This window comes from [Clostridium] ammoniilyticum (assembly GCF_025566905.1).
GTDB lineage: Bacteria > Bacillota_I > Bacilli_A > Erysipelotrichales > Coprobacillaceae > Faecalibacillus > Faecalibacillus intestinalis.
On the sequence record NZ_JAOQJR010000009.1, the window covers coordinates 1 to 57671 of the forward strand.

The window sequence follows — 57671 nt, forward strand, 5'->3', positions numbered from 1 at the left end:
ATTGTAAATTTCAATTTTTTGTTCGTTTGTAAGTTTAGCCATAATAAAAAGTGAACCTCCTAAGTTGTCCAACTTTTTCAGTTCACTTCATCTCTGCTTCTGGTTTTCTATTTTTTATAGATTATAACTAGTTTATTTTTTTGTATTTGTTATAATGTCAATTGTAAGACAAGAGGGGGATTGTATGAAAAAAGGTAAATTATTAAATATTGCTTTATCAATAGCGTTTATTAATATTTTATTTGTATGTTTTTCGATTATAAATGTTAATGCGGAAGAAGATACAGATACATTAAATACAAGTGATGGGTCGACTGTAATGGAATCTGGTTGGACGAATAAAGAGAATCAATGGTATTATTATGATCATGGTGAAAAGAAAACAGGATGGTTACATACGGATTATTGGTACTATTTAGATCAAGATGGAAAAATGGTGACAGGGTTAGCTTCTGTAGGAAATCAACAATATTACTTTAATCAATCAGGGGCCATGCAAACAGGATGGATCCAAGCAGATGGAACATACTATTATGCAAATAATAGTGGATATATTCAAAAAGGTTGGTTGCATAAAGGGCCTTGGTATTATTTAGACCAAGATGGAAAAATGGTCACAGGGTTAGCTTCTGTAGGAAATCAACAATATTATTTTGACCAATCAGGAGCTATGAAAACAGGATGGATCCAAGCAGATGGAACATACTATTATGCAAATAATAGTGGCTATATTCAAACAGGATGGTTGCATAAAGGATCATGGTATTATTTAGACCAAGATGGAAAAATGGTCACAGGATTGGTTTCTGTAGGGGACGAACAATGTTACTTTGATCAATCAGGAGCTATGCAAACAGGATGGATCCAAGCAGATGGAACATATTACTATGCAAATAATAGTGGCTATATTCAAACAGGATGGTTGCATAAAGGATCATGGTATTATTTGGACCAAGATGGAAAAATGGCTACAGGATTGGTTTCTATAGGGGACGAACAATGTTACTTTGATCAATCAGGAGCTATGAAAACAGGATGGATCCAAGCAGATGGAACATATTACTATGCAAATAATAGTGGCTATATTCAAACAGGATGGTTGCATAATGGATCATGGTATTATTTGGACCAAGATGGAAAAATGGTTGTAGGTGATTATTATATCAATGATCAATATTACTATTTTAATTCTAATGGAGATTTGCAATTAGGTTGGTATTATAGAGATAATCAATATTATTATCTTGATTCTAATGCGGTTCTTGTTAAAGGATGGAATAAGATCACTAACAAATGGTATTATTTTAATGATCAAGGAATTATGCAAACGGGTTGGCAATTGATTAATAATCAATGGTTCTATTTAAATGCTTCTGGTGATATGCAAACAGGATGGTTAAAATCAGGTAATAAATGGTATTATTTAAATAAGAGTGGTGTCATGGTTACTGGTTGGGCACAAATTGGATGGAAATGGTATTATTTTAATGAAGATGGTGCAGCTGTTAAAGATGATGTAGTTATTGATGGTAAAACATATACATTTAGAGATGATTATTCATGGATTTCAAATTGTACGAGAAAAGAGTTTGTAGAAAGAGCTAAAAGATATTTGGGATGTAATGAAAAAGATGGATCATTTAAGAAAATTATTGATTCTTATAATAAACTAGATCCATTACCTAGAGGTTATAAAGTAAAATATACAGATTCTTGGTGTATGACTTTTGTTTCAGCTATGGTGAGAGAATGTAATTTACTTGACATTATCCCAGTTGAATGTTCATGTGGTAAAGCAGTTGAAAAAGCTCAAGCAATGGGAATTTGGCAAGAAAATGATGCTTATGTTCCTCAAATTGGTGATATTATTATGTATGATTGGGATGATAATGGAAATGGTGATAATACAGGATGGCCTGATCATGTAGGTATTGTTGCTGAAGTGAATGGAAATACTTTTAAAGTTATTGAAGGAAATAAAAATGATGCTGTTGAATATAGAACAATGACTGTAAATGGTAAATTTATAAGAGGATATATTACACCTAAGTTTTTATCATAGAAGAAGTAGAAATACTTCTTTTTTTCTTTACTTATAGAAAACATATGCTATAATGTTCATATAAATTAATAGGGAGCAAAAAATGAACACTTTTACATATTTAGACTTTGAACTTATAAAACTGCTTTATAAAGAAAATAATCTTTCACAAAGAATGATTTCTAAAAGATTAAATTGTTCTTTAGGTAAAGTAAATGAAACACTAAAAAAACTTAAAGAATTAAATTATCTTAATGAGGATAATTCACTCACAAATTTAGGAATGAATTTAATAAAGAAAGATAAGTCTGCTATTATTTTAGCTGCAGGACAAGGAATTCGAATGATTCCTATTAATAACAATGTTCCTAAAGCCATGCTTGAAATAAATGGAGAAATACTTATTGAACGTATTATTAGACAGCTATTAGAAGCCAATATTCATGATATAACAATAGTTGTTGGTTTTATGAAAGAAGAGTTTGATTATCTTATTGATCAATATCATGTAAAGTTAGTTGTTAATAGAGAATATCAAGAAAAGAACAACTTACATAGTTTAAATATTGTAAAAGATAAAATAAATAATACTTATATTATTCCTGGTGATCTTTATTTCTATGAAAATCCGTTTTTAGATAATGAAATTCAATCATGGTATATGCTTGAAAATAGAATAAGTAAACATAGTAATGTTACATGTAATACTAAAAATGAAATTATTAAAACAAAAAAAGATGGTTTAAAACTGATTGGTTTATCATTTATAAATAATCAAGATGCTTCATATTTAAAAGAACATTTAGAACATTTAGATGATGGAATGCATGATTCATTATTTTGGGAAGAAGCCTTGTATCAAAAAAATAAGATGTTTATTTATGGGAAAATCGTTGATACAAATTATGTTGATGAAATCAATACTTATGAAGAATTAAGAAATGTAGATGATCATTCAACACACTTAAATAATGAGACATTATCTTTAATTGCTGATGTTTTTAAAATCAATGTTGAACAAATAAAAAATATTAAAAGTTTAAAAAAAGGAATGACTAATCGTTCATTTTTATTTGAAATCAATCAAGATAAATATATTATGAGAATTCCTGGGGAAGGAACAGATCAACTTATTAATCGAAAAGAAGAATATGAAGTTTATCAAGTAATAAAAGATTTAAATATCAGTGATGAAGTTATTTATATGAATCCTCAAAATGGTTATAAGATTACAAAGTATTTAAATGATACACGTGTATGTAATCAAGATGATCAAGAAGATCTAAGAAAGTGTATGCAATTATTGAAATATTTTCATCAACAAGATTTAAAGGTTGATCATGAATTTAATGTTTTTGAAAAGATTGATTTTTATGAAAAATTAAGAGGGCCTAAATCCTTATATAAAGATTATGATCAAACAAAAGAAAAAGTCTTCTCTTTAAAGAATATTATTGAAAAGATGCCTAAAGAATGGAGACTATGTCATATAGATGCAAATTGTGATAATTTCCTATTCTATAAAGAAGATGAAGAAGAAAAAATAAAACTTATTGATTGGGAATATGCGGCAATGCAAGATATTCACCTAGATATTGCAATGTTTTGTATCTATTCCATGTATAACAGACAGCAAGTTGATAACTTGATAGACATTTATTTTGAAAATAAATGTGATCAGCAAACAAGAATTAAAATCTATTGTTATATATCAATGTGTGGTCTTTTATGGAGCAACTGGTGTGAATATAAATATACATTAGGTGTTGAATTTGGAAAATATTCATTAGCACAATATCGCTTTGCGAAAGATTACTATAATATTGTTATAGAAGAAATGGAGAATATGAAATAATGAGTCAAGTAGAAAGAGCAATTATCATGGCCGCAGGAAAAGGAACACGTATGAAACCTATTACTAATAAAGTTCCTAAGCCATTAGTTAAAGTCAATGGAAAAGCAATGATAGAAGGGGTTATAGAAAAACTTCATGAACAAGGCATTCAAGAAATCTATGTTGTCGTAGGATACCTTAAGGAACAGTTTAATTACTTAAAAGAAAAATATAATGATGTACATTTAATTGATAATCCCTATTTTGATACATGTAATAATATTTCATCACTCTATGTAGCTCGAGAACATCTTAAAAATGTCATTATTTTAGATGGGGATCAAATTATTAATAACAGTCAAATTCTTGAAAAGAATTTTGACTTTTCTGGATATAACTGTATCTACAAAAAAGAAATCAATAATGAATGGATGTTAAAAATCAAAGAGGGTCTTGTTACATCTTGTTCACGAACAGGTGGAACAGATGGTTGGCAATTGTATAGTGTTTCTCGTTGGAATGAAGAAGATGGGAAACGCTTGAAAAAACATTTGGAAATAGAATTTGAAGAAAAGAAAAATACAGAAATCTATTGGGATGATGTAGCGTTGTTTTGTTATCCAGATGAATATCAATTATCTATTAAAGAAATGCGTGATGGAGATATTTTGGAAATAGATAGTTTAGATGAGTTATGCAGTATAGATCCATCATATTTAAATTATAGGGAGAACTAAAATGGAAAAGAAAACATTAAAAGGAAGATTAGACTATACAGCGATGATCATACCTTTATTAGGGGTCGTCTTATTATGTGTTTTATTTATGATCATGCCAGCTAAATCTTCATATATTATTCAAATGATCAGAGGATTTTTAGGAAATGATTGTGGTATTTATTATGCTATGTTGGGTGTTGGTATTTTTGCTTGTTCTTTATATATTGCTTTTTCTAAATATGGAAAAATCAAGTTAGGGAAAGATACGGATAAACCAATTTATTCATCATTTAATTGGGGAGTAATGATTTTTACTTCTACAATGGCAGCAGATATTTTATTTTATTCATTATGTGAATGGGCATTATATGCTAATGAAAAGTATATTGATCAATTAGGTGGAATACAAAAATGGGCTTCAACATTTCCGTTATTTCATTGGGGACCAATTGCTTGGAGTTTTTATATTATTTTGGCTGTTGCTTTTGGTTTTATGTTACATGTAAGAGGAAGAAATAAACAAAAGTTTTCTGAAGGATGTAGACCATTACTAGGAAATAAAGTGGATGGAGTTGTAGGTAAAATTATTGATTTAATTGCTATATTTGCACTTATTGCAGGAACTGCAACAACCTTTTCACTAGCAACACCATTATTATCAGCAGCTTTAAGTAGAGTATTTGGGTTGCCTAATGGTGTAGGACTTACTATTGCTGTTTTATTATTGATTGCGGCAGTTTATACATTTACTGTAATTACAGGAATGAAAGGTATTTCTAAACTAGCAACATATTGTTCCTATTTATTCTTTGCTTTACTTATTTATTTTTTAATAGGTGGGGGAGAAACCACATATATCTTAGAAACTGGTTTTTCAGCTATTGGTAATATGGTACAAAATTTTATCGGATTATCTACTTGGATGGATCCATTAAGAGAAACATCATTTCCACAAAATTGGACGATTTATTATTGGGCCTATTGGATGGTATGGTGTGTTGCAACTCCTTTCTTTATTGGAAAAATCAGTAAGGGAAGAACAATTAAAAATACGATTCTAGGAGGATATGGATGGGGTCTAGCAGGAACTTTTACTTCATTCATTATTCTTGGAAATTATGGTTTGGCACAACAAATGAAACATGGAATTGATATTTCGGGAATGATTGCTAAAAGTGGAGATTATTCTACAGTTATTTTAAAGATATTTGATACTCTACCACTAGCAAGTCTAGGTTTATTATTATTAGTTATTACTATGATTGCTTTTTATTCAACAACATTTGATGCTTTAACTATGGTTGTTTCATCTTATTCCTATAAAAAATTAGATGTAGATGAAGAACCAGATAAAAAGATTAGAGTTTTCTGGGCAATTATCTTTATCTTATTTCCAATAGCGTTGATTTTTGCTGAAAATTCAATGTATAGTTTACAGTCAGTGGCTATTATCGCTGCTTTTCCAATAGGATTTATTATACTGTTGATTGTCATTAGTTTCTTTAAAGATGCAAATAAATATTTACAAGAAAAGAAAGAAAATAACAGGGATATAGAATAGAAAATTCTATATCCTTTTTGTTGAATTGAAAATGTATATCATTATAATAAAAAATAGTATTTATGAAGATGATTATTTTAGTTGATATTTGTAAGTATATTATTTTATGTGATGTTATCACATTATTAAAAGCAAATAGGATTAGTAAGTTAAAATATTCTATAGATTTAAAATATTGTAGGAGGTTGGAAATGAAAAAAAAGTACATAAGTCTGTTTCTTGTTATATTATTGGGAATGATTTTTAATATCTCTAATATAAAAGCATATGAAGAAACAAATGAAGTTATTGGACAAACAAAATTTGTAGATAAAGATGGAAATATTAATACTGTAGATGTTTATGATGGAACAACGAATGAAGAGTATAATCCTTATGCACGAACAGTTTCTACAGCGAATATGGTTAATTTTAATTGTTCTAAAGCAAAGACAACGACAAATTTTACAGATTATTATACAGGACAAGAGGGATATTTATCTAAATCAAATGCAGCGGATGCAGCTTTTTTAGGGTATGAAAATGGAAAAGTGAAGTTTATGATTTCAGGAATTGTTGGTTTAGTAGATCCTCAATATGTTGAAGTTCTTAGCCAAGGGACTTATTATGCAAGTAACTATGAAGTTAATTCATCAGGTGATTTGTATCATTATATTTCTAATAATGTTAATGCGACAGGAAATCAAGGGAATAAGAATTATATAGGGACAGGGCCTAGTTATTTAACAAAGAATAAAGAGTATTATAGCTATGATGGACATTATTTTTATGATAACTATAATACAATGATTACAGATTATAAAAATAATGTTAGAAATAATGCTGTTAATCCTAATAATCCTTATTATAGTTATTTTCAATACTTACCAATGAGAAGTCAAACGACTTATACTGGTTCACAAATATCAAATTATTTAAATAATAAAGCAGGAAGTACTTCTAAATTATATAATACAGGTGATATTTTTATTAAGTATCAAAATAAATATGGGGTCAATGCTTTAATGGCAGCAAGTTTTGCTGCCTTAGAATCTGGATGGGGAAAAAGCAATATTGCATTAAATAAAAATAACTTATTTGGATTAAATGCTACAGATAATAATCCAGGTGGAAATGCAGATACCTTTAGTACAGTAGATGATTGTATTATGAATTTTACATCGAGTTGGATGTCTAAAAGATATTTAAATCCTACATATACTTCTTTATTTAGAGGAGGTTATTTTGGAGACAAGGGAAGTGGAATATTTGGAAAATATTCTTCAGATCCCTATGAAGGAGAAAAATGTGCAAGCATTGCTAAAAATATGGATGCTAGTATCTCTTCTAAAGATAATGATTATTATACTTTAGGAATCAAAGATATTTATTTAACAACACATACTGCCCTTAATGTAAGAAGTAGTTCAAATACAAATTCTAGTGTTTTATATACAACGATAAAAAATCCAGCTTATTCATTTATTATAAAAGATGCCTCTGCAATTAATGATTTTTATAAGATACAAAGTGAAGTTGCTAGTAGTGATGGAACTTATAGCTTTGATAATACAGGATATGTAAGTAATCAATATGTTACTTTATTAAATAATACTTCTCATCCACAAGGATGGAAAAAAGAAAATAATTATTGGTATTATTATTTTTCAAATGGGTCAAAAGCAACTGGTTTACAAACTATAGAAAATAATCTCTATTATTTTAATACAAGTGGACAAATGCAAACGGGTTGGCAAGAAGTTAATAATAAATGGTACTACTTTGATGAATTGGGTTATGGTCAAAAAGATTGGAAATTAATAGGAAATAATTGGTTTTATTTTAATAGCAGCTATCAAATGCAAACCGGTTGGCAAGAAATAAATGAAAAATGGTATTATTTAAGTACTGGTGTTATGAACATCTATGGAAAAACTTATTATGAAGGCTATATGGTTACTGGTTGGTTACCACTAGGTAATGATTGGTATTATTTAAATAGTGATGGATCAATGGTAACAGGATTACAAACTGTAGGAAATAATTTCTATTATTTTAATGCAAGTGGAAAGATGCAAACCGGTTGGCAAGGAATCAATAACAAATGGTATTATTTTGATAATGGTGGTTATGGACAAAAAAGTTGGCAAATGATTGCAGGAAATACGTATTACTTTTTAGATAATTATCAAATGGCAACAGGATTTCAAGAAATCTCTGGAAATACTTATTTCTTTAGTACAGGTGTTATGAACATCTATGGAAAAACTTATTATGAAGGCTATATGGTTACTGGTTGGTTAACTTTAGGTAGTGATTGGTATTATTTTGATAGTACAGGTAAAAGACTTACAGGATTACAAAAAGTAGGAAACAATTTGTTTTATTTTAATGATAGTGGTAAAATGCAAACAGGTTGGCAAAAAGTCAGCAATAAATGGTACTATTTTGATGATTCAGGCTATGGACAAAGTGGCTGGAAGAAACTAGGGAATACATGGTTTTATTTTAATAGCCAATATCAAATGTTAACAGGTTGGCAAAGAATTAATGGTAAGTGGTACTATTTAAGTACAGGTGTTATGGAAATATATGGGAAAACTTATTATGAAGGTTATATGGTTACTGGATGGCTTCAATTAGAGAATAAGTGGTATTATTTAAAAAGTGATGGTTCGATGGTAACAGGTTATTATAAAGTTGGAAATAAGACATATTATTTTAATAGCAGTGGTGTTATGCAGTAATAATATTTTTAGGGGGAGGAAAGATTTTGAAAAAGTTTTTTGGTTATTTGTTTTTGGTTTTTGGAATGGCTTTTGCATTGAGTTATTTTCAAAATAGTTCTGTAAATGCATTAGATGGAAGTTATGATGATGCAATTATGGGACAAAGTAGTCATATTGATCAAGATGAAAATAAAATAGAAGATGCAAAGGAAGAAAATTCTTATAGTTTACGAACTATGATTCAAAATGGTTGGTTTTATCAAGGAAATAAAAAATGTTTTCGTGATAATGATGGTCATGTTATTGGTGAAAATGTTAAAAAGGTTATTGATGTTTCACAATACAATGGTCATATTGATTGGAGTAAAGTAAGTAAAACAGATGTAGATGGTGTTATTATTAGAATTGTTTCTCATAAGGGTGGATATTATCATATTGATAAACAATTTGAAAATAATTTAAATGGTTGTAGAAAATATAATATTCCTTTTGGAATCTATATTTATGATTATTCAAATAATGTAACAGATGCTGATAATGAAGCAAAAATGATTTTAAATTATTTATCAATATATAAAATTTCACCTTCAGAACTTTCATATCCTGTTTATTTAGATATGGAAAGACCTGAATTATCAACAACAACGAATGAATTAGTTGTTGATGCATTTGTTAATAAATTAGCAAATAGTAATTATAATACGAAGGTTTATAGCTATCGTTCACTTTTACAAACAAAATTAAATAGTCCAACTATTTATCAACATGTAGATTGGGTAGCTGCTTATACATCATCATTAGGATTTAGTAATAATTGGTATAGAGGTCCTAAAGGATGGCAATATAGCAATGGAGCATTTGTTGATGGTATTAGTGGTTATGTAGATATGAGTGTTTGGTATGATCAAGGTGTTTCTAAATATGATTATGTAGGATGGAAATATTATTATGATCATTGGTATTATGGAAGTAGTAAAAATATTCTACAAATCGGTTGGGAAAAGATTAATGGAAAATGGTATTATTTTAATACTAATGGAATTATGGCCACTGGTTGGATCAGTTTAAATGGTGAATGGTATTATTTAACAAGTAATGGTGATATGGTTACTGGTGCACAAACTATAAACAATAAAGAATACTATTTTACTAGTGAAGGTGTAATGGTCAGAGGATGGCATAAGGAAAATGATAAATGGAAATATTATAGTCCTAAGAAAATGTCAATCTATGGAAGAACATTTGTAGAAGGTGAAAAGGTAACAGGTTGGTTACCAATAAATGATAAATGGTATTATATAGCTGAAGATGGTTATATGGTTACTGGTATTTATAAAGTTGGAAATAGAAAATATCTTTTTATGGAAGATGGTTCTATGAAAACTGGATGGTTTAAAGTAGATGATACTTGGTATTATATTTCTTCTGATGGTGAATTAAGAGCACAATGGGTCAAATCATTAAGTAATTGGTATTATGTAAATGATGAAGGATTGATTCTTACAGGAGATCAAGTTATTAATGGAAGACAATATTATTTCAATGAAGATGGTATTATGTACACAGGATGGATGCAAGTAGGAAATCAATGGAAATATTATAGTCAAGGAACATTAAAAATCTATGGAAAAACATTTGTAGATGGTGAAAAGGTAACAGGATGGTTACCATTAGGGAATAGATGGTACTATATAGCAAATGATGATTATATGGTTACTGGATATTATAAAGTAGGAAATAGTACTTATTATTTTGATGAAAGTGGATTAATGAAAACAGGATGGTTTAAAATCAATGGTGAAGATTATTATGCAGCTTCATCTGGAGCTATTCAAGCACAATGGGTCAAATCATTAAGTAATTGGTATTATGTAGATGTTGATGGAAAAATGGTTACTGGTTATCAAACAATTAATGGTGCGAAGTATTATTTTGCAAGTAGTGGATTAATGCAAAAAGATTGGTTTAAAATCAATGGTGAAGACTATTATGCAGCTTCATCTGGAGCTATTCAAGCACAATGGGTCAAATCATTAAGTAATTGGTATTATGTAGATGTTGATGGAAAAATGGTTACTGGTTATCAAACAATTAATGGTGCGAAGTATTATTTTGCAAGTAGTGGATTAATGCAAAAAGATTGGTTTAAGATCAATGGTGAAGACTATTATGCAGCTTCATCAGGAACTATCCAAGCACAATGGGTCAAATCAGGAAGAAACTGGTATTATGTAGATACTGATGGAAAGATGGTTACTGGAGATTATATAATTGATGGAACGGTCAATCGTTTTGATAACCAAGGTCTTTGGATGAATTAAATAAATTAAAAACCGATCTTACTCATTGTTTTGAGTAAAAATCGGTTTTTGTTTGGAAGGGAATATATATGAAAGAGAAAACGAAAAGAAATTCGTCTATTGAATTATTAAGAATTATTTCAATGATTGGTGTCGTTATTTTACATTATAATAATGCAAGTATGGGTGGTGCATTAGGAATGGTTTTAGATGGCAGTCCTAATCAATATTATTTATATTTAATAGAAAGTTTATTTGTTTGTGCAGTTAATGTTTTTGTAATGATTTCAGCGTATTTTCTAGCTTGTAATCAAAATAGAAAATTAATTAAGATACTAGAATTATTTGTACAAGTTATCGTATTTAATTTAGTTTTTTATGTTTTTGGAGTATTAAGAGGTCATAAAGTATTTACAGTAAGTTCATTGATTAGTAGTTTATTACCCGCTAATTACTTTTTAATACCTTATTCTGTATTATATATTATTAGTCCATATCTTAATTTAATTATTAAACAACTTAATAAAGAACAATTTAAACGCTTATTAATTATACTCATGCTTATTTTTTCAGTTTGGACAATTGTTATAGATGTTGCTGAAAATGTAACAGGAAATACATATTTAGGATTAAGTACTATTGGAATGTATGGAAGTCAATATGGTTATACAATTATTAACTTTGTTTTGGTATATTTTGTAGGAGCATATCTTCGTGTAAATAAAATAACATTATCTAAGAAAAAAGCAGGTATGTGGATTATAAGATGTTTAGCATTTTTATATGCTTTTTCAATGATGGAACATGTTTTACATTTACAATATACAGCAACATGGTATTATAATAATCCAATTATTATCTTAATGTCTGCTTATATTCTTTTATTCTTTATGGATATTCATTTTGAAAGTAAAATAATCAATGAATTAGCTAAAGCTGCTTTTACATGTTTTTTATTTCATGAATTCTTATTAAGACATATTAGAATTGAACAATTTGTTAATAGAGGTATTTTGATTTTAATTGTACATCAATTAGGATCAGCATTAATTATTTATCTTATTTCATACATTGTTTATAAAATATATCATTTATGTTCACATTGGTTCTTTAAACTTATTGAACCTTACATTAATAAAATCAATATTTCAGTTGAAAAGAGGTAACTGTGTTACCTCTTTTGCTTTTTAGAATGAAAAAATGTCGTTTGGTTTTAGATAAGGAGTATTGCATTCAGTTATGATATAATAAGTCTATGAAATATTTATGGGGAGGATAAAACATGAGTAGGAATTTTAAAAAGATTGCTGTAGCATCAGCTCTTGTTGCAGCAACAACATTACCAACTACGATGGTTAGTGCATTAGAAACAAATGTGAAAAATGATTCTAATACACCTGTCACTTTAAGTAGTGAAAGACGTGGCTGGTATGAAGAGTATGGATACAAATATTATTATGATGATAATGGTGAATTACTAAAAGGGCTTCAAGAAATTGATGGGAATACGTATTATTTTTATAGCTATGATGGTCATATGGCATATTCTTCTTGGTATGATGAAGATACAATTACAGATAATGGGTTGATTGTCACTGTTGATAAAAGTGGTATTGTAACGAATCATGCAAATATTGTTGCTGGAGATTGGACACATTATGGGGATAGATGGTATTACTATGATGCTGATATGAATCCTTATATAGGAGTTAAAACAATTAATGGTATTAAATATTATTTTGAATGGGAAGGTAGATTAGCAACACGTACTTATGAAGGAATATGGGTAATTACATTTAATAGGCAACTTATTGCTTATAATCAAAATGGTGTTGTTACTGATCAACAAGATATTGTAGGAAATAAATGGATTAAAGTTAATAATAAATGGTATTATTTTGATAAAAATTTAAATCCATATCAAGGAGTTCAAAAAGTTGATGGTGTGGAATACTTCTTTTGGAGTGATGGACAATTAGCAACATATGATTATGATGGTATTTCTACAGCAACTTCTAATAATTATTTAGTTAGTTATAATAAAAATGGTATTGTTATAGAAAAAGTAAAAATTGAAGGAAATAAATGGATCAAGTTTAATAATAATTGGTATTACTATGATCAAGATTTATATCCATATCAAGGAATTCATACAATTGGAGATGCAACTTATTATTTTTTGAGTAATGGACAACTTGCAACTTCAGGTTTTGAAGGAAATATTACAACAGTTAGAGAAGGAAATAAATATTATGCCTATGATTATACTGGAAAAGTTGTAGAACAAGTAGATATTGTAGGAAATAAATGGATTGAATTTAATGGTGGAAAATATTATTTTGATTCTGAATTAACTCCATATTCAGGAATTCAAACAATTGATGGTGTAGAATATTACTTTAATTATGGGCAATTAGCTGAATATTTGGATGAAGTTGTTACATCAGGAGATACACTTGCTTATGTAAGAGATGGAAAAGTTATTGAAAAAGCTAAATTTAAAGATAATGAATTGATTTATTTAAATGGTAATTGTTATTACTATTATTTAAATGATGCAGGTTATTATTATCCATATGATGGAGAATATACTGTAGATGGAAAATCTTTGTATTTTATTTATGGTATGCTTCAAACAAGTGACAGTGATGAAATATTAACTGATTATCGAAATGATTATCTTTATGCTTATAATAATAAAGGTGAAATTGTAGATAAGGTTAAGAGAGTAGCTGGATGGAATGAAATTGGAAATGATTGGTACTATGTTTCAAGTGAAATGAATTTTGTAGATGGTATTTATACTGTTAATGGAAAAGAATATTATTTTGAAAATGGTAGATTAATAAAATCTTCTAATGGAATATCTGTTGTTTCATCATATAGAGATGAAAATGATAAAATAGTAACTTATGTCATTGCATATAATAGCGAAGGTGTTGTTGTTGAAAAGAAAAAAGCAGTAGCTAATACATGGATTCAACTTAGAGGAAAATGGTATTACTATGATAAAAACTTGAATGAAGTAGAAGGTATAGAAACTATAAATGGTGTTAAATATATTTTCTCATGGGGAGAATTATTAACAGCATCTGGAAATAATATAGAAGTTACAACTGCTTATGAAAAAGGGAAAATGCTTTTAGTTGCCTATGATAAAAATGGTATCGTTAAAGAAACTACAGTATTAACATCAAGAAAACTTACAGAATTTATAGGTAATAAATATTTATATGACAGATATTATGAACCATGTACAGGATGGCAAGAAGTAGATGGAACTAAATATCATTTTGATGCTGATGGTAAAATGACAACTGGATGGTTAGAAGAAGAAAAAACTTGGTATTATTTAGATAAAGATGGTCAAAAAACAACTGGTTGGTTAACATTAAGTGGTAAAAAATATTACTTTGATAAAGAAGGAAAAATGGTTACAGGAACTGTAAACGTTGATGGAAAAGATTATACATTTAATGAAAATGGTGAATTAAATGTAGAAACTCCTGAAGTAAAATCAGGATGGGTACAATCAGGTAATAAATGGTATTACTATGACAATAACCAAAAAGTAACGGGATATCAAACAATCGAAGGAAAGAAATATTACTTCGATGCTAACGGAGTAATGCAAACAGGATGGTTCAAGATTGACAATGCTGATTACTATGCAACATCTAGTGGAGCTATCAATGCACAATGGGTAGGATCAGGAAATAACTGGTACTATGTAGACGCTGATGGAAAGATGGTAACTGGATTCCAAACAATTGCAGGAGCTAAATATTACTTTGCAAGTAGTGGATTAATGCAAACAGGATGGTTCAAGATTGACAATACTGATTACTATGCAGCATCTAGTGGAGCTATCAATGCACAATGGGTAGGATCAGGAAATAACTGGTACTATGTAGATGCAGATGGAAAAATGGTAACAGGATTCCAAACAATTGCAGGAGCTAAATACTACTTTGCAAGTAGTGGATTAATGCAAAAAGGATGGTTCAAGATCAATGGAGCAGATTACTATGCAACATCTAGTGGAGCTATCGAAGCACAATGGGTAGGATCAGGAAATACTTGGTACTATGTAGACGCAGATGGAAAAATGGTAACAGGATATCAAACAGTTGCAGGAGCTAAATACTACTTTGCAGAAAGCGGATTAATGCAAACAGGATGGTTCAAAATCAATGGTGAAGATTACTATGCAGCTTCAAGTGGTGTAATTAGTGCCCAATGGGTAAAATCAGGAAATAACTGGTATTATGTAGACGCTAATGGAAAGATGGTCACAGGAGATTATAAAATCAATGGAGTAGTTAATCGTTTTGATATTAATGGTGTTTGGCTTAGATAATTAAAATTATGTACAAAAATGGGATGAATACATCCCGTTTTTGTGTATATTTTGTTTGAAATATATAATTTTATTGGTATAATCAGTAAGAATAGTATTAGAGAAAGAGGGAAAGTATGAAAACTTTAGTTATAATTCCAGCATATAATGAAGAAGAAAGCATTTTAAGAGTTGTTAGAAATCTTGAAAATGCAGATATTGATTGTGATTATATTGTAATCAATGATTGTTCTAAAGATAGTACTGGAAAAATTTTAGATGACAATAATATTAATCATGTTGATTTACCTGTTAACTTAGGCTTAACTGGTGCAGTACAAACAGGTTATAAATATGCTTATTATAATAATTATGACGCAGCTATCCAATTTGATGGTGATGGGCAACATTTACCAGAATATATACCTAGTTTAGTAAAAGAAATAGAAAATGGATATGATATTGTTATTGGATCAAGATTTGTGGATGAAAAGAAGCATTTTAGCATGAGAATGTTAGGTAGTAGAATTATTACTGCAATGATTAAACTAACAACAGGTGCCACTATTAATGATCCTACAAGTGGAATGAGAATCATTAATAAAGAATTAATTAAAGATTATGCTTTTGAATTAAATAGAAAACCAGAACCTGATACACTTGCATTTCAAATAAAAAAAGGTTATAAAGCAAAAGAAGTACAAGTTAAAATGGAAGATAGACTTGCTGGTACAAGTATTTATACAGGGATAGGAAGTTCTATTCAATATATGTTAAAAGTATTAATAACAATTATATTCTTTAATTAGGAGGTAACGTATGAGTTTAACATTACAAATATTATTAATTATATTCACTGTTTTATTCTTTATTATTTTAGTAAAGAATGTTAAAAAAGGTAAATTAAGAACTGATTATGCTTTAGCATGGATTCTTTGTTCGATAGCATTAATTATTTTAAGTATTTTTCCACAAATTGCTTTTTTTGTAGCTAGACTTATAGGTGTCATTTCAACAGCAAATATAGTTTTTGCAGCTATTATTTTTATGCTTATTATTTTAGTATATGTTTTATTTAATAAAGTATCTATGCTAGAAGAAAAGCAAAAAAACTTAATTCAAGAAATTGCTATTTTGAAAAAGAAAAATGATTTAAAATAAATAATATTTATTAAATACATTACGATTTAATCGTAATGTATTTAATTGTTTAAGTTTAATAATAAGGGAGGAAATATATGAATCATCTTTTAACCTTTATATTTTTAATTTTTATTTTTTATTTTTATTGGTTAATAGGAGAGTTTGTAGCTGATTGTTTTGCTATAAAAATAAAAAATTCAACAGCATATGTTATATATGGATTTATATCTGTATTTTTTATTTCTTTTATCATAGGTTTTCCGTGTCAATTATTTCAATTGAGTTGGAATGTTTATTTTATTTTATTTTGTGTTCTTTTCTTTTCTTTTTTTGTATTTTTATTATGGAGAAAATATAAAAATATTTCTACCTTTGTAAATGAATTTAAAAGTAGCTTAAAAAAGGAAAACATAATAGATCATGTAAAAAATAATTGGGTTATATATTTTTTTGTTTTTTTATTCACTTTATTTTCAGTATCAAATGTAATGGCTTTATATGAGTTTGATTACGATGATGCTTATTATATAGCGAAAGTAGTTAATTCTATAGGAACACCATCTTTAATGAATGAAAGCTTTTATACAGGATGGCTTACAACATCTGTAGATTATGCACGAATGGTGAATACATATGAGATTACTTATGGTGCTTTCGCAAGTATTTTTCATATTAATCCTGTTTATTTTTGCAAAGTTTTCATGGTTATTCATAACTATACAATGTTTGCATTAGCAATTAAACAATTGGCTAGTTTTGTTACTAAAAGAAAAGCACAATATGCACTTATTCCATTCTTTTTATTTTTAATAGGCCATGGATATTTGATGGAAAATAATGGTTCTTTTTTAATAATAAGATCATTTGACTTATGGCAATTTCAAAATGCCATATGGTATGGTGGTTCAGTAGTAAGAGTACTTTCTGTACCTATCATGTGTATTGTTTGTATACCTTTGATTGAAAATAAAATGACAATTAAAAATATTATTTTTGCTGGTATCACGAGTTGTTCAATGATGTCCTTTTCGACAGTCTTTTTACCTGTTTTTATTGTTATGTTCTTTGTTTTATTTATACTTAAATTTGCTTATAATACATGTATTTCAATAAAGGAAAAAAATACTAAATGGATCATTATTAATTTATGCTGTTTCTTATTTGTTTTAGTATTATTGATTTTAACAAATAAATTGGACCATACTCCTTTATTATCTTTAGCAGATTTTGAATCTTTTAGTAATCAATTATCGCCATTTTATGGATATTATGTTTCTACTGATACAATTATGCAATATAGTACATGTATTGCAGCTATTGCTTTAGCTTTGGTGATTAATTCAAAATATGGAAAATATCTGGCTATTATTACATTAATGCTTATTATTATTGTAGCTAAGAATAAGTTTAATGAACTACTATGTCTATCATCGTTTAATTATTTCTTTGTTATATTAAGATTTTATTCAGCAATTCAATTTATGGTTGTTTTCTTGATAGGGTTATCTATTGCTAAAATACTTGATATTATTTCTTTAAAAACAATATCTGTTTCAGTAGCAACATTAGCGATTACTTCATCTCTCATATTTGTTTATCAAAATTATAATCAAATTAAATCGTATACATTTTTAGGTTGTGGAATTAATCAATATGGTTATGATTTTACACAAATATTTAAATGCGATAATATGATGCTTGATATATTTAATGATGTAGGAGAACATTTTGACAGTTTGCCTTATGGAAATTATACATTATTGGCTCCTCCAGGATTTACTTATCATGGAAAAGTGACTTATCATCAAGGATTCTATATGTCAAGTAATCGAATTCAAATTGTAAAAGAAGGTTCTCTTTACGAAGATGAATTGCAATTTTATCATGCTATTTATGATTATTGGAGTGAAAAAGCATCTTTTGATCAAACGAAGTTTGCATTTGATTATTATAGAGAATCATATTTCTTAACATTTTCTAAAAAACAAGCTGATGAGCTTATGAGTCATGGATATCAATTAGAATATACAAATAATGAGTGTTATGTTATTAGATTATAGAAGCTATATTTATTTAGCTTCTATTTTTATTTTAAAATTCTAAAATATAAAGCAAAGATATGGTAGAATATACAGTGTGAAATATGAAGTGTTGGACAAATAGGTATGTATGTGGTATATATTTATAAGGTTTAATAACGAAATTATTAAGAATATAAGAGAAAAAATAGAAGATTTAGCGGAGGTCTTATGAATAAAGAAAATGCTATTGAAGTAAGAAATATGACAAAGTATTTTAAAGTTGAATATGATAAGGCGCATACTTTAAAAGAAAGATTGTTATCTTTTGGAAAAAGCAATAGAGAAGTTCATACGGTATTGAAGAATATAAATTTAGATATTAAAAAAGGTGAAACTGTTTGTTTGATTGGAACAAATGGGAGTGGTAAATCAACTTTATTGAAGTTGATGACTAAGATTATTTATCCTAATGAAGGGACAATTGAAACACATGGTAAGTTGACTTCGTTACTTGAATTGGGTGCAGGTTTCCATCAAGATTTTACAGGAAGAGAAAATATTTATTTTAATGCTGCTGTTTTTGGTTTAACAAAAGCTGAAATTGAAAAAAGAGTAGATGATATCATTGAATTTTCAGAACTAGGAGAATTTATTGATAATCCAGTTAGAACTTATTCTTCTGGGATGTATATGCGACTTGCTTTTTCAATTGCTATTAATGTAGATGCAGAAATTTTATTAATTGATGAAATTTTAGCAGTTGGAGATCAACATTTCCAAGATAAATGTTTTGATAAATTAAAAGAATTAAGAGATAGTGATAAAACAATTGTTATTGTTTCACATAGTTTAGATACAGTTAAAGATTTATGTACACGTGCTGTTTGGATCTATAAAGGTGAATTTAAATTAGATGGTGATCCAACTTATGTTATTGATGAATATTTAAAACAAGTTAAATTAGATCATAAAGAAGAAGCTAAGAAAAAATATCAAAAACCATTAGATACTTACCATGGTATTGTTGTTGTTGATATTCCTCAATCATTTGCGGAAGTTAAAAAAGATACAGCTCAATTTACAATTTCTGGATGGTCATTGAGTGATTGTTTAAATGATCGTTTAAAAGTAACTTTTGATGATCAAGAGGTTACTGAAATGAGAAAAATAAATAGAAGTGATGTTTTAATGGCTTATCAAGAAAAATATGGTGGTTATGGAACAAATGATGATGAATGTGGATTTGATTATTTTGTAGATGTAAGTCAAATGGAATTAGGAGAACATTCTATTCTTGTTCAATTATTAGATGAAAAAGATAAAGTTATATCTGAAAAAGATTTAAAGATTAATATCATATAGGAGAAAAAGAAAATGAAATTATTTAAAAACTTATATGACTATCGTGAATTATTAAAAACAAATGTAAAAAAAGATATTAGAGGTAAATATAAAGGTTCATTTTTAGGAGTATTATGGTCATTCTTAAATCCATTATTAATGGTTGCCGTTTATGCCATTGTATTTCCTTATATCATGAGAATCAAAACAGATAATTATCTTCAATATTTAATTTGTGGGGTTATTCCATGGAACTTCTTTACGACAGTTATGGGACTTGGAATGGGAAGTATTAAAAATAATGCAGGTGTTATTAAAAAAGTATATTTTCCTAGAGAAATTTTACCAATATCAGCCACATTAAGTGGACTTGTTAACTTTTTTATCGCTTGTTTGATTATTATTCTTTTCTGTGTTTTTGGTGGACTTGGATTAAGTTGGCATATTTTATTAGTACCATTTATTGCGTTGATTCAATTTGTAATTACAGCAGGAATGGTTCTTGGTTTAAGTGCAATCAATGTTTATATTCAAGATACAGAATATATTATTCAATTTGTTATTAATATGTTATTTTATGGAACACCTATTTTATATCCGGCAGAATTATTTCCAGAAGCTATTCGTTGGGTACTTTATTTAAATCCTTTTACACATATCGTAAGTGCCTACCGTGATTTCTTTATGTATCATACGTTACCAGCAATGTCTAGTGTGCTTTATATGGTTGTAATGGCTATTATTTGTTTTGTATTAGGAATGTTTATCTTTAGAAAATTAGAAAAAGGATTTGCTGAAGAAATATAAGGGGTGATAGACATGAAAACATTAGATTATATAAATGTGAGAGATGCACAGGTTCATGGTCTTGTTAATCCTACATTTATTATGTATGGAAATTGTTCTTTAAAAGATTATTCTTTTGAAGTAACTGTTGATGGTAAAAAAAGAGAAGCACGTTTTTTACCAGATCTAGCAAGTGACAATTATGAATTAACATTATCATTGAGTAAAGATGATTCTAAAGTTAAAGTTTATTTAATACATGATGATCAAAAGGAACTTGTTTGTGTAAGAAAGAATACTTTAATGAAAAGAATTAAGTCAAAGATGAGAATACTTTTACAAAAAACAGTTAGAAAAACAAAAGAAACAAATAATAAGGTAAAAGTAAATACTTATGCTATTGGTAAAGAAGTTAAATATATAGCTAAGGAATATCATTTTGTTTTAACACCAAATAGATTAAAACAAAGTAAAAGACGTATTAAAGAAAATAAGAAAACAAAAAATAAATTTTTAGATGTTTATAATTTCTTAAATCAAAAAGAATATCTTTTATGGTTAGAAAAAAATGAAAAACCATTTGAAGAACATCCTCAATTTTCTTACAATCCACTTATTTCAATTTGTATACCAGTTTATAATGTGGAAAGAAAATACTTAGCAGAATGTTTAGATTCTATTTTAAATCAAACATATCAAAACTTTGAAATATGTTTATCTAATGATTGTTCAACTTTACAAGAAACAATTGATACTTTAAATGAATATGAAAATAAAGATTCTAGAATCAAAGTACATCATCGTAAAGAAAATGGACATATTTCTAAAGCAACAAACGATGCTTTAAATATTGCTAGCGGTGAATTTATTGGTTTAATGGATAATGATGATTTACTTGCTAGAAATGCATTAGCAGAATGTGTCGCTGTTTTAAATAAAAATAAAGAATTAGATTTTATCTACACGGATGAAGATAAGATGGATATGAAAGGATTAAGAAGAGATCCTCATTTTAAATCAGATTATGCACCTGATTCATTACTTGGAAGTAACTATATTTGTCACTTTGAAATTATGAGAAAATCGATTGTTGATGAAATCGGTGGTTTTAGAGTAGGCTATGAAGGAGCGCAAGATTATGATATTTTCTTAAGATTTTTAGAAAAAACAACTCCTGAACGTGTTTATCATATTCCAAAGATTTTATATCATTGGCGTATGATTGAAGGGTCAACGGCTGCCACAATTGATAGTAAAGGATATGCTGTTGAAAAAGGAAGAATGGCAGTAGAAGATGCTTTAAAACGTCGTGGTATTAAAGCTAAAGTAACTGTTCATCCAAGAGTTCCTTATTATTTAGTAAGATATGAATATGAAACAGAACCAATGGTTTCAATCATTATTCCAACAAAAGATTATGCAGATATTACAGAACAATGTTTAAAATCATTATTTGAAAAAACAACGTATAAAAATTATGAAGTTATTTTAATGAATAACAATAGCGAAAAGAAAGAAACTTTTGATTTATTTAAAAAATATCAAAATAAATATTCTAACTTTAGAGTTATTGATGCTAATTATGAATTTAACTATTCTAAAATCAATAATCAAGCTGTAGAAGCGGCTAAAGGTGAATATATTGTTTTATTAAATAATGATACTGAAATTATTACACCACATTGGTTACAAGTAATGGTTGGCTATGCAATGCAACCTCATATTGGGGCAGTAGGTGCTAAATTGTTATATCCTGATAATACGGTTCAACATGCCGGTATTATTTTAGGAATTGGTGGAATTGCACAACATTGTTTTATTGATAATCCAAGAGAAGATGTTGGTTTCTATGGAAGATTATCCGTTCCATTTAACTACAGCGCTGTTACTGCAGCTTGTTTAATGGTTTCTAAAGAAAAATATTTAGAAGTCAATGGTTTAGAAGAAGATCTACAAGTAGCCTTCAATGACGTTGATTTTAACTTAAAGTTATTAAAACAAGGTTATTACAATATTTGTTTAAATCAAGTAGAACTATATCATTATGAATCTAAATCTAGAGGAGATGATACAGTTGATACAAAAAGTGCTAAATATCGTCGATTTGTTCAAGAACACGATTACATCAAAGATAAATGGGGTTATATGTTATATAGTGATCGTTTTTATAATCCTAATTTAAGTTTGAAGAAGGCATTTGTCTTAGATAAAGAATAATTAAGAATTATAAAATTGAATATTAGTAAAAAAAATGCTAGTATGTCTATGACAAAACTAGCATTTTTTTAGGAGAAGAAAATGAAAGAATTATTAATGAAATATAAAGAAATCATTATGTATCTTGTGTTTGGTGTTCTTACAACGGTCGTTAATATTGTTGTTTATTTTTTAAGTGCAGAGCTTTTACACATAAATTATTTGATTTCTAATGCACTAGCATGGTTTTTATCAGTTTTATTTGCTTATATCACAAATAGAAAATATGTTTTTGAAAGTAGTAGTCAAAATATATTAAAAGAAGCTGTTTCTTTTTTTAGTTCTCGATTAGCTACAGGAATCTTAGATATGGTACTTATGTGGCTATTTGTGTATTTTAATGTTGTTAATGATGTTATCGCTAAAGTGATTGTTAATGTCATTGTGGTTGTATTGAATTATGTATTAAGTAAGTTAGTTGTTTTTAAAGGAAATAAATAAGATGGAAAAAATAACAGTAATTGTACCTTGTTATAATGAAGAAGCAGCGCTTCATTATTATTATAAGGAAATGAGTAGAGTCATGGATGAAATGAATGATGTAGATTTTGAATTATTATTCATAAACGATGGTTCAAAAGATAAAACATTAGAAATTATGATGGAGCTTGCTAAAAAAGATTCAAGAGTTAAATATATTTCTTTTTCAAGAAATTTTGGAAAAGAAGCGGCTATGTATGCTGGATTTGAAAATAGTACAGGTGATTATGTATGTTTAATGGATGCTGATTTACAAGACCCTCCTCGCTTATTACCAGAAATGTTAAAAGCAATTCGAGAAGAAGGTTATGATAGTGCTGCTACAAGAAGAGTGACTCGTAAAGGAGAACCACCAATAAGATCATTTTTTGCAAGAATGTTTTATAAAATCATGAATAAGATATCTGATACTGAATTAATGGATGGTGCACGTGATTATCGTTTAATGACAAGACAATTTGTAAATGCTTTATTAGAATTAAAAGAATATAATCGTTTTAGTAAAGGACTATTTGGTTGGGTAGGATTTAAAACAAAGTGGATTGAATTCGAAAATGTAGAAAGAGTTGCAGGAGAAACAAAATGGTCTTTCTGGAAATTATTATTATATAGTATTGAAGGAATCGTTGCTTTTTCAACAGCACCATTAGCGATTGCATCGCTTATAGGGATGTTGATGTTATTTATTGCTTTTATATTTATAATATTTATAATTATTAAAACACTTATTTTTAATGATCCTACAAGTGGATGGCCATCTCTTGTATGCATTATTACTTTAATTGGTGGTATACAAATATTCTGTACAGGTATTTTAGGACAATATTTATCAAAAACTTATTTAGAAACTAAGAAAAGACCTGTTTATATTGTAAAGGATACAAATATCGAAGATGAAAAAACTAAGTAATTATTTAGATAATAAAAAAGTTATTTTAGCTATCTTATTGATTGTTTCTATCCTAACTCTTTTGATTTGTTCAAAAGATTCACCATTATATCCTTATAATGATTGGGTTGATGGTAATGCTTTTTTTACAATGGGAAAAGGTATGTTTAATGGAAAGGTTCCTTATAAAGATTTATTTGAACAAAAGGGACCTTTGCTTTATTTGATATATGGAATAGGTTATTTAATAAGTCATGATACATTTTTAGGTGTTTATTTATTAGAAGTTATTTCATATACAATTTTTGGCTATTTTCTTTTTAAAATTGCTAGAACTTATTTAAATCAATTTTATGCCTTATTAACATCTGTTTTGACATTAGCTATTATTTCAGGATCGATTTCTTTTGTACAAGGAGGTAGTGCAGAAGAATTTTGTTTACCTTTTGTTGCAAGTAGTGTTTATTTCTTTATTAAAATTATTAATGAAAATGATTTTGGAAAGAAATATTTATTAATTAATGGGGCAATAGCTGGATGTGTTTCATTGATCAAATTTAATTTATTAGGTTTGTGGTTTATTTGGATGGCTTTATATTTCTTTAAATTAATTTCTTTAAAGGAAATAAAAAAAGCTTTTATAAGTTGTGTTTATTTTTTAGTGGGAATGTTTATTCCTATCTTTATATCAATTCTTTATTTTGTTATCAATGGTGCATTAAGAGATTATTATGATGTATATATTACTTTTAATCTAACTGCTTATAGTACAACTATTGATTTAAAAACAAGAATATTAAATATGTTTTCAGCAATTTTCCAACAAATGAAATACAATAGAACAATTTATATATTATTATGTCTTGGTTTTGTAAATTGTTTAACAACAAAGATTTTAAAAAATATTTGGATCAATATATTTATTTTATTATCATTTATCTTTCTAATGATTGGTGTTTATATAGGTGGATTACCATTTATTTATTATTTTTTATGTTTTGAAGCATATATTATTTTTGGATTTATTTTTGTTTTTTCAATTGTTCAAAATTTTTTAAATAGTCAAACTTTAGCGATATGTATACTATGTGGAGGAATGATATTTTCTGTTCATTATTCATTAAAAAGTCCTAATAGAGGATATATGAATATCCCTCAAAGTGCATATGCACAATATGTTTTTAAAGATATTATTGATAAATCAAAAAATAAAACATTATTGAATTATGATAATTTAGATGGGGGATTTTATACAACATGTAATATTGTTCCTAATGTTAAATATTTTATGCGACAAAATGTTGGATATGATCGTTACCCTCAAATTATTGATGGTCAAAGAGAGGCTATTAAAAATAAGGAAATTGAATTTGTTGTGATAAGAGAATATAAAGATACAATAGGATATCGAAAGAATATTCCTTATTTAAATGATAACTATAAAGAAATAAAAAAATTCAAACAACTTTATGAAGGTATGGATTTTACTTATTATTTATATTGTCTAAAATAGGAGGACACCATGAAAAAAGTAACAGAATGTATCAAAAATCATATATGGGTCATTTATCTAATCTTATTTGTTTTTATGGTTGTTAGGCATGCATCTGTAAAATTAGGAGTGGCAGATGATGTATGGTTTCTTGAACAATCAAAAATGGGATTAATTAACTATACTCAAATGAGGATACAAACTTGGACAAGTAGAAATATCATTGAATTGGTGATGCTTGTTTTATTAAATATTAATAAATGGGCTTGGATCATTTTAGATAGTGGAATGTTTGTACTTGTTTTACATTCTTTAAGAAGAATAATTTGTCCAACAAAAGAAAACGATTGGATCATTACTTTTTTTCTAATGCTTGTAATCATGTTATTTCCTTTTGGAACATTTGGCATGGCTGGATGGTATGCGACGACACTTAACTATGTATGGCCACTTGCGTTAGGATTATATGGACTTTCATATATTATACAAATCATTTCCAATGAAAAGATATCAATAGCTCAACAAATAAGTTATGTGGTTGCTAGTTTATACGCTATCAATCAAGAACAAATGTGTGCATTGTTTGTAGGATTTTATGCTTTATTTATGATATATAGTTTAGTAAAGCATAAAAAAGTACCTATTTTAGCCTATATTATTTTAGTGTTATCGTTTATAATGTTAGGATATCATGCATTATGTCCTGGAAATGAGCTAAGAAAAGTTGTAGAAATGAATGCTTATTATCCAGCTTTTTATGGCTTTAAGTTGATGGATAAGTTATTGTTAGGAGTTCTTTCAACAATAGCAATTGGTTCTTTACAACCTGCATATATTATTTTTGTTTGGAACATTATGTTGATTTATATCATTTATAAAAATACAAAAAATAAAGGACAATATATACTAGTAGGTCTTATGACCTTTGTTATCTTTGTAGTTAGTGTAAGTGATAGATACTGTAATCATAGAGGGTTTTATCAAATCTTTAATGTGTTTAATGATTATACAAAAGTTATTGAACACATTTCGTTGAATATGAATGTTTGTTTAATTATTCTTTATTTTATATGTATTTTATTGATTAGTTTTTATGTAATAAAAATTAATCTAGGAAATAAGACAATGTTTCTAAGTTTCATAATTATTTGTGCAGCATTTTGTTCAAGAGTTGTACTTGGATTTTCACCATCTATTTTTGTTTCTGGAACAAGAACATTTGTGAATTCATATTTTTTGATCGTAATTGCAACGTTTTTATGTGTTAATTCAAGAAAATTAGAAAGTATGCTATAATAAGTATGCTGATTGGAGGTAAATCAATGAAAGTATTAGTAACAGGTGTTAATGGTCAATTAGGCTATGACGTTATGAATGAATTAAATCAAAGAGGACATGAAGCAATTGGAAGTGATATTACTGAAAGTAATGAACATTTTCAAAAATATGTTCAATTAGATATTACAAATAAAGAAGCTGTAGAATCAGAAATTACAAAAATCAATCCTGATGTTGTTGTTCATTGTGCAGCATGGACTGCTGTTGATTTAGCAGAAGATGATGATAAAGTAGAAAAAGTAAGAGCAGTTAACGCTAAAGGAACAGAAAATATTGCTTTAGTATGTAAAAAGTTAGATTGTAAAATGATTTATATTTCTACAGATTATGTATTTAACGGACAAGGTGAAACACCTTGGGATCCTGATTGTAAAGATTACAAACCATTAAATGTTTATGGACAAACTAAATTAGAAGGTGAACTTGCAGTTTCTTCTAATTTAGATAAATATTTTATTGTTCGTATTGCTTGGGTATTTGGTGTTAATGGTAAAAACTTTATTAAAACGATGTTAAATGTTGGAAAGAAATATCCACAAGTTAAAGTTGTTAATGATCAAATTGGAACACCAACATATACTTATGATCTTGCTCGATTATTAGTAGATATGGCTGAAAGTGATAAATATGGTTATTATCATGCTACTAATGAAGGTGGTTATATTTCATGGTATGATTTTACAGTAGAAATCTTTAAACAAGCAGGATATACTACAGAAGTTTTACCAGTAACGACTGAAGAATATGGTTTATCTAAAGCTGCTAGACCATTTAATAGTAGATTGGATAAATCTAAACTTGTAGAAAATGGATTTAAACCATTACCTACATGGCAAGATGCTTTAAGTAGATATTTAAAAGAAATTGAATATTAATTTATTATACTACTTCTAACACAATTATTGTGTTAGAAGTAGTTTTTTATTTTTAAAGGAAAACGCTCTTTTTAAGAATTTTGTTGTTTTTTAAGATAAGCATCTGAAAATATTCCATAGTGATACTCATAGTAGGCTTCTTTTAATGATATTGGCATTGGTGTGTTTAACACCAATGCATTTTTAATAAATTCACTATCTTTCACTTCTTCGAATAGCTTCTTTGCTTGTTCATCTCTTTTATACTTATATTTTATTTGTTTTCTTAAAATATTAAAATCTAAATATTCTTGTGCATATCTTGTTGAAAAACCATGTGTCCTTTGAATAATATTTTCTATTTCACTCATTAATTCATTAACAGACGCTAGACTATTTCCATCTTCTATTAAATAATGCTTTTGTGTTGGTGAGGTTTTAATATAACTATTTTCTGCTTTCAATTCATTTGAAAATTGTTTAAAGTATGACTTTGAATCACTGATTAATTTCTTTACATTATCTAGTCTATTGATTACAGACATATATTTTTCAAATGACTCTGATCCCAAACAATATTCATCATTATGTTATCTTGACTATCTATTGCACATGTAACACATACCTTATGATGTGATATTCCTCTATATGCTGATTGTTTTCCTCTTTTTTTTGAATATCTAGGCATATTTTCTAGTTTGGTTCCTTTAAGATTGATACTTAAATATTGAGAATCGATTTCTATTTCATCACTTAGTTTTTGTTCTTGAATGATTTGTGATGCTGCTTTATAAAGCTTATGTCTCATATAAAAACATGTTGTTATTGATGTATTCATAAAATAAGCTTCATAACCACTTATTTCGTAATCAATAAATTTGAGCCATTGATCTTTTGTAAAATGAGAACAGAAAAATAATGTTTTAGTGTTTTCACTAAAAGATCTATGACAGTCATTACAAAAATAACGTTGTTTTTCATAGGAATCTTTGCCATTTTTCTTGACAGAAGACGAACCACATATAGGACAAATTATTTTAGACTCAGATTTAACATTGATTGAACAAGAATTTTTAATACGTTCCAGAAGATTATCAATATAGTCTTGATCTTTATTTTTCAAATATTGAACAACTTGTTTTTCAGTAATCATTATAAACACCAACCTTTATTGATATTTTAATCATTATCTGAATTATATTCTTTTTGAGCATCTGATTAGCCTTCAATATATTGGTGTTTATTCAATTAGCAACATTTTTCTTAAAAAGAGCGAAGGAAAATACAAATATTAGAAGTTTTAATATTTATGAATTTTTTAGGGAAAGATAGAAAATATATTAAACAAATATAAAAAGATATATAACAATAATATTTGTTTATGATATAATTTTTTAAAAAGGAGATGATATTAATGAAACAGAAATTGAGTTGTATTGTTTTTTTAGCTTTAGTAATGCTAGTAATATCAATTAGTCCAATTTATGCAGGAAACTGGAAAAAAGATAATAAAGGATGGTGGTATCAAGAAAATGATGGAACTTATCCTAAAGATGATTATAAATATGTAAATGAGCAATGGTATTATTTTGATCAAGAAGGTTATATGGTTATTGGTTGGTATCAAATTGATGGATATTGGCATTATTTCCAAGCTGATGGTAGTGAGCTTGGAAAAGGCTGGCATTGGATAAATGGTAATTGTTATTATATGGATGCTAACGGAGATATGTTAACTGATACATGGATTGGAGATAGCTATGTTGATGCTTCTGGAGTATGGGTAAAAGGAAAAGTGAAGGAAGTAGTTGGATGGAACAAAAGTGGAAATCGTTGGTGGTATAAATTTGAAGATGGAAGCTTTGCTAAATCTGGTTGGTTCAATATAGATGATACTAGCTATTTGTTTGATGATGCAGGTTATATGCTAACAGGATGGCAAAAATATGAAGATGATTGGTATTTACTTAGCGATTCAGGTAATCCATTAACAGGATGGCAACAAAGAAATGGCAAATGGTATTTATTAGATGATTCAGGATGTATGTTAACAGGTTGGCAATGCCAAGAAAATAAATGGTATTTATTAGATGATTCAGGTAATCCATTAACAGGATGGCAAAATCAAGATGGAGATTGGTATTTATTGAGCAGTTCAGGTTATATGTTAACAGGATGGCAAAAACAATCAGGTAAATGGTATTATTTAGATGAAAATGATAACTATGGAGTAATGTGTATTGGCGAAGTAAATATAGACGAAAAAACATATTATTTTAATCAAGATGGTACAATGTATACAGGATGGTTGAAAGAAATTAATAAGTGGGCTGATACAAATGAAGATTGTATTGATTGGAAATATTTTAATCAAGATGGATCTATGCAAATCGGATGGCTCACTTTAAATGGGAAAAAGTATCACTTTAGTGATTCTGGATATTTAAAATGTAGTTATCCAAGCAGAGGGGATACAATTGTTATAAGAGAAATAGATGGACAAGGATATTATGGATTTGATCAAAATGGATGTATGGTATTAGGTTGGCAAGTATATCATGATAAATTTAATGATAGTGATCATTGGATGTATTTTGATCAAGATGGATTATCACATAATGGATGGTTAGAATTAAATGGTAAAAAATACTATTTGAATCCAATAACAGGTTATATGGTATCTAATGAAACAGTTAAGATAGATAACGATTATTATAAATTTAATGAAAATGGTGAATTAGTATAGTATCTATAGAACTAGCACATTTGAAGTGCTAGTTTTTGTATATCATGATAAATTATCAATATGATTGGCATATATTCAAATGTGTATGCTATACTATTTCTAACAAAGAAAGGTAGTAAGTTATGAAAGTATCATTAGTAATGGCTGTATATAATGGCGAAAAGTATTTAATTGAACAATTAGATTCTATTAGAAAACAAACGTATCTAATTGATGAAGTAATATTAATAGATGATGTTTCTACTGATAATAGTTATGAGTTGATTCATCAGTATATCGATGGTTATAAACTTATTAATTGGAAACTTATAAAAAATGAAAATAATTTAGGATATCGTAAGAACTTTAAAAAAGGATTAGAGATAGTAGATGGAGATATCATTTTTTTAAGTGATCAAGATGATCGTTGGCATTTAAATAAAATAGAGGTGATGGTTGAAAAAATGAGACAATCCAATATTTTATCTCTAGCATCGAGTTTTAATTTTATGGATCAAGATGGAAATTGTTTCGAGGTGAATAAAATAAAAGGACGTTCAAATAATAATTTACTTTTTAAAGAAGTAACAGAAGAATTAACGGAAATCGATTTAAAGAGTTTATTAGAAATGAATTTTTCTCAAGGTTGTTGTATGGCTATCAAAAAAGAAGTTAAAGATGAATATTTAAAAGTAACACAAGGTAAATTGCCTCATGATTGGGAATTGAATATTATTTCTGCTATTCAAAATGGATGTTATTATTTAGATATTCCTTTAATTGATTATAGAATTCATAATAATAATACAATTGGAATGGATAATATTGTTGATGGGAATATTATTAATGAAAAGAAACAAAGAGTGAATGAACGTATTGAACAGACGAAAGCACAAATAGAAAATGTGAATTTTGCATTGGGATTAGAGCTAAATAGAGAACAAAAAAAATATTGTTTAAAATATAAAGATTATTTAACACAAAGAGTTTTAATGATGAAAGAAAAGAAAGCTTGTTCTTTGATTTTATACTTTTTAAAAGGAAAATATAAAGGATTTGGAAGAGTTAAAACTTTTTTAGGAGATTTAGTGAACATTATTAAATAGGTGATTGTATGGAAAAAATATTATTAATATCAAATATGTATCCATCTAAAAAATATAAACATTATGGTGTGTTTGTTCAAAATACAGCAAGTATTTTGAAAAATAATGGATATCAAGTAGATGTATCAGCCTTAAAAAAGAAAGATAGTAAGTTAGGAAAATTAGGTGGATATTTAAGTTTTTATATAAAAAGTATCTTTTTGTGTTTATTTCATCGCTATGATTATCTTTATGCTCATTATATTTCACATTGTGCATTATTAATTAAAATCATTAAGAAATTAAAACCAAGTATAAAGGTTATTGTAAATGTTCATGGAAATGACGTTGTTCCAGAAGACGCACATGATGAGAAGTTTATTCCTTTAGTTAAATCAACATTACCTCTAATAGATTTATGTATTGTACCATCAAGTTATTATCAAAAGGTCATGATGGAACAATATGGATTGAATGAAGATAAAATCAAGATTTTTCCTTCAGGAGGTATTAATTTTGATGTCTTTCAAGAAATAGAAAACGCTAAAGAAAAATTACATTTAGATCCAAATAAAAAATGTATAGGTTATATCGGAAGATATGAAAAAAGAAAAGGTTGGGAAGTCTTTTTAAAGGCTATTAGTTTATTAGAAAACGTAAAACAATATCAAATCGTGATGGTGGGTGTTGGTGAAGATGAAGAAAAAGCGAATGCACTTATTCAAGAATATCATTTAGAAAACGTGATAAAAAAATATCCAATGCAAACTCAAAAAGAATTGGCGTTATTTTATTCAGCTATTGATATCTTTTGTTTTCCAACCTATCGTAAAAGCGATAGTTTAGGATTGGTTGGATTAGAAGCTATGGCTTGTGGTTGTATAGTTATTGCATCTAATATGGCAGGACCAACAAGTTATATTAAAAATCAAGAAAATGGTTTTTTCTTTAAACCGAGAGATGGTAAAGATTTAAATCAAAAAATAGAAGATATTTTATCAATGAATGAACATCAAATAAAAGAGATTAAAGATCATGCTTATCAAACGGCCAAAGCGTATGATGTAAATGATATTTCTCAAAATCTAGTGGATATTTTTAATGGAATATAGGATGTGAAAGTATGGATGTGTCAGTTATTATTCCTATTTATAAAGGGAATGGATATATAGAATCTTTATTAAATAAAATAGAGAAAAATTATCAAGAAAGTCAAAAAGAAATAGAGGTTATTTTTGTTAATGATTATCCTGATGAAGAAATTATTGTAGGTAGTCAACATGATTTTCCAATTAGAATTATTAATAATGAAATGAATCAAGGAATTCATCAAACAAGAATCAACGGTTTAAAAAAAGCGTTAGGTAAATATATTTTATTTTTAGATCAAGATGATGAAATTAGTGATTTTTTTATTAAAAGTCAATTAGAACATATTGGAAATGCAGATTTATGTATCGCTAATGGCATTATGGAATCAGAAAATGGGAAATGTTTGATTTATAAAAATCAAAAATCACAAGATTATTTAAAGAAACAAATTGGTTTTATTAAAGTAAGAGACTTAATTGTTTCACCAGGTCATTGTTTGATTAAAAAAACAAGTATACCAGAATATTGGACAAAGCATGTCATGTCTGTTAATTCGGCAGATGATTACTTTTTATGGCTTTTGATGATTGAAAATAAATGTCAATTTAATGTGAATTATGATGTATTATATACCCATAAGTATACTGGAGAAAATGTTTCAGGAAGTATAGACCAAGTGCATAAGTCTAACATGGAAATGGTTGATTTATTAAAAGAATATTGTCATAATGTCAATGTTGATTTATTGAAAAGAACTATTACATATAAATATGATATGAAAAAACAAGGGAAATTAGTTCCATCAATAAAAAATATAGATTTATTTTTATATAATACAATCTATCAATTATTATGGAAAGGTATGTAAAATATGAAAAATGTATTTATTATAGGGAGTAAAGGAATACCTGCTAATTATGGTGGCTTTGAAACCTTTGTCGAATATTTAACAAAGTATAAGGTCAGTGATGATATTAAGTATCATGTAGCTTGTTTGTCTGATCATGAAGAAGAATTTGAACATAATCAAGCAAGATGTTTTAAAGTACAAGTGCCTAATATTGGACCAGCAAAAGCAGTTTATTATGATATTGCAGCTTTAAAAGCAGTTTATCAATATGTTGTTGATCATAACATTGAAGAGGGGATTGTTTATATTTTAGCTTGTCGTATTGGTCCATTTTTAAAGAAATATGTTAAAATGTTTCATACTAAAAATATTCAAGTTTTTGTTAATCCTGACGGTCATGAATTTAAAAGAGCTAAATGGAATTGGTTTATTAGACAATATTGGAAATTATCTGAAAGATTGATGATTAAAAATGCAGATTATGTCGTTTGTGATTCACAAAATATTGAAAAGTATATTCAAGAAGATTACAAAAAGTATCAACCCCAAACAACATTTATCGCTTATGGAGCAGATGTTGTTGATAACAGTGATGAAGAAAAATTTGAAGTATGGGCTAAGGAACATGAGGTTTCAAAAAATGAATATTATTTAATTGTTGGACGTTTTGTTCCTGAAAATAATTATGAAACAATGATTAGAGAATTCATGAGTTCGGATACAAAAAAAGATTTAGTGATTGTTACTGGATATCAAGAAAGTAAGTTGTATCATATTTTAAATAACAAGTATCATTTTGAAAATGATTCAAGAATTAAGTTTGTAGGAACGATTTATGACGATGCTTTATTAAAAAGTGTAAGAAAGAATGCTTTTGCTTATTTACATGGTCATGAAGTAGGGGGAACAAATCCATCTTTATTAGAAGCTTTAGGCTCTACTTCTTTAAATCTTTTATTAAATGTTGGTTTTAATCAAGAAGTAGGTTTAGATTCATGTATTTATTGGGGTAAAGAAAAGAATAATTTAAAACATCTTATAGAACATGTTGAAACATTTGATCAAGATTATATTGATACTTTAGGAAAAGCAGCTAAAGAAAGAATAAACAATGATTATAGTTGGGCTAAAATTATATCTGAGTATGAAAATTTGTTCTTAAGAAAAAAAGATTTGTAGATAATTGTAATTTGTTATATAGTAATAAAGAAAAGAAATGAAAATTTCGTGGAGGAACAATTATGATAAAGAAAATAATGGCTGTATTAATGACATTTGTTTTATCGATGTCATTAGTAGGATGTAGTAATGATTCGAGTGATAAAAAAACAACACCTAAAAAGACAACTACATCAAGCAGTATTAAAATCAAAGATGTAAGTGATTTTCAAGAATTTGATGGTATGATTAAATATTTTACAATGGATGATAAAAAAATTGCTATTCCTGAAACAGTTGGTGAATATGCAAATTACTTATCACAAGTAGGAACTGTTACATTAAATGATACAGGTGATAAAGTAGAAGATGTTGAATTAGAAGGTAATGGTATTTCATCAATGGCTGCCTATTTAAATGTTGAATTAGATAGTGGAGATGAAGCTCATTTCTATTTAAGATATGAAAATCCAACTAAAAAAACAATTAGTGTTGCTGAAGCATCTGTAACATTTATTGAAGTTAAATACGATGAATATGCTGAAGAAGAATATGATAAAGCAGCAAAAGGTATTGAAGTAGAAACAAGTGAAGGAACATTAGCTTTAAACAATAAAGTAAAATATGCACAAGTTAGAAAACTTTTTGGAGATCCTGAACAAGAGACAGATGGTAGATTCCATTATACAGACGATGCAGGATATAAATATATGTTTGATTGTTGTAACGAAAATAGAAATGGAATTTTTAGGGGATTTAGTATTGAATATCCAAGTAAATAATAAAAATATCTGCTTTTTATAAGCAGCTATTTTTATATAACAATAACTTATTTAAAAAAGGAACATTAATAATGGCGCAATTAAAACAAATGATAAATAAGAATAAATTTTATATTATAGGAACATTGATTCTCTTTCTATTTTTATTTTATTGTTCAACAAAATTATGTATGAATGTAGCACCAGATGAATATATGAGATATGATATCCCCTTATTTATTTACAATCATTCATATTTACCTAAAGGTGATGAAAAAGAAATATTAAATGCAATATGGGGATTTTCTTATGGATTTACGCCTTATCTTCCTTCAATAATTAGTTTTTTCTTTATGAAAATAGCTTCTATCTTTACAACTACTCCAGTACATTTATTGATTGCGGCAAGACTAACAAGTGTTCTTGCGGGGGCACTTATGTTTTTTGTATGTTGTAAAATTGGTGAAGAAATATTTAATCATAAGATGACAATATATCTTTTTGCTATTTTTGTTTCACTATTACCACAATTCATGTACTTATCTCTTTATTTAAATAATGATTCGTTTTCAATATTTACAACAGCACTTATTGTTTATGGTTGGATTAAGGGAATAAAAACAAATTGGAATTGTAAATGGTGTATTTTTTTAGGTGTTGCTATAGGATTATGTGCATTAACCTATTATAATGCTTATGGATTTATATTATGTAGTATTATTGTATATTGTATGAGTAGTTATAAATTACATTTTACATTTAATGAGTTTTTAAAAAAAGGATTTCTAATAGCAATTGCTGCCTTAGTTGTTGGCGGATGGTTTTTTATTAGAAATGCAATGATCCATAATGGAGATTTTTTAGGAATGAATTCTATGTACGATTGTGGTGAAAAATATGCAATGCCAGGTTATCAATTATCACAAAGAGATACTTATCAAAATCAAGGAATTAGTGTGTTTTCTATGATTTTTGATACAAATTGGATAATAACAACTATAAAAAGTTTTATTTGTACCACAGGATATATGCAATATATGATTAGTGGAAAACGTTTTTATTTATATTTAATAATAATTTTGTTTGGTATGATTATGATGCTTATTGCTTTAAAAAGAAAATATCAATTCAAATTTAAATTTGAAAATTATTTTATAATATGTTTAATTTTATGTGTTTTGATTCCAATTATTTTATCAATAAAATATTCTTATTCTATAGATTATCAACCTCAAGGAAGGTATATTATGTCTATTTTAATTCCAATTGCTTTATTTATGAGTATTGGTTATGAATATTTTAGTGAATTTATTGAAAATAAAATACAAATAAAATCAAGATATATAGAGTTATCAATGATAGGGATCTATATTTTATTATTCGTTATTTGTTATTCAAGTTATATAGCTGTTTGTTTCGGAAGTACAATAATTTAAATTGAAGGTGATTATGTGTTTGATTCAAAATTAAAGAAATTAGGTAAAAATGTTGTATTAGGATTTTTTGCTGCTATAACATTATTACTTACATTGTTATGTTTATTTAATAATGCTTATTTAAGTTGGGATGAGCATACAACAATTGTCGCTGATAAACCATTTTATTTATTATTATGGTTTATTATAGTATTGTTTTTTGTTTATTTTGTTAGAAAACATTATAGAACACAGGATACTTATTATTTTAATAAAATATTTATTATATTAAGCTTGATATTATTGATTGTTGGTATTTTTATGATTTTCAAATTTGATTTTGTTCCTGTAGCTGATCAAGCATCTATTTTAGAAGCAGCAGCTGGATTAAAGAATGGCAATTATAGTTATTTTACACCAATGGGATATGTAGGAAAGTGTTCTAATCAAGCGGGAATTGTTGTTATTCTTTATTATTTATCATTTATCTTTGGAGAAAATAATTATCAAGCATTTCAAGTACTTAATATTATAGGGTTATTAGTTAGTTATTATTGTTTATGCAAAATATCACAAATTAGTTTTCATAATGACGAGTTAAAAAATTGGACACTTATTTTATTATTTATATTTTTTCCTTTAACATTTTATGTTGCTTTTGTATATGGGAATATCTTTGGACATACTTTTTCATTACTTGCGATATTAGCGGGATACCAATATTTTGAAACAAGTAAAATAAAATATATAGTTTTATCGATTGTTTCAATTATTTTTGCAATGATGTTTAAATCTAATTATATGATTGTTTTTGTTGCAATGGTTATCTTTATTTTATTTGATATTATTTTAAATAAAAAATATACATCTATTATTTTATTGATTTTATTTGTACCTGCCTATTTTGCATCTTCAATGATTCCTAATACAATTATCAAAAATATTACAGGTATTGAACTTGGTAAAGGTATACCGATGATAGCATATGTAGAAATGGGATTACAAGATAGTGATGTAGCGCCAGGATGGTATAATGGCTACAATTGGAGCGTATATGAAAATAATAACGGAGATTATGATTTAGCAAATTCACAAGCAAAAAGCGATTTAGGTAATACGTTATCTTATTACATAACACACCCTGGAGAATTTATTAACTTTTTATATCGAAAGACAGTTTCACAATGGTGTAATCCTGACTTTCAAGGAACTTGGGTAACGAGGCATAGTAGTTTTTATATTCAAAGTGAGTTATGGTATCAAATATATAATGTCTATGAAACAGTTATTTTATTAGGAACATTAGCTTATATTTACTTTACTGGAAGACATATGAAATTGCATAGATTATTGTTACCAACTATTTTTATTGGTGGATTTTTATTTCATTTATTTTGGGAAGCTAAATCTCAATATACTATTACATATTTTGTTTTATTGATTCCTTATTGTGCAAAAGGTTTAATGGATATGACAAATGAAATGATTGATTCATTTCGTAATATCAGAATTGTTAGAAGTATACCTAAGAAAATTGGGATGATTATTAAAATGGATACTGTTAGATTTATAGTGTTTATTACAGCTCTTGCTTCCATTATAAAGATAATCGCTTAAAGAAATCATTATGTATTTTATCTTTGGAACATTAACAACAGCTGTAAATATTGTTGTCTATTATTTATTTTCAAATATTATACATATGAACTATTTATTTTCGAATGCTGTAGCATGGTTTTTATCGGGATTATTTGCCTATATTACAAATAGAAAATATGTGTTTAATAGTAGTAGTGCATAAATATTTAAAGAAGCTTTATCATTCTTTAGTTCAAGATTAGTTACAGGGTTATGAGATATATTTTTTATGTGCTTCTTTGTTAACTTTAATTTATACGATGTTTTATTTAAGATAGTCGTGAATGTTATAGTTGTTATTTTGAATTATATTTTAAGTAAATTAATTGTATTTAAAAATAAATAGAGATCCAACAATTTCGTTGGATTTTTATTTTAGAGTTTATAATGAAAATTATTAAAAATGTAAAGATTCCTTTTGTTATGGAAGGTGGAAATCGTATAGATGATACGCCTGTTCATAAGGCGCTTCGTGAGGCATTAGCCAACTGTTTAATCAATGCTGATTATTATGGCACAAGAGGCGTTGTTATAAAAAAAGATCAAGATAGAATTATTTTTGAAAATCCTGGATATATAAGAACAGATAAAGAACAAATGAGAAGAGGGGGAGAATCTGATCCTCGAAACAAAACACTCATGAAAATGTTTAATTTAATAAATATTGGGGAACGTTCAGGAAGTGGTGTTCCTAATATCTTTAATACGTGGAATGATCAAGGATGGAAAGAACCTGTTATTGAAGAAAGATTTGATCCTGATAGAACAACATGACCACTCGAATTTATAAAAAAACAAGGAAGAAAACAAGCAAAGAAGATAAAATTGGTAATAAAACAAGAACAAATATGTTAAAAATAGAAAAATATCTTCAAGAAAATGGAGAATCAAAAACAAATACTATTGCTGAGCATTTAGGGCTTAGCCTTGCTAGAACTAGAAAAATTCTTTCTCAAATGGATTCATTGGAAGCTATAGGGACAAATACAAGTAGAAGATATAGGCTTAAAAACAACTCCATTAACAGAGTTGTTTTTAAAAAAGCCTCCTTCCTAAACACAAGTAAAATCTCTATATATTAAACTGAGAACAATAAATGTGTTTTTAGGCTGTTTCTCAGATTCTCGTTTAATGTGTGTCGGTAGTGAAATATCTTTTTTTAAATTTTATTTGTATAGAGATTTCACTGTTATTTTATATGAAATAGGTTGATTTTTGCTTGTTTAGGGAAAATTAAAGAAATAGTGGGAAAATCGTTAAGAAATATGCTAAATATTCTATTGAAAGAGATAAATATCCAGGGATAAGGGTATCATTTTAAATAATAAAATAGTATAATATCACAAAATGAGGTGGAATCATGGAAACAGTTTTGGTAGAAAAAAAGAACATAAACGAGGTTGTTGAATTATTAAAACAAGATGAGGTTGTGGCTTTTCCTACCGAGACTGTTTTTGGCTTAGGTGTGAAGTTTGGAAATCTTTCGGCACTTGAAAAAATCTATGAAATTAAACATAGAAGTCATAGTAAAGCAGTATCTTTGATGATCTATGATTCTCAAGATATAGAAAAATATGCTTATGTAAATACAAATGCTCAAAAATTGATTGATGAATTTATGCCGGGAATGATAACTCTTGTTTTAAAAAAGAAATCAATTTTATCAGATGATTTTACAGCGGGATTAGAAACGATAGGTATAAGAATACCTGATGATCCATTTGTATTAGAATTATTGAAAAGAGTAGGGCCAATGTTAGTAACAAGCGCTAATATTTCAGGTCAAGAGACACTTTTAAATGATTTAGATGTGTATCATGAATTTAATGGGAAACTAAAGATGATTGTCAAAGGAAAATGTCAAAATTCTCTAGCAAGTACAGTGGTAAAAATTGATGATGATGTAACAATATTACGTCAAGGTTGTATTAGTGAAGAAAAAATCAGGGAGGTATTGAAGTGAAAATTGCAATGGCATGTGACCATGGTGGTCTCAGATTAAAAAATGTATTAAAAGAAGATTTAGAAAAAAATGGTTATGAAGTTGTAGATTTTGGTACATACACAGAAGAAAGCTGTGATTACCCAGATTATGCTTCTAAAGCAGCAAAAGCTGTTGCTGATGGAACGTGCGACAAGGGGGTTGTCGTATGTGGAACTGGAATTGGTGTCAGCATTACTGCCAATAAAGTAAACGGAATTCGTTGTTCATTATGTCATGATGTATTTAGTGCAAAAGCAACACGTCAACATAATGATTCAAATATGTTAGCAATGGGGCAACGTGTTATAGGGGAAGGCTTAGCTTTAGAAATCTTACATGCATGGCTTGAAAGCGAATATGAAGGCGGAAGACATGATGCAAGAATTCAAAAAATGATGGCCTTAGAAAAGGAGTAATAAATTATGAAAGATACACAATTATTTGAAAGTGTTGAAAGAGAATTAAATAGACAAAGAAATAACATTGAATTGATTGCTTCAGAAAACTTTGTTTCTGAAGAAGTATTACAATTAGCTGGATCAGTTCTTACAAATAAATATGCTGAAGGATATCCAGCAAAAAGATATTATGGGGGATGTCAATTTGTTGATGAAGTTGAAGAACTTGCAAGACAAAGAATTTGTGAAATCTATGGGGCAGAACATGCTAATGTTCAACCACATAGTGGGGCACAAGCAAATACGGCAGTTTATTTAGCTTTATTACAACATGGAGATAAAGTGTTAGGAATGTCACTTGCTGATGGAGGACATTTAACACATGGACATCCATTGAACTTTTCAGGAATTAACTATGAATTTTATAGCTATGGTGTTTCAAAAGAAACAGAAACAATTGATTATGAAGCTTATAAAAAACAAGTAGAAGAAATTAAACCAAAACTCGTTGTTGCTGGAGCAAGTGCTTATAGTAGAATTATTGATTTTGAATTTATGGCTAAAGTTGCTCATGATAATGGCGCATTATTTATGGTAGATATGGCTCATATCGCTGGACTTGTAGCTGCTGGTGTTCATCCATCACCATTTCCATATGCTGACATTGTGACAACAACAACACATAAAACATTAAGAGGGCCTCGTGGTGGTGTCATCATGTGTAAAAAAGAATTTGCTGCAGATATTGATCGTGCAGTTTTCCCAGGTATGCAAGGTGGACCATTAATGCATATTATCGCTGCTAAAGCACAATGTTTCTATGAAGTACAACAACCAGAATTTAAAGACTATGCAAAACAAATTATCAAAAATGCTAAAGCAATGGAAAAAGTCTTTAAAGAAGAAGGGTTCAGATTGGTTGCTGGAGGAACAGATAACCACTTATTACTTGTTGATGTTAAAGCAAGTTGTGGTATTTCTGGTAAAAAAGCACAACGTTTACTTGATGAAATCAATATTACAGCTAATAAAAATGCAATTCCTTTTGATACAGAAAAACCATTCAAAGCTTCAGGAATTCGTATTGGAACACCAGCAATGACAACAAAAGGATTCAAAGAAGAAGATTTTGAAGAAGTTGCTAGAATTATTGCTTATCGTTTAAAAAATGAAGAAACAGACGGAATTAAAGAAGAATGTTTAAAACGAGTAGCAAAACTTACTGAAAAGGTCACAATGTATTCAAATATTAAATATATCTAGGAGGCAAATATGTCAGTAACAATATTAGATCATGCTTTAATTCAACATAAATTAACAATTATGCGTGATAAAAATACATCAACTTATATTTTTAAACAAAACTTAGATGAAATTGCTAAACTTATGGCATTTGAAGTAACACGCAATGTTTCATTAAAAGATAAAGCAATTGAAACACCTGTTTGTCCAATGGTGGGAAAAGAAATGGATCAACAAATTATTCTTGCACCTATTTTACGTGCAGGAATTGGTTTAGTTGATGGTTTTAGAGATATTATTCCAACAGCTAAAGTTGGACATATTGGAATGGAAAGAGATGAAGAAACTTTAATTCCACGTGAATATTATGCTAAATTTCCAAAAGGTCTAGAAGATGCTTTAGTCATTGTTTTAGATCCAATGCTAGCAACTGGTGGAAGTGCTAATATGGCAATTGAAAATATTAAACAAAGAGGAGCAAGAAAAATCAAACTTGTTTGTTTAGTAGGAGCACCAGAAGGAGTTAAAGCGATTCAAGAAGCACATCCTGATGTTGATATTACACTTGCAGCATTAGATGAAAAATTAAATGAGCATGGTTATATTGTTCCTGGACTTGGAGATGCTGGAGATCGTTTGTTTGGAACAAATGAATAATAAAGAGAAGCTTTTTAAAGATTTGCTTTATGCATTGACGTTATCAGGTAAAATATTTGGAACTTTAATAGCTGGCGTCATATTGGGTTTATATTTGGATAGTATATTACTAACCAAACCTCTTCTGACGCTAGTATTTCTTGTTTTAGCGTTTATAGAAGTGATGAGAACATTATTAAAAGGTGGAAAATCATGAATGAAAAGTTAGTTTTTAAGAAATCATTTTTTATTTTTTTGATAGGTTTTATCGTTTTTTCAATTATTGGTTTGATGATGAAATCTTTCAGTTATTCGCTAGGTTTTTTGCTTGGATATTTATTTAATCTTGCAATTTTTTATGTTATTATTATCACGTCTGATATGATATTGAACTTAAAAAGATCTACAAGTTTAATTATCTTATTAAATATAGTCAAACTTGCAATTTATGCGATTGGTTTTTTAATTGCTATTTTTATTCCAAAATGGTTTAATCTGATAGGTGTTCTTTTTGGATATATGGTCATTAAAATAACCATATATATTGTAAGTTATCAAATGAAGGGGGTGAAAGGGTGAGTAACTTCTTAGATTCTTTACAGGTAGAATTAATCTTTTCATTGATTATTATGGTGGTGATGGCTATTTTCTTTATTTATGCCGGAAAGAAATTTGCAACTGCTGATCCAACAGCAAGACCTAAAGGTGTTGTTTTAGTTGTTGAAACAGGTGTTAAAATGATTTACGACTATTTAAAAAGTATCATGCCAAAGAAATTTGAAAAGAACTATTATCCATACTTTGCAATGCTCTTTGCATATTTGGTCATTGCGAACTTAAGTGGATTATTAGGATTTGAAGCACCAACTTCAAATTATTCTATTACTCTTGCATTAACAACAATTACATTCTGTTTAATTCAGTTTAATGCAATCAAAAAACAAGGATTATTATCTTACATTTGGGGTGCTGTATGGCCACCAACAAACTTATTAAGTATTCTTTCGCCATTGATTTCGTTATCAATGCGTTTATTTGGGAATATTTTAAGTGGATCGATCCTTATGTATTTAGTTTATCAATTAACAGGTTACATTTCAGGGTTATTGATCAACTTTAACTTTTTAGGACCAGTGATTGCTCCTTGGCTACATTGTTATTTTGATGTCTTTGCAGGATGCATTCAAACATTGGTATTCGTTACATTATCATCTATCTTGATAATGATGGAAAATCCAGATTAAGTTCTTTACTAGCTTGCTAGTTAAGATATAAATGAAAAATGAACTATTTTTTAGGAGGAAAAAAATTATGGTAAAAGGTTTAATTGCTATTGCAGCAGGTCTTGCTGTATGTGCAGGTTTAGGAACAGGGATTGGTGAAGGGATTGCTGCTAGTAAAGCTGTAGAAGCTGTTGGTAGAAACCCAGAAGCTGAAGGTAAAATCCGTACTATGATGATCTTAGGGATTGCCTTATCAGAAACAGTTGCCATCTATGGTTTATTAGTTTCTTTAATCTTATTATTCGTATATTAATAATTGAAAATCTGACAAAGGAGGAATAAAGATGCCAGATATAGCAGGAAAATTATTCCCTAATCTTACAACACTGATTGTTCAATTATTATCTACAGGAGTTTTGTTACTTATTTTTAAGAAGTTTTTATGGAAAAATGTCATGGAATATTTTGCTAAAAGAGCAGATTACATAGAATCTACAATCAATGAGGCAAAAGAAATGAACGAAAAAGCTTCTACAAATTTAGAAACAGCTGAAAAAGAAGCACGTGAAGCTGCCAGCAAATATCGTGAAATTCTTGATCAAGCAAAAGATGATGGTCAAAAAGTGAAACAACAAATTATTGACCAAGCAAACGAAGAAGCAAGAGCTAAAATTGAACAAGCACAAAAAGAAATTGAAACAGAAAAGAAACAAGCTCAAGCAGATATGAAACAAGAAATTGTGGATGTTGCTATTGAGGTTGCAACTAAAGTGATGAACAAAGAAATGAATGAAGAAATCAACAAAGGATTAGTAGAAGAATTTGTTGATGATGTGGTTAACTAATGAGTGTTGTTGGCGATAGATATGCTGAATCTTTATTTGATTTAGCGAAAGAAGAAAATAAAGTCACTCAATATCTTGATGACATCAAATTAGTTGGTGAGGTTCTAGATAGTGATCCTCAAATTGTTCAATTCTTTAATCACGTTCTTATTGAAAATGATAAAAAGATTCAATTATTGGATCAATCATTTAAAGGGAATGTTGATCAATATGTTTTAAATTTCTTAAAACTATTAGTGCAATCAAGAAGAATTCGTTATATTGATGATATTGTTAAATCTTATATTAATTTATCAAATCAATATTTAGGTATAGAAGAAGGTATGATCTATACACCTTATGAATTAACTGATCAACAAATTCAAGATATAGAAAAAGCAATCAGTCAAAAAGAAAACAAAAAGGTTACTTTAAAAGTATCTATTGATCCATCATTATTAGGTGGTATTAAAGTTCAAATTGCTAACCGTATTTATGATGGAACAATTAAAAATAAAGTAGAAATGCTTAAAAAAGAACTATTAAGAAAGTAGGTGGAAATAGTGGGGCTTAGACCAAATGAAATTAGTGCTTTAATTAAAGAACAAATTAAGCATTATGACGATATCATTGAACAAAAAGATGTCGGAACAGTCGTGACTGTTGGTGATGGTGTAAGTGTTATTCATGGGTTAGATAATGCCATGTTAGGTGAATTATTACTTTTCCCAAATGATGTTTACGGAATGGTCATGAACTTAGATGAAGATAGTGTAGGAGCCGTACTACTTGGATCTGAAAGTACGATTAAAGAAGGAGACGAAGTTAAACGTACTGGAAGAATTATTGAAGTCCCTGTCGGGGATGAAATGTTAGGAAGAGTTGTTAATCCATTAGGACAAGCAATCGATGGTCAAGGTGAAATCAATACTGGTAAAACTAAACCAATCGAACGTGTTGCTAGTGGTGTAATGACAAGAAAATCAGTTGATCAACCATTACAAACTGGTATTACATCAATTGATGCTATCATTCCTATCGGTAGAGGTCAACGTGAGTTAATTATCGGTGACCGTCAAACAGGTAAAACTGCAATTGCTATTGATACAATTTTAAACCAAAAAGGACAAAACATTTATTGTGTTTATGTTGCTATTGGACAAAAGAATTCAACGGTTGCACAAGTTGTTGAAAAATTACGTCAAGGTGGAGCAATGGATTATACATGTGTTGTTTCTGCTGGAGCGAGTGAACTTGCACCAATTCAATATATTGCACCATATGCTGGATGTGCAATTGCTGAACATTGGTTAGATGAAGGAAAAGATGTTTTAATTGTTTATGATGATTTATCTAAACATGCGGTAGCTTATCGTACAATGTCGTTATTATTAAAAAGACCACCAGGACGTGAAGCTTATCCAGGGGATGTCTTCTATTTACATTCAAGATTACTTGAACGTGCTTGCCGTTTAAATGAAGAAAATGGTGGAGGATCAATTACTGCTTTACCAATCATTGAAACACAAGCTGGGGATATTTCAGCATATATTCCAACAAACGTTATTTCAATTACTGATGGACAAATCTTCTTACAACAAGAATTGTTCAACTCTGGATTTAGACCAGCTGTAGATACAGGATTATCTGTATCACGTGTAGGTTCTACTGCACAAATTAAAGCGATGAAACAAGTATCTGGTTCATTAAAACTTGAACTTGCTCAATATGCAGAAATGCAAGCTTTCGCACAATTTGGTTCTGACTTAGATGCTGCTACTAAAGCAACATTAGATCATGGGGCAAAAGTACGTGAAGTATTAAAACAAGCACAATACTCACCACGTAGTGTGCCAACACAAGTCATTACTTTATTTGCATTAAAATATGGTTATACAAAACAAATAGCTGTAGAAAAAGTAAAAGAATTTATGGATGGTTTAGTAGAAAATATTCAAATGTCTCATCCTGAATTTATTACTGAAATAGAAACTCAAAAAGTGATTTCAAATGAATTAGAAGCGAAGATGAAAGAAGCAACAGGCGCTTATGTTGATCAATTCTTAAAAACACAAGGGGCTAACTAATGCCTGGATCAATGCAAGAAATTAAGCGTCGTATTAAATCCGTTGAATCTACTAAAAAGATTACAAAAGCAATGGAATTAGTTGCGACATCTAAACTTCGTAAAACAAGAAATCAACTTGATGAATTAAAACCTTATTATCAAGGTGTTAGACAAACATGTGCAGAAATTTTAGCTTCTAATAAAGGGTTAAAAGATTCTGCCTATCTCGCTGAAAATAAAGTAGATAAAGATGTTTATATTGTTATTTCTTCAAGTTTAGGATTATGTGGTGGATATAATGCCAATGTCTTTAAAGAAATTAGTCAACAAATTAAAGATGAAGATTATGTTTACTCAATTGGAAGTAAAGGAACAAATTATTTCCGTAGAACGCATCAAGGACCAATCAATACTGATTTTGCTTCATTAAATTCAACATTAGCTTTTGATGAAGTGACTAAATTAGTAAAAAGTGTCACAGATCTTTATATTAATAAAGAAGTGGGAAGTATAAAAATCATTTATACTGAATTTGTTAATAACTTAACATTTAAACCACGTACAGTAACACTTTTACCAATTGATACAAATGAGTTTGAAAATATTGAAATTACCAATAAATTCACTATTTTTGAACCAAGTCCTGAAGAAGTTTTAGATAGTTTAATACCAATGTATTTACAAGCTGTCGTTTATGGCTATCTTGTTGAAAGTGTGACAAGTGAAAATGCGTCACGTAGAACTTCAATGGAAAATGCTACAGATAACGCAGAAGAATTAACAGAACAATTATTATTAAAATACAATCAAGCTCGTCAAACAGCAATTACTAATGAAGTTAGTGAAATTGTTGCTGGAGCTAATGCGCAATAAGGAGGTCAATATGGCAAATATTGGGAAAATAATTAGTGCCCGTGGGCCAGTTATTGATATTGCATTTGCTAGCGAAGATAAATTACCTCGATTAAATACAGCAATTCGTATTCAAAATGGTGAAGAAGAATTAGTCGTAGAAGTTGCTCAACACATTGGAGATGATGCAGTAAGATGTATCGCCATGGGACCAACTGATGGGGTAGTAAGAGGAATGGATGCTGTTGATACAGGTCACCCAATTTCAGTTCCAGTAGGAAATGATACATTAGGACGTATGTTCAATGTTTTAGGTGAACCAATTGACGGTAAAGGTGAATTAGGAAATGATGTTCCACGTATGCCTATCCACAGATCTGCGCCAACTTATGCAGAACAAATGACAACTACAGAAATCTTTGAAACAGGAATTAAAGTTGTAGACTTAATTTGTCCTTTTATCAAAGGTGGTAAAATTGGGTTATTCGGTGGTGCCGGAGTAGGTAAAACAGTATTGATCCAAGAATTTATTAACAATATCGCAACACAACATGGTGGGTTATCAGTATTCGCCGGTGTTGGAGAACGTAGCCGTGAAGGTAACGATTTATACTATGAAATGAAAGAAAGTGGCGTTTTATCTAAAACATCACTTGTCTTTGGACAAATGAACGAACCACCAGGAGCACGTTTACGTGTTGCCTTAACTGGTTTAACAATGGCTGAACAATTCCGTGATGGACAAGGTCAAGACGTGTTATTATTCATTGATAACATCTTCCGTTTCACACAAGCAGGTTCAGAAGTTTCTGCCTTACTTGGGCGTGTACCATCACAAGCAGGATATCAACCAACTCTAGCAACTGAAATGGGTGCTTTACAAGAACGTATTACATCAACTAAAAAAGGATCAATTACATCAGTACAAGCGGTCTATGTACCAGCCGATGACTTAACTGACCCTGCACCAGCAACAACATTTGCTCACTTAGATGCTAAAATCGTTTTGGATCGTTCAATCGCTGCTTTAGGTATTTACCCTGCAGTAGATCCACTTAACTCTTCATCAAGAGCCTTAGATCCATTAGTTGTAGGTAAAGATCATTATGAAGTAGCTCATGGTGTTCAACAAATCTTACAACGTTATCAAGAATTACAAGATATCATCGCAATTCTTGGGATGGATGAATTAGGTGATGAAGATAAATTAATCGTTGCACGTGCAAGACGTGTACGTAACTTCTTATCACAACCATTTACAGTAGCTAGTCAATTTACTGGTTTAGATGGAAAATATGTCCGTGTAGAAGATACTGTTCAAGGATTTAAAGAAATTCTTGAAGGTAAATGGGATCAATTACCTGAACAAGCATTCCATAATGTTGGTACTATTCAAGAAGCTGTAGAAAAGGCTAAACAAATCGAAAATGACTAAATTTAAGCTAAAAATCATTACACCTCAAGGTATTTACCAAGAAGTGGAAATTGATCAGATAAATCTTGATACAACTGCTGGACAAATAGGTATTTTAGCTCATCATATTCCACTAGCAAGTGGTGTGAAAGTGTCTCAAATGAATTATATTATTGATGGAAAAAGAACATATTTTTCTGTCGCAGGTGGTTTCATTTATGTAAATGAAACAGAAACAACTTTAATTGCTAATGCAATTGAATCACAAGAAGAAATTGATTTAGAAAGAGCACAAGAAGCAAAAAGAAGAGCTGAAGAAAGACTTAAAATACAAAACAATGAAATCGATATGTTAAGAGCACAAGCAGCTTTGCAACGTGCAATTACACGTATTCATGTCAAAGGTTTATAGAGAAGAACTTCCATTCTTCTCTTTTTTTTGTATAATAGTTTTAAGGAGAAAAAGGGAATATGAAAAAGAAGTTTATAGGAGTTATTGGGATTGTTATCGTGGTGATAGTGGGAGGTATTTATTATCTTACACGAGAAGAAAAAATTGAATTATCTTTAAAAAATAAAAAAGAGATTATTGTAGAATATGGAAATACAGTTCAATATTCATTTGATGATCTTATTCAAACAAAAGACATAGATAAAGATAAGTTGAAAGAAATAAAAAAAGAAACAAAAATAACAGACAATCTAAAAAATGAAGATCAAAAAGATTATCCATCAATTGGAAACTATACAATAAATATTAAATATCAAAATCAAAAACTAAAAAAGAAAGTGATTGTTAAAGATACTACAGCTCCTGTTTTTAATGAAATAAATGAAGTTTCATTTGAAGAAGGAACAGAAAATTATGATTTTAATCAAGAAATCAAAGCAACAGATTTAAGCAATATTGATTTACAATATGATTTATCTTCATTAGATATAAATAAAGCAGGGGATTATCAAATAAAAGTATTTGCGAAAGATAGTTCAGGAAATCAAGCAGAAAAAGAAATAACTGTACATGTAAAAGAAAAACCTAAACAAGAATTATCAGCAGCTAAGATTTATCATGGCGGAGGAAAAGTGATTTGTATTGATGCAGGACATCAAGCACGAGGAAATAGTTCATTAGAACCTAATGGACCAGGTTCATCGACAATGAAAGCAAAAGTGACAACAGGGGCAACAGGATGTGTAACAGGGAAAACAGAATCACAAATCAACTTAGAAGTGGCACTTAAATTACAAGAAGCTTTATCAAATCAAGGTTATACTGTGGTTATGTGTCGTACATCACAAAATGTCGATTTATCTAATGCTCAAAGAGCTCAAATGGCAAATGAGGCAAATGCAGATGCATTTATTCGTTTACATTGTGATTCAAGTGAATCATCTTCTTCTACAGGAACGTTGACACTTGCGCCTTCAACTTCTAATAGATATTGTGCAAGTATTGCAAGCCAATCACAATCACTTTCAAAAAGTATTGTGAATAATATTTGTAAGGCAACAGGTTCTAGAAATAGAGGAGTTTCAATTGTTGATAATATGACAGGTTTAAATTGGTCAAAAGTGCCTGTTACTATTGTAGAAATGGGATTTTTATCAAATCCAGGAGAAGATCGATTGCTTTCAAGTGAGGATTATCAAAATAAAATTGTTCAAGGAATTGTAAATGGAATTGGGGAATATTTAAGTTAAGATTAGAAAAAGAGGAAAAAGGAATGGAAAAAGTTACATTAGGAAGAACAGGAATTACAGTGAATCGTAATGGGTTTGGGGCATTACCAATTCAACGAGTAACTGGAGAAGATGCAACAACAATTTTAAGAAAGGCATATGCTCAAGGAATTCGTTTTTTTGATAGTGCAAGATGGTATAGTGATAGTGAAGAAAAGTTAGGAAATGCATTAAGCGATGTTAGAAAAGACATTTATATTGCAACGAAGACAGGATCTACTACAGTAGAAGATTTTTGGAAAGACTTAGAAACAAGTTTAAATAATTTAAAAATAGATTATATTGATATTTATCAATTTCATAATCCTTCATTTTGCCCTAAACCAGGAGATGGTACAGGTTTATATGAAGCAATGTTAGAAGCAAAAGCTCAAGGAAAAATACATTTTATAGGTTTAACGAATCATCGTTTACCAGTAGCTATAGAAGCTTGTGAAAGTGGGTTATATGATACAATTCAATTCCCATTTAGTTATTTAGCAGATCAAAAAGATATTGATTTAGTGAATAAATGTAAAGAAAACAATATTGGGTTTATTTGTATGAAAGCTTTATCAGGTGGACTTATTAACCGTTCGGATGCTGCTTATGCATATTTAGCACAGTTTGATAATGTTTTACCAATTTGGGGAATTCAAAAAGAGAGTGAATTGGATGAATTTATTTCATATCAAACAAAAGCACCAGAACTTACTCAAGAAATTCAAGATTTAATTGCTCATGATCGAAAAGAATTAGCAGGAGATTTCTGTAGAGGATGTGGTTATTGTATGCCTTGTCCTAAAGGAATTCAAATCAATCAATGTGCTAGAATGTCTTTAATGTTAAGAAGAGCACCAGCAGCAAGTTGGCTTAATGATCATTGGCAAGCAGAGATGAAAAAAATTGAAGAATGCTTAAATTGTGGTAAATGTAAACAACATTGTCCATATCATTTAAATACTCCTAAATTATTAAAGAAAAATTATGAAGACTACAAAACATTTTTAAAATAAAAAAATAGGGTGTGCTACAAAATGTAGCGCATCCTATTTTAGTATAATCTACGACAATTATAAATATGACGATAGAAATAACTTCCTGGAGCAACTGATGTTACTTTAACACACTGATCAGGATATTGACCCACTGTCCCAGATCCTTTACCAGAGGCATGAACCATATTACCATTACCAATATAAATTCCAATATGAGCGACACCACTTCCATAATTGAAAGTAATGACATCACCAATTTGTAAATTACTATAAGAAACAGCTTTACCACTACCAGCATATCCAGCAGCAGTTGTTCTACCTATTTTTACGCCTGCTTGATTATGTGCCCAGTAAACAAGTCCAGAACAATCAAAATAATTTGGTCCACTTGCTCCCCAATAGTAGCGTTTACCTTGTTTAGATAAAGCATAGTTAGCAATACTTATTCCTAATGTTGTACTATCTTGAGATGGTTGAGAACCATTGTTAGTTGTATTATTATTCGAATTATTGTTTGAATTATTACCTGTATTGTTATTATTATTTGAATTTGAAGTTTGATTATTGTTGTTACTGTTAGATGGTTTTGGTGTAGGAATCTGACTGACATGACCTACATCGTCTTTTTTAGATTGTTCATAGAATTCTGTTAATGAGGCATCAATTGCTTCACTACGACTTGCAGCAACATTTGCATCAACTTCAGTTGCAGCAATTTGTTTTCTTTGTTCTTCTAATAATGTTTCATATTGTACTTGAATAGCAGCTTGTTCTTTCTTTTGTTCTTCTAAAACAACTTTTGCGTTTTCTAAAGTAATTTTTTGATTTTCAATTTCCTTTTTCTTTTCTAACATTTGAGCAATTAAATCTTGATCACTTAAAGTAAGTGTGTTGAAACTATCTATTCTAGATAACATATCAGTAAAATTATCAGCCCCAAATATATAATTGATAAAAGTATTTTCATTCATATAAGACTGCATGACATACATACGATCTTTTATTTCTTGATTATCTTTATCTATATCTGCTTGGGTATTTTGTATAGATGTTTCAACATATTGAATTTCAGCTTCTTTAGATGAAATGTCAGAATTTAAAGAATTAAGTTTCTTTTGTACACTATCTAATGTTTGAGTTGTACTTGCTGCAGCACTTTTTTGATTTTCTAAATCTTTTTTTAACTTCTTATTTTTAGCTTTGAGATAGCTGTTGAATTCTTCGCATGTTTTTTTATTACTATTTGTTAGTTTTCCACTTGCACATAGTGACATATATTTTGCTTCATCTTTTGAAAAATCAATAGCTTCTACAGGTTTTATACAATAGCATGTTGATACAAGCATTGTAGATGCAACAAATCCTACAAAATATTTTTTAATTTTCAAACAAAACACCCCCTCATATTATTTATACATCACTTTCTAAAAAAAGTAAATAAAAGTTGTTTTTATACAAAATAAAAACCTTTAAGCTTATAAACTTAAAGGTTTTAAGTCATTATTAATAAGGTCTAACTGCACAAGTAAATCTACTTACATTAGATGCAATCTTAACAACATCACCTGTTTGTGGTGCATGAATATATTGACCATTACCAATATAAATACCTACATGTCCACTTTTCCATAAGATATCTCCTGGTTGAGCTTGACTTAATGGAATAATTGCTCCAGATTGACCTTGAGATCCAGAATAGTGATCAAGTGAAACACCCGCTTGTGCATAACACCACATAACTAAACCAGAACAGTCAAATGAATTAGGTCCACTTGCTCCCCATACATAAGGACAACCTAATTTAGAATAAGCAGCAGCTACAACTGTAGAACCATACTTATTTGTAGTAGGAACATTTGTAGATGGTCTAATAGTTGTAGAACCACTACTGCTACCTGATGAAGATTGTTGAGTAACAACGACTGATGATAAGAATGAATCTAATGAACTTTGAGTATCAGAAATTTTAGATTGTTCACTTTCAGCAGATGCTAAATCTTTTTGTTGTTTAGCTAATAGATCTTCATATTGAGTTTGTAAAGTATATTGTTCGTTTTGTTGAGAAACAATATTTGCTTTTACTGTTTCAATAGTTGCTTTTTGAGATTCAACTTGCTTCTTTTCATCAGCAATTTTTTCTACTAATTCTTTATCGAATTGAGTGATTTCATTGACACTATCAATTCTTGAAAAGAAATCAGAGAAGTTTGAAGCACCAAAAATAAATTCAATATAACTATTACTATTATTGTATGATTGCATAGCATACATACGTTCTTTAACTTCGTTTTCTTTAGCTGTGATACTTGCTTCTAATGATTTAATTGAACTTTCTAAATAGTTGATTTCTTGTTGCTTTTGTTCAATTTGGTTATTTAAATCAGCAATTTTAGAAACAACGTCATCTAATGAACTTTGAGTATCTGAAATTTTAGATTTAGATTCATCAATAGAACTTTGTAACTGATTGTTTTTCTTTTTTAAGTATGAATTAAATTGTTTACAAGTATTATAATTACTATTAGATAAACTTTTACTAGAACAAAGTTTCATATATTTATCTTCTTGTCCTTCAAAGTTTACCGCATGAACTTGACTTGTAGAACAAAAAAAGGATACTAACAAAGTAAAACAAATCATGGAGATTAAACTCTTTTTCATAACTATAATTCCTCCCGTAGCTATTATCTTATTTTTTTAACCAAAAGTAAATATAAACAACGATAATAATAACATTTTTGACATTGTGACATATTTTATAATGAGGTGAAAAATTTTGGTAAAACATGGAATTGATGTTTCTAAATTTCAAGGGTTGATTGATTGGCAAGAAGTTAAAAAACATATTGATTTTGCAATCATTAGATGTGGGTATGGAAGTAATCTGGAAAGTCAAGATGATCCGTATTTTAAAAGAAATGCGGATGAATGTACACGTTTAAAAATTCCTTTTGGGGTTTATTTATATTCTTATGCAACCAATGAAAGAGAAGCTTTATCAGAGGCTGAACATGTATTAAGACTCGTAAAGGATTATCAAATGGCCTATCCTGTTTATTATGATTTAGAAGATAATAATACAACAGGAAGACAAAGTAATCAAACAATAGCGAATATTGCACAAACATTTGCTCAAAGACTTGAACAAGAAGGTTACTATGTAGGAATGTATGCATCATTGTTTTGGTTTAGAACTAAACTTACAAGTCCAATCTTTAATGAGTATACAAAATGGATTGCAAGATATAATGATGAACTTAATTATGATGGAGAATATGGTATGTGGCAATATAGCGCTACAGGAAATGTTTTAGGAATTGATACAATGGTGGATCTAAATTATGCCTATAAAGATTTTCCACAAATCATCGAAGAAGGTGGTTATAATAATTTTTCTAATACGAATTTAACAAGGTATAAGATAGGCGATGAGGTAGAATTTCACCATGTATTTTTAACAAGTGAATCTACGCAACCATTAATGCCATATCGTCATTTTGGAATTATTACGAGAATTGTTCAAGGTGCTAGAAATCCCTATCTTATAGGACAAGATGCCGGCTGGGTCAATGATCAGGTCATAGAAAGAAAGATAAGATATTTAAGTGCACCTGATTATACAGGCAATAGTTTTACAGATGCATTGCGTTCTATTCAAGAAGATGCTTCTTTTGCTAATAGAACAAAATTAGCTAAATTAAATGGAATAGAAAATTATACAGGTTCACAAAGGCAAAATGATGAATTATTAAGATTACTTAAAGAAGGAAAATTAAGGACATAAAAAAAGAGCTTAGATTCTTTTTTCATAAGCTCTTCTTAAAGCACCACTTTTTAAAGTGATTTCTCCACAATATTTAAAACCATATTTAGTTAAAAAACTTTGCATAGAAAGATTATCATGATGTGTATCCATTCTAACACTATGATAATCTGGATACATAGCAACTACTTGATCTAAAATCGTAGAAGCTAATCCTTTTCCTTTATATTCATTATCAACAGCAATACGATGTACACATATATAAGGACAATTTAAAATCCATTTTCCTTCAATACGGTTATAAGCAGGTTCTCCATGAATCGTTACCATACATGTTCCTAAAATAACACCGTCTTCTTCTAAAACATAAGCTTCATTATTTTCTATATCTTTTTCAATTGTTTCTTCATTAGGATATCCATCTTGCCATTGATCAATATCATTATTTTTGAAATAAGTTTTTGCTTGATTAATAATGTCAATGACACGTGAAATATCTTCGATTTTCGTTGGTCTTAAAATCATTATTTTACCTCCCAAACATACTTTCCTAAATGATATAGACTTTTAGGTTGTTTGTCAAATTGTTTTGTTTACAAATCAAAAGCATTTGTTATAATAGCTGTATACAGAAGGAGGAAATAAAATGGTACTTGATCAAATCAAAGAAATTTTAAAAGATACAATGGATATTGATGAATCAAAAATTACTTTAGATGCTAAATTAAAAGAAGATCTAGAATTAGATTCATTAGATTCAGTTGAATTAATCATGTCTGCTGAAGAAGAATTTGGAATTGAAATTCCTGATGAAGACGTTATGAATTTTAAAACAGTAAACGATATAGTAAACTATATTGAAGAACATAAATAAAAGCTATAACAAGCATTTCGCTGTTATAGCTTTTTTTACTATTCTAAAATATATTTATCCATAAGTGTTTTATTTTTTTCTAAACATTTAAATAAGAATGCTCCAATAATTAAAACAATAAATTCACCAATGAAAACATAGAATGCATTAATCATAAATGGTAATTCTAAAGCTAGATAAAGTTCTAAACCAACGATTAAACCATTGACAACCCCACCAATTAAAGCTCCAGCAAAAACATTTTTAACATAATACATACCAAGACAAGCAATCAATGTTGCAGCTGTTCCAAAACAAATGTCATATAATCCCATTGGAGATGCAAGGTTTGCAAGCAAACATCCAATAGTAAGTCCTGGAATAAATTTCTTGTTGTAACATGCAAGTAAAACAATAATTTCAGTTAAGCGCATTTGCACTGCTCCATAAGCAATAGGTGAAATCAAAATTGTTAAAACGGCATAAGCAGCCCCAATCATGGCATTCATTACAATTAATTGTACCTTTTTATTATTCATTTGTAGTCCTCCTCTTCTAAAGTACAGTTAGAAGCCAGATAAAATAAAAAAGATGATAGAGCCATCTTCATTACTTATCCTTAGTTTTTTATACTGGGTTTGGCTCTCGAACCAGTCTTTGACATTATACTAAAACGGGTAGTGAAAATCAATATATTTTATTTTATAATAAAGGTAAGGAGATGATGATTATGTTATGTCCAAAATGTCATAGTTTACTAACAAAAGGAGCCAAATATTGTGATATTTGTGGAACAAGAATATCGCAAGAGGATATCCAAGTAGAAGAAGTAGGTTCAAGGGTTAAAAATAGAGAAAAACATAAAAAAGAA

General features: G+C 28.6%; 55 protein-coding genes and 1 riboswitch (1 of these 56 running past the window's edge). Of the genes, 49 read left to right on the forward strand and 6 right to left on the reverse strand.

Annotation, left to right across the window (positions count from 1 at the left end; genetic code table 11):
• Nucleotides 1-184: 184 nt before the first annotated feature.
• The 19 genes from OCV55_RS09235 (at nucleotide 185) to rfbD (ending at nucleotide 28123) form a co-directional block, all read left to right on the forward strand.
• The gene (locus OCV55_RS09235; RefSeq protein ID WP_267309888.1) at nucleotides 185-2062 is read left to right on the forward strand and encodes a hypothetical protein; all 1878 of its coding nucleotides are present in this window, start codon (nucleotides 185-187) and stop codon (nucleotides 2060-2062) included.
• An 82-nt stretch (nucleotides 2063-2144) separates the two neighbouring features.
• On the forward strand, nucleotides 2145-3896 hold the full coding sequence (locus tag OCV55_RS09240; RefSeq protein ID WP_147580431.1) for an NTP transferase domain-containing protein: 1752 nt from the start codon (nucleotides 2145-2147) through the stop codon (nucleotides 3894-3896).
• Nucleotides 3896-4612: an NTP transferase domain-containing protein gene (locus tag OCV55_RS09245; RefSeq protein ID WP_147580432.1), complete on the forward strand. Its 717-nt coding sequence runs from the start codon at nucleotides 3896-3898 to the stop codon at nucleotides 4610-4612. The genes OCV55_RS09240 and OCV55_RS09245 overlap by 1 nt, the downstream gene beginning before the upstream one ends.
• Nucleotide 4613: 1 nt before the next feature.
• On the forward strand, nucleotides 4614-6155 hold the full coding sequence (locus OCV55_RS09250) for a BCCT family transporter (RefSeq protein WP_147580433.1): 1542 nt from the start codon (nucleotides 4614-4616) through the stop codon (nucleotides 6153-6155).
• A gap of 191 nt (nucleotides 6156-6346) precedes the next feature.
• Complete coding sequence (locus OCV55_RS09255) at nucleotides 6347-8881, forward strand: glucosaminidase domain-containing protein (RefSeq protein ID WP_267309889.1); 2535 nt, start codon at nucleotides 6347-6349, stop codon at nucleotides 8879-8881.
• 26 nt (nucleotides 8882-8907) lie between these two features.
• A complete protein-coding gene (locus OCV55_RS09260; protein ID WP_147580435.1) occupies nucleotides 8908-11184 on the forward strand; it encodes a GH25 family lysozyme in 2277 nt (758 codons plus the stop codon).
• 68 nt (nucleotides 11185-11252) lie between these two features.
• Nucleotides 11253-12329 carry an acyltransferase gene (locus tag OCV55_RS09265; RefSeq protein WP_147580436.1) on the forward strand — a complete coding sequence of 359 codons (1077 nt, stop codon included), beginning with the start codon at nucleotides 11253-11255 and terminating at the stop codon, nucleotides 12327-12329.
• 116 nt (nucleotides 12330-12445) lie between these two features.
• The gene (locus OCV55_RS09270; protein WP_147580437.1) at nucleotides 12446-15523 is read left to right on the forward strand and encodes a hypothetical protein; all 3078 of its coding nucleotides are present in this window, start codon (nucleotides 12446-12448) and stop codon (nucleotides 15521-15523) included.
• Nucleotides 15524-15639: 116 nt separating this feature from the next.
• On the forward strand, nucleotides 15640-16311 hold the full coding sequence (locus OCV55_RS09275; protein ID WP_119364116.1) for a glycosyltransferase family 2 protein: 672 nt from the start codon (nucleotides 15640-15642) through the stop codon (nucleotides 16309-16311).
• Between the two features lie 10 nt (nucleotides 16312-16321).
• Nucleotides 16322-16663 (forward strand): DUF2304 domain-containing protein, encoded by a 342-nt coding sequence (locus OCV55_RS09280; RefSeq protein WP_119364115.1) that lies wholly within the window; start codon nucleotides 16322-16324, stop codon nucleotides 16661-16663.
• A 77-nt stretch (nucleotides 16664-16740) separates the two neighbouring features.
• Complete coding sequence (locus OCV55_RS09285) at nucleotides 16741-18705, forward strand: DUF6077 domain-containing protein (RefSeq protein WP_267309890.1); 1965 nt, start codon at nucleotides 16741-16743, stop codon at nucleotides 18703-18705.
• A 189-nt stretch (nucleotides 18706-18894) separates the two neighbouring features.
• A complete protein-coding gene (locus OCV55_RS09290) occupies nucleotides 18895-20028 on the forward strand; it encodes an ABC transporter ATP-binding protein (RefSeq protein WP_117852108.1) in 1134 nt (377 codons plus the stop codon).
• A gap of 12 nt (nucleotides 20029-20040) precedes the next feature.
• Nucleotides 20041-20814, forward strand: a complete 774-nt coding sequence (locus OCV55_RS09295; RefSeq protein ID WP_022001916.1) for an ABC transporter permease — start codon at nucleotides 20041-20043, stop codon at nucleotides 20812-20814.
• Nucleotides 20815-20826: 12 nt separating this feature from the next.
• Entirely contained in the window at nucleotides 20827-23010 is a 2184-nt protein-coding gene (locus OCV55_RS09300) for a glycosyltransferase family 2 protein (RefSeq protein ID WP_267309891.1), read from the forward strand.
• Nucleotides 23011-23091: 81 nt separating this feature from the next.
• Nucleotides 23092-23490, forward strand: a complete 399-nt coding sequence (locus OCV55_RS09305; RefSeq protein WP_147580439.1) for a GtrA family protein — start codon at nucleotides 23092-23094, stop codon at nucleotides 23488-23490.
• A gap of 1 nt (nucleotide 23491) precedes the next feature.
• Nucleotides 23492-24439 (forward strand): glycosyltransferase family 2 protein, encoded by a 948-nt coding sequence (locus OCV55_RS09310; RefSeq protein WP_119364112.1) that lies wholly within the window; start codon nucleotides 23492-23494, stop codon nucleotides 24437-24439.
• On the forward strand, nucleotides 24423-25931 hold the full coding sequence (locus OCV55_RS09315; protein WP_147580440.1) for an ArnT family glycosyltransferase: 1509 nt from the start codon (nucleotides 24423-24425) through the stop codon (nucleotides 25929-25931). Before OCV55_RS09310 ends, OCV55_RS09315 begins: the two co-directional genes overlap by 17 nt.
• A gap of 9 nt (nucleotides 25932-25940) precedes the next feature.
• Nucleotides 25941-27206, forward strand: a complete 1266-nt coding sequence (locus OCV55_RS09320) for a DUF6056 family protein (RefSeq protein WP_147580441.1) — start codon at nucleotides 25941-25943, stop codon at nucleotides 27204-27206.
• A gap of 26 nt (nucleotides 27207-27232) precedes the next feature.
• On the forward strand, nucleotides 27233-28123 hold the full coding sequence (gene rfbD, locus OCV55_RS09325; protein WP_117852097.1) for a dTDP-4-dehydrorhamnose reductase: 891 nt from the start codon (nucleotides 27233-27235) through the stop codon (nucleotides 28121-28123).
• A 71-nt stretch (nucleotides 28124-28194) separates the two neighbouring features.
• Here the strand turns inward: rfbD and OCV55_RS09330 are convergent, their stop codons facing one another.
• Together OCV55_RS09330 and OCV55_RS09335 are read right to left on the reverse strand one after the other, a co-directional pair.
• On the reverse strand, nucleotides 28195-28647 hold the full coding sequence (locus OCV55_RS09330; protein ID WP_267309892.1) for a hypothetical protein: 453 nt from the start codon (nucleotides 28645-28647) through the stop codon (nucleotides 28195-28197).
• Nucleotides 28638-29255 (reverse strand): IS1/IS1595 family N-terminal zinc-binding domain-containing protein, encoded by a 618-nt coding sequence (locus OCV55_RS09335; protein WP_147580443.1) that lies wholly within the window; start codon nucleotides 29253-29255, stop codon nucleotides 28638-28640. Before OCV55_RS09335 ends, OCV55_RS09330 begins: the two co-directional genes overlap by 10 nt.
• A gap of 261 nt (nucleotides 29256-29516) precedes the next feature.
• Between OCV55_RS09335 and OCV55_RS09340 the strand changes: the two genes are divergently transcribed.
• The 27 genes from OCV55_RS09340 (at nucleotide 29517) to OCV55_RS09470 (ending at nucleotide 52202) form a co-directional block, all read left to right on the forward strand.
• Nucleotides 29517-30848, forward strand: coding sequence for a hypothetical protein (locus OCV55_RS09340; RefSeq protein ID WP_267309893.1), 1332 nt, complete (start codon nucleotides 29517-29519; stop codon nucleotides 30846-30848).
• Nucleotides 30849-30970: 122 nt separating this feature from the next.
• Nucleotides 30971-31933, forward strand: a complete 963-nt coding sequence (locus OCV55_RS09345; RefSeq protein WP_147580445.1) for a glycosyltransferase — start codon at nucleotides 30971-30973, stop codon at nucleotides 31931-31933.
• Between the two features lie 8 nt (nucleotides 31934-31941).
• The gene (locus OCV55_RS09350; protein WP_147580446.1) at nucleotides 31942-33024 is read left to right on the forward strand and encodes a glycosyltransferase family 4 protein; all 1083 of its coding nucleotides are present in this window, start codon (nucleotides 31942-31944) and stop codon (nucleotides 33022-33024) included.
• A gap of 11 nt (nucleotides 33025-33035) precedes the next feature.
• On the forward strand, nucleotides 33036-33872 hold the full coding sequence (locus OCV55_RS09355) for a glycosyltransferase family 2 protein (RefSeq protein ID WP_147580447.1): 837 nt from the start codon (nucleotides 33036-33038) through the stop codon (nucleotides 33870-33872).
• Nucleotides 33873-33875: 3 nt separating this feature from the next.
• A complete protein-coding gene (gene cps2T, locus OCV55_RS09360) occupies nucleotides 33876-35033 on the forward strand; it encodes a beta 1-4 rhamnosyltransferase Cps2T (protein ID WP_147580448.1) in 1158 nt (385 codons plus the stop codon).
• A gap of 62 nt (nucleotides 35034-35095) precedes the next feature.
• On the forward strand, nucleotides 35096-35794 hold the full coding sequence (locus OCV55_RS09365; protein WP_147580449.1) for a hypothetical protein: 699 nt from the start codon (nucleotides 35096-35098) through the stop codon (nucleotides 35792-35794).
• Nucleotides 35795-35865: 71 nt separating this feature from the next.
• Nucleotides 35866-37209, forward strand: coding sequence for an ArnT family glycosyltransferase (locus tag OCV55_RS09370; RefSeq protein WP_147580450.1), 1344 nt, complete (start codon nucleotides 35866-35868; stop codon nucleotides 37207-37209).
• A gap of 15 nt (nucleotides 37210-37224) precedes the next feature.
• Entirely contained in the window at nucleotides 37225-38805 is a 1581-nt protein-coding gene (locus tag OCV55_RS09375) for a hypothetical protein (protein ID WP_147580451.1), read from the forward strand.
• Between the two features lie 10 nt (nucleotides 38806-38815).
• A complete protein-coding gene (locus tag OCV55_RS09380) occupies nucleotides 38816-38989 on the forward strand; it encodes a GtrA family protein (RefSeq protein ID WP_256186992.1) in 174 nt (57 codons plus the stop codon).
• Nucleotides 38990-39213: 224 nt separating this feature from the next.
• The gene (locus OCV55_RS09385; RefSeq protein ID WP_147580452.1) at nucleotides 39214-39600 is read left to right on the forward strand and encodes an ATP-binding protein; all 387 of its coding nucleotides are present in this window, start codon (nucleotides 39214-39216) and stop codon (nucleotides 39598-39600) included.
• A 74-nt stretch (nucleotides 39601-39674) separates the two neighbouring features.
• Nucleotides 39675-39908 (forward strand): hypothetical protein, encoded by a 234-nt coding sequence (locus OCV55_RS09390; RefSeq protein ID WP_147580453.1) that lies wholly within the window; start codon nucleotides 39675-39677, stop codon nucleotides 39906-39908.
• Nucleotides 39909-40186: 278 nt separating this feature from the next.
• Entirely contained in the window at nucleotides 40187-40789 is a 603-nt protein-coding gene (locus OCV55_RS09395) for an L-threonylcarbamoyladenylate synthase (protein WP_032090889.1), read from the forward strand.
• A complete protein-coding gene (gene rpiB / locus OCV55_RS09400; protein ID WP_032090888.1) occupies nucleotides 40786-41226 on the forward strand; it encodes a ribose 5-phosphate isomerase B in 441 nt (146 codons plus the stop codon). The genes OCV55_RS09395 and rpiB overlap by 4 nt, the downstream gene beginning before the upstream one ends.
• A 6-nt stretch (nucleotides 41227-41232) precedes the next feature.
• Nucleotides 41233-42471, forward strand: a complete 1239-nt coding sequence (locus OCV55_RS09405; RefSeq protein WP_147580454.1) for a serine hydroxymethyltransferase — start codon at nucleotides 41233-41235, stop codon at nucleotides 42469-42471.
• 9 nt (nucleotides 42472-42480) lie between these two features.
• Nucleotides 42481-43107, forward strand: coding sequence for a uracil phosphoribosyltransferase (gene upp, locus OCV55_RS09410; protein WP_032090886.1), 627 nt, complete (start codon nucleotides 42481-42483; stop codon nucleotides 43105-43107).
• Nucleotides 43091-43303, forward strand: coding sequence for a hypothetical protein (locus tag OCV55_RS09415; protein WP_032090885.1), 213 nt, complete (start codon nucleotides 43091-43093; stop codon nucleotides 43301-43303). Before upp ends, OCV55_RS09415 begins: the two co-directional genes overlap by 17 nt.
• The gene (locus tag OCV55_RS09420) at nucleotides 43300-43665 is read left to right on the forward strand and encodes an ATP synthase subunit I (protein ID WP_147580455.1); all 366 of its coding nucleotides are present in this window, start codon (nucleotides 43300-43302) and stop codon (nucleotides 43663-43665) included. The genes OCV55_RS09415 and OCV55_RS09420 overlap by 4 nt, the downstream gene beginning before the upstream one ends.
• Nucleotides 43662-44330, forward strand: coding sequence for a F0F1 ATP synthase subunit A (locus OCV55_RS09425; RefSeq protein ID WP_022001941.1), 669 nt, complete (start codon nucleotides 43662-43664; stop codon nucleotides 44328-44330). Before OCV55_RS09420 ends, OCV55_RS09425 begins: the two co-directional genes overlap by 4 nt.
• Nucleotides 44331-44397: 67 nt before the next feature.
• A complete protein-coding gene (atpE, locus tag OCV55_RS09430) occupies nucleotides 44398-44622 on the forward strand; it encodes an ATP synthase F0 subunit C (protein ID WP_022001942.1) in 225 nt (74 codons plus the stop codon).
• Between the two features lie 31 nt (nucleotides 44623-44653).
• Entirely contained in the window at nucleotides 44654-45154 is a 501-nt protein-coding gene (atpF, locus tag OCV55_RS09435) for a F0F1 ATP synthase subunit B (protein ID WP_117828582.1), read from the forward strand.
• The gene (locus OCV55_RS09440) at nucleotides 45154-45687 is read left to right on the forward strand and encodes a F0F1 ATP synthase subunit delta (protein WP_117851323.1); all 534 of its coding nucleotides are present in this window, start codon (nucleotides 45154-45156) and stop codon (nucleotides 45685-45687) included. The genes atpF and OCV55_RS09440 overlap by 1 nt, the downstream gene beginning before the upstream one ends.
• A 9-nt stretch (nucleotides 45688-45696) precedes the next feature.
• Nucleotides 45697-47220, forward strand: a complete 1524-nt coding sequence (gene atpA, locus OCV55_RS09445; protein ID WP_117782701.1) for a F0F1 ATP synthase subunit alpha — start codon at nucleotides 45697-45699, stop codon at nucleotides 47218-47220.
• The gene (gene atpG / locus OCV55_RS09450; protein WP_032090881.1) at nucleotides 47220-48074 is read left to right on the forward strand and encodes an ATP synthase F1 subunit gamma; all 855 of its coding nucleotides are present in this window, start codon (nucleotides 47220-47222) and stop codon (nucleotides 48072-48074) included. The genes atpA and atpG overlap by 1 nt, the downstream gene beginning before the upstream one ends.
• 10 nt (nucleotides 48075-48084) lie before the next feature.
• Nucleotides 48085-49488: a F0F1 ATP synthase subunit beta gene (gene atpD, locus OCV55_RS09455; RefSeq protein WP_022001947.1), complete on the forward strand. Its 1404-nt coding sequence runs from the start codon at nucleotides 48085-48087 to the stop codon at nucleotides 49486-49488.
• Nucleotides 49481-49879 (forward strand): ATP synthase F1 subunit epsilon, encoded by a 399-nt coding sequence (gene atpC, locus OCV55_RS09460; protein ID WP_032090880.1) that lies wholly within the window; start codon nucleotides 49481-49483, stop codon nucleotides 49877-49879. Before atpD ends, atpC begins: the two co-directional genes overlap by 8 nt.
• A gap of 59 nt (nucleotides 49880-49938) precedes the next feature.
• Complete coding sequence (locus OCV55_RS09465; protein WP_147580456.1) at nucleotides 49939-51168, forward strand: N-acetylmuramoyl-L-alanine amidase; 1230 nt, start codon at nucleotides 49939-49941, stop codon at nucleotides 51166-51168.
• A 23-nt stretch (nucleotides 51169-51191) separates the two neighbouring features.
• Complete coding sequence (locus tag OCV55_RS09470; protein WP_147580457.1) at nucleotides 51192-52202, forward strand: aldo/keto reductase; 1011 nt, start codon at nucleotides 51192-51194, stop codon at nucleotides 52200-52202.
• A gap of 38 nt (nucleotides 52203-52240) precedes the next feature.
• On the opposite strand, the gene OCV55_RS09475 is transcribed toward OCV55_RS09470, so the two are convergent.
• Nucleotides 52241-53572, reverse strand: a complete 1332-nt coding sequence (locus OCV55_RS09475; RefSeq protein WP_038301169.1) for a C40 family peptidase — start codon at nucleotides 53570-53572, stop codon at nucleotides 52241-52243.
• A 115-nt stretch (nucleotides 53573-53687) separates the two neighbouring features.
• Nucleotides 53688-54845, reverse strand: a complete 1158-nt coding sequence (locus OCV55_RS09480) for a C40 family peptidase (RefSeq protein ID WP_032090878.1) — start codon at nucleotides 54843-54845, stop codon at nucleotides 53688-53690.
• 115 nt (nucleotides 54846-54960) lie between these two features.
• On the opposite strand from OCV55_RS09480, the gene OCV55_RS09485 reads away from it, so the two are divergent.
• Entirely contained in the window at nucleotides 54961-55968 is a 1008-nt protein-coding gene (locus tag OCV55_RS09485) for a glycoside hydrolase family 25 protein (RefSeq protein ID WP_147580458.1), read from the forward strand.
• Nucleotides 55969-55977: 9 nt separating this feature from the next.
• Here the strand turns inward: OCV55_RS09485 and OCV55_RS09490 are convergent, their stop codons facing one another.
• Nucleotides 55978-56472: a GNAT family N-acetyltransferase gene (locus tag OCV55_RS09490; protein ID WP_022001954.1), complete on the reverse strand. Its 495-nt coding sequence runs from the start codon at nucleotides 56470-56472 to the stop codon at nucleotides 55978-55980.
• 121 nt (nucleotides 56473-56593) lie between these two features.
• On the opposite strand from OCV55_RS09490, the gene acpP reads away from it, so the two are divergent.
• Nucleotides 56594-56821, forward strand: coding sequence for an acyl carrier protein (gene acpP, locus OCV55_RS09495; protein ID WP_022001955.1), 228 nt, complete (start codon nucleotides 56594-56596; stop codon nucleotides 56819-56821).
• 38 nt (nucleotides 56822-56859) lie between these two features.
• Here acpP and OCV55_RS09500 read toward each other — a convergent pair whose 3' ends face one another.
• Entirely contained in the window at nucleotides 56860-57339 is a 480-nt protein-coding gene (locus OCV55_RS09500; protein WP_147580459.1) for a QueT transporter family protein, read from the reverse strand.
• Between the two features lie 74 nt (nucleotides 57340-57413).
• Nucleotides 57414-57460, reverse strand: a riboswitch (PreQ1 riboswitch).
• 70 nt (nucleotides 57461-57530) lie between these two features.
• Between OCV55_RS09500 and OCV55_RS09505 the strand changes: the two genes are divergently transcribed.
• Nucleotides 57531-57671 carry the beginning of a YARHG domain-containing protein gene (locus tag OCV55_RS09505; protein WP_267309894.1) on the forward strand. It continues 663 nt past the right edge of the window, so 141 of the gene's 804 nt are visible here — the first part of the coding sequence; it begins with the start codon at nucleotides 57531-57533; its stop codon lies off the right edge, out of view.

Coding starts and splice junctions, on each gene's coding strand:
- OCV55_RS09235 (WP_267309888.1), top strand. CDS start 185: ATGAAAAAAGGTAAATTATTAAATATTGCTTTATCAATAGCGTTTATT.
- OCV55_RS09240 (WP_147580431.1), top strand. CDS start 2,145: ATGAACACTTTTACATATTTAGACTTTGAACTTATAAAACTGCTTTAT.
- OCV55_RS09245 (WP_147580432.1), top strand. CDS start 3,896: ATGAGTCAAGTAGAAAGAGCAATTATCATGGCCGCAGGAAAAGGAACA.
- OCV55_RS09250 (WP_147580433.1), top strand. CDS start 4,614: ATGGAAAAGAAAACATTAAAAGGAAGATTAGACTATACAGCGATGATC.
- OCV55_RS09255 (WP_267309889.1), top strand. CDS start 6,347: ATGAAAAAAAAGTACATAAGTCTGTTTCTTGTTATATTATTGGGAATG.
- OCV55_RS09265 (WP_147580436.1), top strand. CDS start 11,253: ATGAAAGAGAAAACGAAAAGAAATTCGTCTATTGAATTATTAAGAATT.
- OCV55_RS09270 (WP_147580437.1), top strand. CDS start 12,446: ATGAGTAGGAATTTTAAAAAGATTGCTGTAGCATCAGCTCTTGTTGCA.
- OCV55_RS09275 (WP_119364116.1), top strand. CDS start 15,640: ATGAAAACTTTAGTTATAATTCCAGCATATAATGAAGAAGAAAGCATT.
- OCV55_RS09280 (WP_119364115.1), top strand. CDS start 16,322: ATGAGTTTAACATTACAAATATTATTAATTATATTCACTGTTTTATTC.
- OCV55_RS09285 (WP_267309890.1), top strand. CDS start 16,741: ATGAATCATCTTTTAACCTTTATATTTTTAATTTTTATTTTTTATTTT.
- OCV55_RS09290 (WP_117852108.1), top strand. CDS start 18,895: ATGAATAAAGAAAATGCTATTGAAGTAAGAAATATGACAAAGTATTTT.
- OCV55_RS09295 (WP_022001916.1), top strand. CDS start 20,041: ATGAAATTATTTAAAAACTTATATGACTATCGTGAATTATTAAAAACA.
- OCV55_RS09300 (WP_267309891.1), top strand. CDS start 20,827: ATGAAAACATTAGATTATATAAATGTGAGAGATGCACAGGTTCATGGT.
- OCV55_RS09305 (WP_147580439.1), top strand. CDS start 23,092: ATGAAAGAATTATTAATGAAATATAAAGAAATCATTATGTATCTTGTG.
- OCV55_RS09310 (WP_119364112.1), top strand. CDS start 23,492: ATGGAAAAAATAACAGTAATTGTACCTTGTTATAATGAAGAAGCAGCG.
- OCV55_RS09315 (WP_147580440.1), top strand. CDS start 24,423: ATGAAAAAACTAAGTAATTATTTAGATAATAAAAAAGTTATTTTAGCT.
- OCV55_RS09320 (WP_147580441.1), top strand. CDS start 25,941: ATGAAAAAAGTAACAGAATGTATCAAAAATCATATATGGGTCATTTAT.
- rfbD (WP_117852097.1), top strand. CDS start 27,233: ATGAAAGTATTAGTAACAGGTGTTAATGGTCAATTAGGCTATGACGTT.
- OCV55_RS09330 (WP_267309892.1), bottom strand. CDS start 28,647: ATGTCTGTAATCAATAGACTAGATAATGTAAAGAAATTAATCAGTGAT.
- OCV55_RS09335 (WP_147580443.1), bottom strand. CDS start 29,255: ATGATTACTGAAAAACAAGTTGTTCAATATTTGAAAAATAAAGATCAA.
- OCV55_RS09340 (WP_267309893.1), top strand. CDS start 29,517: ATGAAACAGAAATTGAGTTGTATTGTTTTTTTAGCTTTAGTAATGCTA.
- OCV55_RS09345 (WP_147580445.1), top strand. CDS start 30,971: ATGAAAGTATCATTAGTAATGGCTGTATATAATGGCGAAAAGTATTTA.
- OCV55_RS09350 (WP_147580446.1), top strand. CDS start 31,942: ATGGAAAAAATATTATTAATATCAAATATGTATCCATCTAAAAAATAT.
- OCV55_RS09355 (WP_147580447.1), top strand. CDS start 33,036: ATGGATGTGTCAGTTATTATTCCTATTTATAAAGGGAATGGATATATA.
- cps2T (WP_147580448.1), top strand. CDS start 33,876: ATGAAAAATGTATTTATTATAGGGAGTAAAGGAATACCTGCTAATTAT.
- OCV55_RS09365 (WP_147580449.1), top strand. CDS start 35,096: ATGATAAAGAAAATAATGGCTGTATTAATGACATTTGTTTTATCGATG.
- OCV55_RS09370 (WP_147580450.1), top strand. CDS start 35,866: ATGGCGCAATTAAAACAAATGATAAATAAGAATAAATTTTATATTATA.
- OCV55_RS09380 (WP_256186992.1), top strand. CDS start 38,816: ATGTATTTTATCTTTGGAACATTAACAACAGCTGTAAATATTGTTGTC.
- OCV55_RS09385 (WP_147580452.1), top strand. CDS start 39,214: ATGAAAATTATTAAAAATGTAAAGATTCCTTTTGTTATGGAAGGTGGA.
- OCV55_RS09390 (WP_147580453.1), top strand. CDS start 39,675: ATGTTAAAAATAGAAAAATATCTTCAAGAAAATGGAGAATCAAAAACA.
- OCV55_RS09395 (WP_032090889.1), top strand. CDS start 40,187: ATGGAAACAGTTTTGGTAGAAAAAAAGAACATAAACGAGGTTGTTGAA.
- OCV55_RS09405 (WP_147580454.1), top strand. CDS start 41,233: ATGAAAGATACACAATTATTTGAAAGTGTTGAAAGAGAATTAAATAGA.
- upp (WP_032090886.1), top strand. CDS start 42,481: ATGTCAGTAACAATATTAGATCATGCTTTAATTCAACATAAATTAACA.
- OCV55_RS09420 (WP_147580455.1), top strand. CDS start 43,300: ATGAATGAAAAGTTAGTTTTTAAGAAATCATTTTTTATTTTTTTGATA.
- atpE (WP_022001942.1), top strand. CDS start 44,398: ATGGTAAAAGGTTTAATTGCTATTGCAGCAGGTCTTGCTGTATGTGCA.
- atpF (WP_117828582.1), top strand. CDS start 44,654: ATGCCAGATATAGCAGGAAAATTATTCCCTAATCTTACAACACTGATT.
- OCV55_RS09440 (WP_117851323.1), top strand. CDS start 45,154: ATGAGTGTTGTTGGCGATAGATATGCTGAATCTTTATTTGATTTAGCG.
- atpG (WP_032090881.1), top strand. CDS start 47,220: ATGCCTGGATCAATGCAAGAAATTAAGCGTCGTATTAAATCCGTTGAA.
- atpD (WP_022001947.1), top strand. CDS start 48,085: ATGGCAAATATTGGGAAAATAATTAGTGCCCGTGGGCCAGTTATTGAT.
- atpC (WP_032090880.1), top strand. CDS start 49,481: ATGACTAAATTTAAGCTAAAAATCATTACACCTCAAGGTATTTACCAA.
- OCV55_RS09465 (WP_147580456.1), top strand. CDS start 49,939: ATGAAAAAGAAGTTTATAGGAGTTATTGGGATTGTTATCGTGGTGATA.
- OCV55_RS09470 (WP_147580457.1), top strand. CDS start 51,192: ATGGAAAAAGTTACATTAGGAAGAACAGGAATTACAGTGAATCGTAAT.
- OCV55_RS09480 (WP_032090878.1), bottom strand. CDS start 54,845: ATGAAAAAGAGTTTAATCTCCATGATTTGTTTTACTTTGTTAGTATCC.
- OCV55_RS09490 (WP_022001954.1), bottom strand. CDS start 56,472: ATGATTTTAAGACCAACGAAAATCGAAGATATTTCACGTGTCATTGAC.
- acpP (WP_022001955.1), top strand. CDS start 56,594: ATGGTACTTGATCAAATCAAAGAAATTTTAAAAGATACAATGGATATT.
- OCV55_RS09500 (WP_147580459.1), bottom strand. CDS start 57,339: ATGAATAATAAAAAGGTACAATTAATTGTAATGAATGCCATGATTGGG.